At 73.9% G+C, this 56431-nt stretch carries 48 protein-coding genes, 1 tRNA gene, 1 other RNA gene and 1 riboswitch (2 of these 51 only partly in view); of the genes, 12 read left to right on the forward strand and 38 right to left on the reverse strand.

Translation table 11 applies throughout. The features are described 5' to 3' along the window. Window positions 1–514, forward strand: partial view of a hypothetical protein gene (locus ACIQ9P_RS24995; protein ID WP_402360155.1) — the 3' portion only. It extends 272 nt beyond the left edge of the window; the window shows 514 of its 786 coding nt (coding positions 273–786); its start codon lies off the left edge, out of view; the stop codon is at window positions 512–514. Window positions 515–1054: 540 nt separating this feature from the next. Continuing rightward, window positions 1055–1519, forward strand: coding sequence for an RNA polymerase sigma factor (locus ACIQ9P_RS25000; protein WP_402360158.1), 465 nt, complete (start codon window positions 1055–1057; stop codon window positions 1517–1519). A 65-nt stretch (window positions 1520–1584) separates the two neighbouring features. Here ACIQ9P_RS25000 and ACIQ9P_RS25005 read toward each other — a convergent pair whose 3' ends face one another. After that, the gene (locus ACIQ9P_RS25005) at window positions 1585–2205 is read right to left on the reverse strand and encodes a DinB family protein (protein WP_402360161.1); all 621 of its coding nucleotides are present in this window, start codon (window positions 2203–2205) and stop codon (window positions 1585–1587) included. A gap of 75 nt (window positions 2206–2280) precedes the next feature. Continuing rightward, window positions 2281–2664: a winged helix-turn-helix transcriptional regulator gene (locus ACIQ9P_RS25010; protein ID WP_402360164.1), complete on the reverse strand. Its 384-nt coding sequence runs from the start codon at window positions 2662–2664 to the stop codon at window positions 2281–2283. Between the two features lie 126 nt (window positions 2665–2790). Here ACIQ9P_RS25010 and ACIQ9P_RS25015 point away from each other — a divergent pair, with 126 nt between their 5' ends. Next, on the forward strand, window positions 2791–3450 hold the full coding sequence (locus ACIQ9P_RS25015) for an NAD(P)-dependent oxidoreductase (protein WP_402360167.1): 660 nt from the start codon (window positions 2791–2793) through the stop codon (window positions 3448–3450). A gap of 4 nt (window positions 3451–3454) precedes the next feature. Here the strand turns inward: ACIQ9P_RS25015 and mycP are convergent, their stop codons facing one another. From mycP to ACIQ9P_RS25035, 4 genes are all read right to left on the reverse strand, one after another. Next, the gene (gene mycP, locus ACIQ9P_RS25020; protein WP_402360170.1) at window positions 3455–4642 is read right to left on the reverse strand and encodes a type VII secretion-associated serine protease mycosin; all 1188 of its coding nucleotides are present in this window, start codon (window positions 4640–4642) and stop codon (window positions 3455–3457) included. 136 nt (window positions 4643–4778) lie between these two features. Beyond that, window positions 4779–6278 carry a hypothetical protein gene (locus tag ACIQ9P_RS25025; RefSeq protein ID WP_402360173.1) on the reverse strand — a complete coding sequence of 500 codons (1500 nt, stop codon included), beginning with the start codon at window positions 6276–6278 and terminating at the stop codon, window positions 4779–4781. Beyond that, window positions 6275–6739, reverse strand: a complete 465-nt coding sequence (locus ACIQ9P_RS25030) for a hypothetical protein (RefSeq protein WP_402360176.1) — start codon at window positions 6737–6739, stop codon at window positions 6275–6277. The genes ACIQ9P_RS25025 and ACIQ9P_RS25030 overlap by 4 nt, the downstream gene beginning before the upstream one ends. Before the next feature lie 94 nt (window positions 6740–6833). Next, the gene (locus tag ACIQ9P_RS25035) at window positions 6834–7538 is read right to left on the reverse strand and encodes an endonuclease V (protein WP_402360178.1); all 705 of its coding nucleotides are present in this window, start codon (window positions 7536–7538) and stop codon (window positions 6834–6836) included. A gap of 278 nt (window positions 7539–7816) precedes the next feature. Between ACIQ9P_RS25035 and ACIQ9P_RS25040 the strand changes: the two genes are divergently transcribed. Continuing rightward, window positions 7817–8044, forward strand: coding sequence for a hypothetical protein (locus ACIQ9P_RS25040; protein WP_402360181.1), 228 nt, complete (start codon window positions 7817–7819; stop codon window positions 8042–8044). A 32-nt stretch (window positions 8045–8076) separates the two neighbouring features. Here ACIQ9P_RS25040 and ACIQ9P_RS25045 read toward each other — a convergent pair whose 3' ends face one another. Both ACIQ9P_RS25045 and ACIQ9P_RS25050 read right to left on the reverse strand, forming a co-directional pair. Further along, the gene (locus ACIQ9P_RS25045) at window positions 8077–8805 is read right to left on the reverse strand and encodes an RDD family protein (RefSeq protein ID WP_402360184.1); all 729 of its coding nucleotides are present in this window, start codon (window positions 8803–8805) and stop codon (window positions 8077–8079) included. Window positions 8806–8936: 131 nt separating this feature from the next. Next, window positions 8937–10460 carry an RDD family protein gene (locus tag ACIQ9P_RS25050; protein ID WP_402360187.1) on the reverse strand — a complete coding sequence of 508 codons (1524 nt, stop codon included), beginning with the start codon at window positions 10458–10460 and terminating at the stop codon, window positions 8937–8939. 459 nt (window positions 10461–10919) lie between these two features. Here ACIQ9P_RS25050 and ACIQ9P_RS25055 point away from each other — a divergent pair, with 459 nt between their 5' ends. After that, window positions 10920–11336: an SsgA family sporulation/cell division regulator gene (locus tag ACIQ9P_RS25055; RefSeq protein ID WP_045938677.1), complete on the forward strand. Its 417-nt coding sequence runs from the start codon at window positions 10920–10922 to the stop codon at window positions 11334–11336. Window positions 11337–11452: 116 nt separating this feature from the next. Here the strand turns inward: ACIQ9P_RS25055 and ACIQ9P_RS25060 are convergent, their stop codons facing one another. The 4 genes from ACIQ9P_RS25060 to ACIQ9P_RS25075 form a co-directional block, all read right to left on the reverse strand. Next, window positions 11453–12853, reverse strand: a complete 1401-nt coding sequence (locus ACIQ9P_RS25060; protein WP_402360190.1) for a glycosyltransferase 87 family protein — start codon at window positions 12851–12853, stop codon at window positions 11453–11455. A gap of 275 nt (window positions 12854–13128) precedes the next feature. Continuing rightward, window positions 13129–14802: a cellulose binding domain-containing protein gene (locus ACIQ9P_RS25065; RefSeq protein ID WP_402360193.1), complete on the reverse strand. Its 1674-nt coding sequence runs from the start codon at window positions 14800–14802 to the stop codon at window positions 13129–13131. Between the two features lie 244 nt (window positions 14803–15046). Continuing rightward, window positions 15047–16579, reverse strand: coding sequence for a sensor histidine kinase (locus ACIQ9P_RS25070; RefSeq protein WP_402360196.1), 1533 nt, complete (start codon window positions 16577–16579; stop codon window positions 15047–15049). Further along, the gene (locus ACIQ9P_RS25075) at window positions 16576–17301 is read right to left on the reverse strand and encodes a response regulator transcription factor (RefSeq protein WP_402360199.1); all 726 of its coding nucleotides are present in this window, start codon (window positions 17299–17301) and stop codon (window positions 16576–16578) included. The genes ACIQ9P_RS25070 and ACIQ9P_RS25075 overlap by 4 nt, the downstream gene beginning before the upstream one ends. Window positions 17302–17479: 178 nt before the next feature. On the opposite strand from ACIQ9P_RS25075, the gene ACIQ9P_RS25080 reads away from it, so the two are divergent. Continuing rightward, window positions 17480–18049: a hypothetical protein gene (locus ACIQ9P_RS25080; protein WP_402360202.1), complete on the forward strand. Its 570-nt coding sequence runs from the start codon at window positions 17480–17482 to the stop codon at window positions 18047–18049. A gap of 21 nt (window positions 18050–18070) precedes the next feature. On the opposite strand, the gene ACIQ9P_RS25085 is transcribed toward ACIQ9P_RS25080, so the two are convergent. Continuing rightward, entirely contained in the window at window positions 18071–18616 is a 546-nt protein-coding gene (locus tag ACIQ9P_RS25085) for a VOC family protein (RefSeq protein WP_402360205.1), read from the reverse strand. A 417-nt stretch (window positions 18617–19033) separates the two neighbouring features. Here ACIQ9P_RS25085 and ACIQ9P_RS25090 point away from each other — a divergent pair, with 417 nt between their 5' ends. Further along, window positions 19034–19495: an Lrp/AsnC family transcriptional regulator gene (locus ACIQ9P_RS25090; protein ID WP_402360365.1), complete on the forward strand. Its 462-nt coding sequence runs from the start codon at window positions 19034–19036 to the stop codon at window positions 19493–19495. Between the two features lie 31 nt (window positions 19496–19526). On the opposite strand, the gene ACIQ9P_RS25095 is transcribed toward ACIQ9P_RS25090, so the two are convergent. From ACIQ9P_RS25095 to ACIQ9P_RS25105, 3 genes are all read right to left on the reverse strand, one after another. Next, window positions 19527–20333, reverse strand: a complete 807-nt coding sequence (locus ACIQ9P_RS25095; RefSeq protein ID WP_402360208.1) for a S16 family serine protease — start codon at window positions 20331–20333, stop codon at window positions 19527–19529. Window positions 20334–20413: 80 nt separating this feature from the next. Beyond that, window positions 20414–21064, reverse strand: coding sequence for an IclR family transcriptional regulator (locus tag ACIQ9P_RS25100; protein WP_030308168.1), 651 nt, complete (start codon window positions 21062–21064; stop codon window positions 20414–20416). A 456-nt stretch (window positions 21065–21520) separates the two neighbouring features. Continuing rightward, on the reverse strand, window positions 21521–23356 hold the full coding sequence (locus ACIQ9P_RS25105) for a DEAD/DEAH box helicase (protein ID WP_402360368.1): 1836 nt from the start codon (window positions 23354–23356) through the stop codon (window positions 21521–21523). A 325-nt stretch (window positions 23357–23681) separates the two neighbouring features. On the opposite strand from ACIQ9P_RS25105, the gene ACIQ9P_RS25110 reads away from it, so the two are divergent. Then, window positions 23682–24116: an SsgA family sporulation/cell division regulator gene (locus ACIQ9P_RS25110; RefSeq protein WP_402360211.1), complete on the forward strand. Its 435-nt coding sequence runs from the start codon at window positions 23682–23684 to the stop codon at window positions 24114–24116. Window positions 24117–24222: 106 nt separating this feature from the next. On the opposite strand, the gene ACIQ9P_RS25115 is transcribed toward ACIQ9P_RS25110, so the two are convergent. From ACIQ9P_RS25115 to ACIQ9P_RS25125, 3 genes are read right to left on the reverse strand one after another with little or no spacing between them, the layout of a single operon-like run. After that, window positions 24223–26883, reverse strand: coding sequence for a rhomboid family intramembrane serine protease (locus ACIQ9P_RS25115; RefSeq protein ID WP_402360214.1), 2661 nt, complete (start codon window positions 26881–26883; stop codon window positions 24223–24225). Continuing rightward, complete coding sequence (locus ACIQ9P_RS25120) at window positions 26880–28208, reverse strand: alpha/beta hydrolase (RefSeq protein WP_402360217.1); 1329 nt, start codon at window positions 28206–28208, stop codon at window positions 26880–26882. Before ACIQ9P_RS25120 ends, ACIQ9P_RS25115 begins: the two co-directional genes overlap by 4 nt. After that, a complete protein-coding gene (locus tag ACIQ9P_RS25125; protein ID WP_402360220.1) occupies window positions 28205–28846 on the reverse strand; it encodes a class F sortase in 642 nt (213 codons plus the stop codon). The genes ACIQ9P_RS25120 and ACIQ9P_RS25125 overlap by 4 nt, the downstream gene beginning before the upstream one ends. A gap of 433 nt (window positions 28847–29279) precedes the next feature. Here ACIQ9P_RS25125 and ACIQ9P_RS25130 point away from each other — a divergent pair, with 433 nt between their 5' ends. Next, on the forward strand, window positions 29280–30524 hold the full coding sequence (locus tag ACIQ9P_RS25130) for a hypothetical protein (RefSeq protein ID WP_402360223.1): 1245 nt from the start codon (window positions 29280–29282) through the stop codon (window positions 30522–30524). A 56-nt stretch (window positions 30525–30580) separates the two neighbouring features. Here ACIQ9P_RS25130 and ACIQ9P_RS25135 read toward each other — a convergent pair whose 3' ends face one another. Continuing rightward, window positions 30581–32038, reverse strand: coding sequence for an MFS transporter (locus ACIQ9P_RS25135; protein ID WP_402360226.1), 1458 nt, complete (start codon window positions 32036–32038; stop codon window positions 30581–30583). A gap of 175 nt (window positions 32039–32213) precedes the next feature. After that, entirely contained in the window at window positions 32214–32528 is a 315-nt protein-coding gene (locus ACIQ9P_RS25140; RefSeq protein WP_402360229.1) for a DMT family transporter, read from the reverse strand. A gap of 45 nt (window positions 32529–32573) precedes the next feature. Beyond that, window positions 32574–32639, reverse strand: a riboswitch (guanidine-III (ykkC-III) riboswitch). A gap of 255 nt (window positions 32640–32894) precedes the next feature. Here ACIQ9P_RS25140 and ACIQ9P_RS25145 point away from each other — a divergent pair. Next, window positions 32895–32966: transfer RNA gene (locus ACIQ9P_RS25145), tRNA-Cys, on the forward strand. A gap of 142 nt (window positions 32967–33108) precedes the next feature. Here ACIQ9P_RS25145 and ACIQ9P_RS25150 read toward each other — a convergent pair. The 6 genes from ACIQ9P_RS25150 to ACIQ9P_RS25175 form a co-directional block, all read right to left on the reverse strand. Beyond that, a complete protein-coding gene (locus ACIQ9P_RS25150) occupies window positions 33109–35436 on the reverse strand; it encodes a xanthine dehydrogenase family protein molybdopterin-binding subunit (RefSeq protein ID WP_402360231.1) in 2328 nt (775 codons plus the stop codon). After that, window positions 35433–36617, reverse strand: a complete 1185-nt coding sequence (locus tag ACIQ9P_RS25155; RefSeq protein ID WP_402360234.1) for a (2Fe-2S)-binding protein — start codon at window positions 36615–36617, stop codon at window positions 35433–35435. Before ACIQ9P_RS25155 ends, ACIQ9P_RS25150 begins: the two co-directional genes overlap by 4 nt. Then, a complete protein-coding gene (locus tag ACIQ9P_RS25160) occupies window positions 36614–37480 on the reverse strand; it encodes a xanthine dehydrogenase family protein subunit M (protein ID WP_051742572.1) in 867 nt (288 codons plus the stop codon). The genes ACIQ9P_RS25155 and ACIQ9P_RS25160 overlap by 4 nt, the downstream gene beginning before the upstream one ends. 303 nt (window positions 37481–37783) lie before the next feature. Then, the gene (locus ACIQ9P_RS25165; RefSeq protein ID WP_402360237.1) at window positions 37784–39394 is read right to left on the reverse strand and encodes a beta-N-acetylhexosaminidase; all 1611 of its coding nucleotides are present in this window, start codon (window positions 39392–39394) and stop codon (window positions 37784–37786) included. Between the two features lie 96 nt (window positions 39395–39490). Further along, entirely contained in the window at window positions 39491–39772 is a 282-nt protein-coding gene (locus ACIQ9P_RS25170; RefSeq protein ID WP_030394272.1) for a DUF3039 domain-containing protein, read from the reverse strand. 121 nt (window positions 39773–39893) lie between these two features. After that, complete coding sequence (locus ACIQ9P_RS25175; protein ID WP_402360240.1) at window positions 39894–40478, reverse strand: YqgE/AlgH family protein; 585 nt, start codon at window positions 40476–40478, stop codon at window positions 39894–39896. A gap of 308 nt (window positions 40479–40786) precedes the next feature. Between ACIQ9P_RS25175 and murA the strand changes: the two genes are divergently transcribed. Beyond that, entirely contained in the window at window positions 40787–42160 is a 1374-nt protein-coding gene (gene murA, locus ACIQ9P_RS25180; RefSeq protein WP_402360243.1) for a UDP-N-acetylglucosamine 1-carboxyvinyltransferase, read from the forward strand. A gap of 99 nt (window positions 42161–42259) precedes the next feature. Here murA and ACIQ9P_RS25185 read toward each other — a convergent pair whose 3' ends face one another. The 8 genes from ACIQ9P_RS25185 to ftsE form a co-directional block, all read right to left on the reverse strand. Further along, on the reverse strand, window positions 42260–42541 hold the full coding sequence (locus ACIQ9P_RS25185; RefSeq protein WP_188304146.1) for an HU family DNA-binding protein: 282 nt from the start codon (window positions 42539–42541) through the stop codon (window positions 42260–42262). A 558-nt stretch (window positions 42542–43099) separates the two neighbouring features. Further along, entirely contained in the window at window positions 43100–44572 is a 1473-nt protein-coding gene (locus ACIQ9P_RS25190; RefSeq protein ID WP_402360245.1) for an NAD-dependent malic enzyme, read from the reverse strand. 410 nt (window positions 44573–44982) lie between these two features. Then, window positions 44983–47283, reverse strand: coding sequence for a HelD family protein (locus tag ACIQ9P_RS25195; protein WP_402360248.1), 2301 nt, complete (start codon window positions 47281–47283; stop codon window positions 44983–44985). A gap of 128 nt (window positions 47284–47411) precedes the next feature. After that, window positions 47412–47793: a transfer-messenger RNA gene (ssrA, locus tag ACIQ9P_RS25200) on the reverse strand. An 86-nt stretch (window positions 47794–47879) separates the two neighbouring features. Beyond that, entirely contained in the window at window positions 47880–48356 is a 477-nt protein-coding gene (gene smpB / locus ACIQ9P_RS25205; RefSeq protein WP_043474758.1) for an SsrA-binding protein SmpB, read from the reverse strand. A gap of 44 nt (window positions 48357–48400) precedes the next feature. Beyond that, the gene (locus ACIQ9P_RS25210; protein ID WP_402360252.1) at window positions 48401–49549 is read right to left on the reverse strand and encodes a S41 family peptidase; all 1149 of its coding nucleotides are present in this window, start codon (window positions 49547–49549) and stop codon (window positions 48401–48403) included. A gap of 122 nt (window positions 49550–49671) precedes the next feature. Continuing rightward, entirely contained in the window at window positions 49672–50583 is a 912-nt protein-coding gene (gene ftsX / locus ACIQ9P_RS25215) for a permease-like cell division protein FtsX (RefSeq protein WP_030394279.1), read from the reverse strand. Between the two features lie 76 nt (window positions 50584–50659). Next, window positions 50660–51349 carry a cell division ATP-binding protein FtsE gene (ftsE, locus tag ACIQ9P_RS25220; protein WP_030394280.1) on the reverse strand — a complete coding sequence of 230 codons (690 nt, stop codon included), beginning with the start codon at window positions 51347–51349 and terminating at the stop codon, window positions 50660–50662. 351 nt (window positions 51350–51700) lie between these two features. On the opposite strand from ftsE, the gene ACIQ9P_RS25225 reads away from it, so the two are divergent. Next, on the forward strand, window positions 51701–51895 hold the full coding sequence (locus ACIQ9P_RS25225) for a hypothetical protein (RefSeq protein ID WP_045938705.1): 195 nt from the start codon (window positions 51701–51703) through the stop codon (window positions 51893–51895). Between the two features lie 138 nt (window positions 51896–52033). Here ACIQ9P_RS25225 and prfB read toward each other — a convergent pair whose 3' ends face one another. The 3 genes from prfB to ACIQ9P_RS25240 form a co-directional block, all read right to left on the reverse strand. After that, window positions 52034–53146, reverse strand: coding sequence for a peptide chain release factor 2 (prfB, locus tag ACIQ9P_RS25230; protein ID WP_402360257.1), 1113 nt, complete (start codon window positions 53144–53146; stop codon window positions 52034–52036). Window positions 53147–53249: 103 nt separating this feature from the next. Continuing rightward, entirely contained in the window at window positions 53250–54509 is a 1260-nt protein-coding gene (locus tag ACIQ9P_RS25235) for a serine/threonine-protein kinase (RefSeq protein WP_402360260.1), read from the reverse strand. Window positions 54510–54736: 227 nt separating this feature from the next. Next, on the reverse strand, window positions 54737–56431 hold the 3' portion of the coding sequence (locus tag ACIQ9P_RS25240) for a serine/threonine-protein kinase (RefSeq protein WP_402360263.1). Its footprint extends 273 nt past the window's final position; 1695 of the gene's 1968 nt are visible here — the last part of the coding sequence; the start codon falls outside the window, past its right edge; the stop codon is at window positions 54737–54739.

Genomic DNA, 56431 nt, shown 5'->3' on the forward strand with positions numbered 1-56431 from the left:
GTACCTGGCGGCTAGACAGGCGGCCGAGGACCATGCGGCGCGCACCGCCCCCGCCGGGCGGGTCCGCGGGGCCGCAGAGGCCCCCGGGGCCGCCAGGTTGCGATCGGCCACCAGGGCCGCGCACGAGGCCGCCCGGGAGGCCGCGTACGAGCCCCGCGGGCTCCGGGAGGACCCCGGCCGCGGTGCGCCGGACCCCGACGCACCGGACACCGGGCCGCCGGACGTCGGACCGCCGGACATCGAACTGCCCGACATCGGGCGGCCGGACCACGGCACGGCCGGCGTCCGGCCCGAGCACACCCGGGGCCGGGAGCCCGAACGGGAACATGAACGGGAACACGAACGGGAACGGCTGGCCGTGGCCGAGGAAGTGGCCCGGACCGCAGGGGCCGCGGCTGCGGCGGCCGCGCGGCGAGCCCGCCGCCGGGCCGCGGAATCCTTCCCCGCCCAACTCGCCCGGAGCGCCGCGCCGGACGACCTGACCGCTCCGACGAAGACCCGCAACACAACCTGACAGTTCGTCAACTCTTTACTCGTACACGGCATTCAGCCGACGAAGGGCCGGGCACGCGGGATGCGTGCGACGGGGCCGGCCCACCGCCCCACCCGATCCGGAACCACGCCGCCAGGCCGCTGCCCGCGCCATCGTCGCAGCCCGGCCCGGCCCGCCCAGCGCGCGAGCGGTGGTGCGTCCGGTGGTGCGGGCGCGGCTTCGCGCCGCAGGCGTGGACGAGAACCGCCGAACCGCCTACGGTGGCACATCACACCCCCCGCGGTGGCGCACCGACCGATCCGCCACCACCGCCGCACCACCCCGCTGACCGGCCACGAAGCACCGCACCCCAGCCTCTGACACCACTGCGCAGCACTCCACGCCCCTCCGCCACCGCCGCACCGCAGGCCGACCCTCGGTCGGCCACCGTCGGAACCGGCCGCACGGCGACTCCTTCCGGGCATTCCATCCGATTGGTAACCCAGCGCACCGAGCGCCTACCGTAGAGTGAGCACAGATGATCGACCGTCAGATGCCCATCTCACTTGCCGAGAAGCCGAGATGACCCAACGCCACGACAGCACCGCCGAGCCACCCCCGGGACTCGGCGAACCACCCGCCGTACCACTGGAGTTCGCCGCGTTCTGCGAACTGCACCGGCCGCGGTACCTCAGCTACGCCCGGGTCTGGCTGCCCGACCCGGACCGGGCGACCGGAGCCGTCCAGCAGGCGTTCGCCGAAATCGCCGTCCAGTGGCGCGAATTGCTGGGGAGCTCGAATCCCACCGCGCACGCCTGGCAGATCCTGCGCACCACCGTCGACGAACACACCAGGCAGAGCGGCCTGCCCTCCAGCCGCCCCAGCGCCCAGGACCGCCCCGGCCACGCCGCCGACGACGACCTCGCGATCCTGCACTACGTCGTCGGCCTCGCCGCGCCCGAGATCGCCGACGTCGTCGGCACCGACACGGCCAGCGTGGCCGGCCGGCTCCGCCGCACCATGCTGCGTGAGGCTTCCGGCTGGTGAGCCGCCGCCCGGGCCCGCCCCGGACCGCCCCCGGCCCGCGCCCGGCCGGCCCCGCGCGAACCCACTCAGACCCGCACGCCGGTCACGTCGTACAGGTGGTGCACCGGGTCGTGGATCAGATAGCGGGCGAACGACTCCACCGTGAAGCGCGCCCCGTCGGAACGGTTGCCGGTCCGCGCCCATTGCGCGCCCGCCACCCCCTCGAACGCCGCCGCCAGCACCTCCGCGGCCTCCGCCAGCTCCTCCGCCACCACGTCCGGCCGCTGCTCGCCGTAGCGCTCGGCGACCGCCGTCGCGTCCTGGTCCCAGTTCGCGAACAGCGGGTCGTCCCGGTCCAGCATCAGCTCCAACCGGACCCGGAACAGCCGGAAGACATCACGGACGTGGCACGCGTATTCGAGGTCCGACCAGATCTCCGGACGCGGACGACGGCCCAGCGCCTCCGGGTCGCCGCACAGCACCGCCGTCCACCTGGCCGCGTTCGCCCGGACCATCCCGGCCACGTCCTCCCGCACCACGGCGCCCGCGTCCAGCCCGCAATCGGCGCAGGGCTGCTCCAGCACCCAGGTCCAGTCCTTGGTGTCGGGGACGATCGCGTCGGCGGTCACGGCGGTGAGAGCGGTGACGGCGGCGTCCGCGTCCGTGAGGGCGGCGGGCTCGGGCGAGGTGCGCTCGGAATTGGTCATGCGCCCAGGATGGCCGCGCCCCGACCGCACCCACCAGCGGCGTCAACGCCAGCGGCCGCCGAAATCCTGCCAGCCCTACCGCTCCACGCGCTCGGAAGCCTCCCGTGCGGCGAGCAGCTCCGCCAGATTCGCCCGGCTCCAGTCGCACACGGCGTCCATCGGCCCCAGCAGCGTCCGCCCGAGCGGCGTCAGCGCGTACTCGACCCGCGGCGGGTTCTCCGCGAACTCCGTCCGCTCCAGCACGCCGTCCTGCTCCATCGACCGCAGCGACTCGGTCAGCACCTTCGCCGTGATCCCCACCAACGGCACCCGCAGCTCCGAGAACCGGCGCGGGCCACCCTCCAGACACCGCAGGATCCGCCACGCCCACTTCTTCCCGCCCAGCACCGGAACGGTCGGCACGGGGCAGTCCGGGTCGAAGAAGTCCGGTGGCAGCGGCGCGGGCGCGGTCCGAGTCATCCCCCGACCGTAACCGAACAGAGCTCCCCGCCGGTACCGTTGAAGTAACCGGCACCCCCCGGTCTACCGTCACCGCGACGGCGGACGGCCCCCTGGCCCCGCCCCGCCCCACCGACGGAGACCGCCATGGACCGCACCCCCGCCCTCACCACCGACCTCGTCGTGTTCGGCGCCGGCGGCCAGGTCGGCCGCGCCGTCGTCGCCGAGGCCCGACGCCGCGGACTGACCGTCACCGCCGCCGTCCGCGCCCCCGAACGGCACCCCGACCTGGCCGGCCCCGGAGTCGCCCTGATCCCCTGCGACGTCACCGACCCCACCGCCGTCGCCACGGCCGCGCGGGGCCACGCCGCCGCCGTCAGCACCGTCTACACGCCCGACGTGCCCGCCGGCGACTTCTACCCCGCCGCCACCCGCGCCCTGATCTCCGGCCTCGCCACCGCGGGCGTCCACCGCCTCGTCCACGTCGGCGTCGCCACCACCCTCGAAACCGCCCCCGGCGTCGCCGTCCACGACGACCCCGCCTTCCCCGAGGCGTACCGGGCCTTCTCCCTCGGCCACACCGCCGCCCTCGACCTGCTCCGCGACTCCCCCGCCACCCTCGACTGGGTCGTCGTCACCCCGCCCCTCGACCTCGACCGCACCGCCCCCGGCACCGGCCACTACCGCGTGGGCGGCCCCCAGGTCCTCGGCGACCGGATCGCCCAGGCCGACCTGGCCACCGCCGTCACCGACCAGCTCACCGGCCCGGCCGCCCGCCACCGCGAGCAGATCGCCGTCGCCGAATAGCCCCTCACCCCTGCCGCGGCGGCGGATACCCCTGGTACGCCGCCGCGGCCGCCCGGTCCCGCCGGCGCCGCCCCCGCACCACCAGTACCGCCACCACGCCCCCGACCGCCACCGCACCGGTGATCCCCACCGCACCCACCGCCACCCACCGCACCCCGCGGTTCCCCCCGTCCGCCACCGGCGCCGCGGCCACCGGCGACTCCCACGCCTCCTCCGACGGCGGCGGCACACTCCCCTGCGACTCCACCCGCCCCACCAACGGATTCTCCCGCGACCCCCCGTCCACCACCGGATTCGCCTCCAACGCCTTCCCCGGCGCCAACACCCCGTACCCGTACCGGTTGCTGGGCACCGCCGACCCGTCCCCGGGCGCCGCGGCGGTCTTGATCATCCGATTGATGACCTGCCCGGCGGAGAGCTGGGGGTACTTCGCGCGGATCAGGGCGGCGGTGGCGGAGACGTAGGCGGTGGCGTCGGAGGTCCCGTTGCCGATGCCCTGGGCACTGGTCGACTTGGCACCGGCCAGGGGAATGTCCGCGCCGGGCGCCACCAGAGTGGTCTCGGGTCCGACGTTGGACTTTCTCCAGAGCTGGCCGTTCTGGTCGACGGCCCCGACCGCGACCACCCCGGGGAACGCTGCCGGGTAGAGCACAGAGCTCGTCTCATTGCCTGTGCTTGCCACCAGGACCACGTCCTTGTCGACCGCGTACTTGACCGCCGCACGTTCCTCGGGATCGGTCCGGGAGAGTCCACCGATGGACATGTTGATGACGCTCGCACCATGGTCGGCTGCGTAGCGGATCGCCAGGGCGAGCTCCGACTGCAGCGAGAGCGACTCCCCCTCCATCGGGATCCGAACCGGAAGAATCTTGGCCTTGGGAGCCAGACCCATGATGCCGGCCCCATCGCCGTGGCCATGGCCGGCGATGAGACTGGCCATACCGGTTCCGTGGCCATTGGTGTCCACGGTGCCGTCGGTGTTCGCCCCAGTGAAGTCCTTACCCGCCAACACCTGCCCAGTCAGGTCTCGATGGTCCTTCAACACACCGCTGTCGATGACCGCGACCGTGACACCGTCCCCCTGCGAGACCGGCCAGACCGCAGACTCGGCCCGGTACGTGGCAAGCGGCCACTGAGAATCCCTCACGCTGTCGGCGCGGGACACCCCTGCGCCGACGACTACCAGCAGCACCCCCGCCACCACGGCTGCCCCACGACTCAGACGCCTGCCAGTCAAGCCCTGCCACCCCACTCAGCGCAGAGGCTGCCCCGGATCCGAACGACCCATTGGGCAACCGATCGATTCGCCTGGGCCCGAAGGCCGGTCGTCATTCCACCACGTTCGGATTTGCGGGCTTGTCAGACGCCCAGGTCTCCTCGTCCTCGACCAGGTAGTCGGGACGTCGCCGCTTCTTCTCCTCGTTCTCCCGTCCTCTGCCAGAGCTGCCGAGCGGCATCAATGGCGTCTGCGTAGAAGGACTCCTGCCACCGGTCTCCGGCTGGATCCGCCCCCGCGCTCCCAACCCCGAACCGCCTTCGGTGAATGCCTGCTTTCCTCCACCCCCCTTGCCTGGCCGGTCACCTGTACCGACGATCGTGCCTCCGGCGCGCCCGGCTGCACCTCCGGCAGTTCCTCTCCCCCGGGTAGAACCGGCGCCGGACATCCCGCCACCGCTCGCACCGGACATACCCTCCGCACCGAAGGCCGCGCCGCTACGACCGGCGGTGTTCCGACCCGATGTCCGCTCCTTGCCGACACGCGCGGCCTCAGGCTCCGATGTGTCGCGCCGGGCCCCAGCGACAGGAGAGAACGGCTGCGCTGTCCCGTTCGGATGAGGAGATGTGCCTCCGGCCCCCTGCGATGCGACGGGCTGGGCCGCCGAACTGCTCGGCAGAACTTGATTGCCGCCGCTCCCCGACGTACCGAGCAAGGACGTGCTGCCGGGGTCCGGCGACTTCCTGCCGGGCGCTGAGGAGGAGCCAGGCTCGTTGCCGTCCACGACCGTTCCGGCGCCGAAACTCACCGGCACGGACTTGGGTGGCGACAGGGCAACCCCACCTTTGACGCCGGGGTCGGAGGGAGCGGGTGATGGTGTCGAGTACGCCGGACTCGCTGCCGGGGAGGCCGAACGTCCGGTACCGCCGGTCCGAGGATCCGCCACCCCCGTCTCCCGTGGCCGGGAGACAGGCACCGTGCCCGCCCCGGAGTAGCCTGCTCCGGCACCGCCGAGGAAGCCACCGACAGCCGCGTATCCACTTGCTCCGGTGCCGTCGTCCTCAGGCAGATCTGTGTAGTCGTTCTTACCTCCCGGCTTCCCCGGAGGTGGCGGTGGCTTCAGCATCGGGGCGGCGGTGCGGTAGTGCATGGCGAGGGTCTGGAGGACGGTGGCGGCTTCGGCCTTCTTCTGGTTGGCGAGGTCGGTGCGGGTGTCCTCGTCGTCGTCGCCGAAGAGGGAGGAGAAGGTGTCGCCGACGCCGTCCTTGAACTGGGCCCAGCCGCTGGGTTCCTCGGGCATGGTGCGTTTGGCCTCGGCGATGGCTTCGGAGACCGCCTTGAGGGTGATCGCCGCGTCGTTGGCGTAGGAGGCGGCGGTGTTGATGGTGGTGGCGAGGTGCAGCATGCGGGTGTGGAAGGCGTCGCTGGTGCTGCCTTCCCAGGAGGTGGCGGCCTCGGTGCTGGCGCGGGTGAGGGTGGTACGGATCGCTTTGAGGGTGTCGGCGGCGCGGCGCCAGGGGTCGGCGGCGGCCATGACCTCGCCCGGGTTGAGGGCCTGGACCATGGCGCGGAGTTCGGCGTGGCTGAACTGCCGGAAGTCGGTGTACTTCATCGGACGCCCTTCCCGTCGTCGTGCCGGGCCGGGGCGGTGGTCCGGGTGTAGGCGGCGGCGCTGGTGGCGGACGGGTCGGCGACGGACCAGCCGTCGTCGCCGAGCTTCAGCTTGGCCTTGGTCCGGTGTTCCTGTTCCTCGTAGTTGGTCGCGGTGAGTTCGGCCTTCTTCTGGGCCTCGTCGACGGCTTCCTGGAGCTGGTCGAGGACGTCGCGCAGGCCGTCGCGCATGGTCTGGTAGCGGCCGTGCAGGTCGGTGGCCTCGGCGAAGGTGCCCAGGGCCTTGGGGCCGATGCCGCTGCGGCCGTGGGTCGCGGTGCCGTCGGCGTGGTGCTGGAATTCGGCGAGGAGCAACCGCACTTGGGCGGCGAAGGCGCGCAGCTGTTCGACCTCGACGCGGTAGCCCCGGCCGGCTCCGCCGGTCGGTCCTGTTCCCCTACCCGTTCCGTTCCCCGTTGCCACTGCGGCGCCTCCCCCGTGCGTCCGGCCGGTGTGTCGTTCACGGTTCTGGTGAGCTGGTCATGTCTAACACACGATCCGGACCCCTGGCGCACCGTCAGTTCACGTCCGAGGCAATCGTGGTGGCGGTGTGGACGGCGAGAGCGCGGCGGCAGAGGGAGTCGGCGTGCCGGGTGGTTTCGGGGAGGCGGTAGCGGGGGGTGAGGGCGAGGGTCGCTTCGACGGCTTCGGTGAGGCCGATGCGGTGTCCGACGGAGACGAAGACGGGCTTGACGCCGGCCCGGGTGCGGACGGCGCTGCCGACCTCCTCCCCGGTGACGGGGTCGGTGAGCGGGGTCCGGTCGCCGCGGTCGGGGCCGGGGGGCAGGTGGTCGAAGGTGAACGGGGTCTTGGCGACGCCGAGGGTGCGCAGACCGGTGAGGACGCCGAGGTGGCTGGCGAGGCCGAGGCGGCGGGGGTGGGCGAGGCCGTAGCCGTCGCAGACGACGGTGCCGGGGCGGTGGGTGAGGGCGTCGAGGGCGTCGAGGACGGCGGGGATCTCGCGGAAGGCGAGCAGGCCGGGGATGTAGGGGAAGGCGACGCGTCCGGTGGCGGTGGCCTCCTCGACGACGGCGAGGGTGGTGCGGTCGAGCACCACGGCGGCCGCGACGACGAGGTCGCGTTCGTCGTCGTAGGCGACGTCGACGCCGGCGATCAGCCGGTCGTCACCGATCGTCCCGGTGGGCTCGACCAGCGGGCGCAGGCGTTGTTGTTCGGCGAGCGCCTCGGCCTCGGTGGTGGGCCAGTCGGCGGGGATGGGCACGGCGGTTCCCCCGGGTGCGTGGTGCGGTGGTGCGGTCGGGCCCACGGTACCGAGCGGGGCGGGCGGGTCCGGGGGGGGCGGCTCCGTGAGTCCGTGCGCCCCCTGTGCCCCGGGCGCGCCGGGCTAGCCTGGAAGGAATGCCGCGGGCGACCGCCGGAACGCGCCGAACGCCCCTCCCCCGCACGGCTCCCCGCCGCGGTCCGGGCGGCAGTGGGGCGGCCGGTGTCCGTCCCCGGCAGCGCCCCGCTCGTTCCCCCCGACGCGCGAAGGACTCCGCCATGTCGTACCGCCCGACCGCCGCGCAGTTCGCGCTCGGTGTCTTCACCGTGGTCGCCGCCACGGTCGCCCTGCTGGCCGCGACCGGCGTCCCGGGGGTGCTGGGGGTCGCCGTGGTGGTGGTCTTCGCGCTCGCCCTGGGCACCTTGGTGGCCGTACTCGCGGCGCCGGCGCCGCATGCGGCCGACCGGCGCGCGGAGCACCGCACGCCGGTCGGCGGACACGAGTAAGGAGCAGCGGCACGAGGAGCGGCACGGGGCCGTCAGGCGGTGGAGACCACCACGGTCCGGGCGGCCTTGTCGTGGATGCACTGCCGGTACGGCTTGTCGAACACCCCGAACAGACCGTCGATCAGCCACCACAGGACGGCGCAGCAGAGCACCGCGGGCAGGATGAAGACCGCCGCCCTGGTCCACGCGGCCGACTGGGTCGGGGTGTTGCCGTCGACCAGCATGGCGACCCGGACCTTCATGGCCTTCTTGCCCAGGGTCTGGCCGTCCCGGCCGAGCATCACTCCCTCGTAGACGAGGTAGAGCCCGCAGGCGAGCCAGAACGAGCCGGCCGAGCCGGAGCGGTCGGTGAGGCTGGCGAAGGGCAGGACCAGGACCACGGCGACGGCCTGGACCAGCAGGTAGTCGATCAGCCGGGCCACGATCCGGTTGGGCCAGGTGCCGAGCGGGGGCATCCCGGGGACGGGGCCGCCGCCGGGCGCGCCGTAGCCGGCGGGGCCCTGCCCGGGTGGCGGCTGGTCGTAGGGCGACCGGCCGTGGGGGCCCTGGCCGTAGGGGTTCTGTCCGCCGGGGGCTCCGCCGTAGGTGCCGCCGTACGCGCCGGGGCCGCCGGCTCCGGGGCCACCGGGGGGCGGCGGGGTGCCGTACGGGTCCGACGGCGCACCTTCCGGCGTGCCGCCGCCCTGCTGCGGGGGCTGCTTGCCGAAGGAGGGCTTGCCGCCCCCCTCCGGCTCGGGGCCTGAGGGGTCGTAGGTACTCATTCCCCGAGTAGAACATCACGCATTCTATGTATTTGGGATATTCAGTCCGTTTTGTCGGCCAAGGCCACCGGAGCGGAGGACGGACGGACCTGACCGAGGCTCGGCGGGCCGGACCCGGAGCCGGACCGGGCTCAGAGCCGGACGACCCGGGTGCGGGCCGCCCGGTCGTGCCAGCCGCGCCGCGCCGGGCGGTCGAACAGCGGCCAGAGCAGGCCGAGCACCAGCAGCGCCGACAGCTGCCCGACCAGCCACCGGACCAGGGAACGGCCGAGCCCGGGGCGGTCCGGGGCGGCGGCCGAGCCCTCCCGGGCCGTGGCGGTCACCCGGATCCGGGCGAGCCGCTTGCCCAGGGTCTGGCCGGTGCGGGCGGTCGGCAGGGCCTCGTAGAGCAGGCCGACGAAGAGCAGGATGCCGAGCAGGACGGCGACCTTGCCGAGCACGGTCCCGTCGACCAGCCAGACGTCCACCTGACGACGGGTGAGGCGGCTGGCCATCCGGGCCTGGTCGAGCTTGCGCTGGAGGTGGGCCTCGACGGAGCGGGCGAGCGGGACCCCGGCGGCGACGGCGACCACGGCCAGCACGGCGGTGTCGACCAGCCGGGCGGCGAGCCGTCGGCCGAGGCCGGCGGGGCGGGGCGCCGGTGCCGCGCCGGCGCGGCGGCGGGGGGCTGGGGACGACGTCCGGGCGGCCGCCGTGGCAGTGGCGGCGGGGGACGTTCGGCGGGCGGGAAGGGGGGTGGCCAGGGACGGCTCGGCGGCCTCCGCCCCGTCCGCCGCCATGTCCGCCGACATGTCCGCCGCCGCCTCCGGCTCCGGTCCGGTCCGGGGCTCCGCGACAGCGGACGGTGCCGGGGCCGGGGCGGCCGGACCCCTCGGCCCCGGCACGGAACGCGACTCGTCCGGGCCGACGGCACCGGCAACACTGGGAGCACCGGGGGCGTCAAGGATTCCGGGCACACCGGCAGCACCGACACCACCGGGGCCGGCGGCAGCGCCGGGCGAAGCCGCCCCGGCGGGCGCCGCAGCCGCCTCGACCACCGCCGGACCCCCGGCGGACCCCCCGCCCGACACTCCGCCCGACGCCCCGCCGAGCGGCTCCTCCGCCCCCGGGAGCACCCCCCAGGACACCCACCGCGGCGCGCTCCCCGTCTCCATCAGGCCGCGCTGCGCCCGCGGGTCCGCCTGCCAGCCGGCCGGCTCGGGTGCCACCCGGGCCGACGGCTCCGGCAGCGGACCGGCCACCGGTCCCGCCGTCCCGCCGACCGCCGGCTCCCCACCGCGGCGGAAGACCGGGCCGTTGTCCGGCGCCGCGAAGGTGAACGACGCCCCGCCCGCCGTCCGGTCCAGGTAGACCGGCCCGGTGTCCCCGCCGGACACCGGTTCCGGCATCGGCACGGGCGGCGGCACCGACTCGGCGACCACCGGCGGCGGCACGTACCGGGCCCCGGCTCCCGCGCCCGCCGCGGCGGGGCGGCGGGTGGCGTACCGGGGCGGCACCAGCACCTCGCCCTCGGCCGGGGCGGCCCGGCTGGTGCCGGGGACCCAGGCCGAGCCGCCCCAGTAGCGGACGAAACCGGGAACGGACGGGTCGGGGTAGTAGCCCGGCGCGGGGCCGACGGCCGTCTCCGTGCTGCCGCCGTGGGGCCGGTCCGTCATGGGGGTCTCTTTCCTGGCAGGGCCGATACGGCTCGCCCGGCGAGCGGGGTGTGCGCGACGGCGGCACGGGCGACCCGGGATGGCTCCGCCGTCGGCGCGCGCGAGGGGGTACCGCCGAGGAGGCGGACAGTCGCCGGGCAGTCACAAAGGGTAGTGCCTCGGCGGGGGCGCGGCGGCAAGTTACCCATTCGGCGGACAGCCCGGCGCCGCCCACGGTAAGGAAGACGGCGCACATGCCCGAACACGCGCCCACCCTCACCCATTCACCACTCCGTGTACCCCCGGCAACGGGACGCGCCACCCACCCCCGGGGATTCCCGCCCGGCACGCAGGTGTCCGTCAGGGCGTCCTGGGCCGAAGAAATTCCGGAAACCCGTGTAAGAGCGCTCCCGGGCCGCGCTCTCCCAGGTGACAGGGCCCGACACCGGGCACGAACCGCAGGCAGAGAGGAACCCGATCATGGAGCGCCCGACGAGCGTGGTCGAGCACGAGCTGGAGCTCAACCTGGTGCTCTCCCCCGAGCACAGCGTGCCCGTCCCCGCCCGGCTGTCCTACGGCAGCCACGACCCGTACGCCGTGCACATCACCTTCCACCTGGACACCGGCTCGCCGGTCACCTGGGTGTTCGCCCGCGAGCTGCTGGTGGAGGGCACCTTCCGGCCCTGCGGGCAGGGCGATGTGCGGATCTGGCCGACCAGGTCGGGCCGGCGCAGCGTGCTCTGTCTGGCGCTGAGCTCCCCGGCCGGGGACGCGCTGCTGGAGGCACCGCTGCCGGTGGTGGCCGCCTGGCTGGAGCGGGCGCACCGGCTGGTGCCGCCGGGCAGCGAGATGGCCGCGCTGGACATGGACGGCTCACTGGCCGAGCTGCTCGCGTGAGGCGCCGTGCCCCGGCCGCCCGACCGGTCTGCCAGGTCCGGCAGGTCCACCAGGTCCACCAGGTCCGGCCGGACTCCCCCGACGCCCGCCCGGACCTCCTCGGCGCCCGGGCCGGGTCAGCGGGCCGCGGGGGCCTGCTGACGCTCGCGCGCGGACTCCGACGAACCACTGTCGCGCTGACCGGGCAGCGCGGCCGGTGCCGCCCCGGCCGCCAGGCGCCGGGCCCGTACGCGTAGCGCGGCGGCCAGCAGGAAGCAGATCCCGACGAGCGGGTAGACCGAGGTCGGGATCTGGTGGAGCGGCGACAGCTCCAGCACCCGCGCGCCCTGCGGCTTGGCGAGCCACATCGCGAACGACAGGAAGGCGATCAGCGTGGCCCCGAAGGCGAGCCGCCAGCGGAGCTTGCGGACGGCGGCCGGGCGGGCCCGTTCGACCGCCGCCTCGCAGGCGAGCAGCACCAGCACGGGCACGCACCAGACCCAGTGGTGGGTCCAGCTGATCGGCGAGATCAGTACGGCGGTGACGGCGGCGCAGCAGACGCCCCACGCCTCGGAGCGCGCCAGCCACCGCGAGCTGCGGGCGGCCCAGGCGGCGACGCCGAGGCCGGCCGCCGCGACGGCGACGGCCGCCAGGGTGCCCGCGAAGCCCGGTTCTGAGGTGTGCAGCAGCCGGGCGACGGCGCCGCTGAGGGCCTGGTTGTCGACGATCTCGGTCTTGCCGACCCGCGAGGAGTCGTAGAGGTACTTGGTCCAGAAGCCCCAGGTGGCGTCGGGCAGGACGAGCGCGCCGAGCAGGAAGGTGCCGAGGAAGGTCGCGCCGGCCACGAACGCGGCCCGGACCCGGCCGGTGAGCAGCAGGTACACCGCGAACAGGCCGGGGGTCAGCTTGATGCCGGCGGCGATGCCGATCGCGATGCCCTTGCCGCGCTTCCCGTCGGGCCGGGTGAGGTCCCAGAGGATGAGGCAGGCCAGGGCGAGGTTGATCTGGCCGTAGCGCAGCGTGGTGTAGACGGGTTCCAGCCAGACGCCGGCGCCGGTGACCAGGATCACGCCGATCGCGCGGAGGTCCCGGCGCGGCCAGCCGACCAGCTTGAACGACAGGTGGGTGAGCAGCGCGAGCAGGCCGAGGTTGCAGAGCGTGATCGCGACCCGCAGGAACGGCACCGGGAACCAGGTCGTCGGCACGAACAGCATCGCGGCGAACGGCGGGTAGGTGGCGGGCAGGTTCCACTGCGTGACGCGCAGTCCGTAGAGGTCACCGCCGTTGACGACGGCGGCGCCCTCGGCCCGGTAGACGATCATGTCGACCATCGAGGTGTGCGCGAAGTGCCGCACCACCGCGTAGCCGAGCAGGGAGAACAGCGCCAAGGCGGAGACGATCAGCAGCGGCCGGCGCGGGGCCTCGCGCAGGGCGCGGACGGGCGCGCCGAGGGCCGTGCGCAGCCGGTCCGACAGGGGGGCGGGCGTCAGGTCGGGTGGGGTGTCCACCGCGCCGCGCTCGTCTTGCACCGCTGTCACTGTTCGCTCCGTCCGCCGGTAGGCCAACCAGCGACGATACCGGATGGCTCGCGAACGGGTCGGGCCGAAGCTGTCACGGAGAGTGACGATCGCGGGTTTGGAGCCGGCCGGCCGTGCCCCGTTGCGGTCGGGGCACGGACGGCCGGAGTCGGTACGGCGGAGGGGATCCGCCGGGGCCGCGCGCGGTCGGCGGGGGCCGGTCGCGCGAGACCGTCGGGCGCCCGCCGCACGAGGTCGCGCCAGGTCGCGCGCGGTCGGCGGGCACCGCGGGCCGGTCAGCCGGTGTAGGCGCCCAGGGCCCGGGTGAAGTCCAGCGGCTGCTGGACGATCGAGCTGCAGCTCGCGTCCGCGTACGCCTTGGCACCACCCTCGCAGGACTTGTCGCGGGTGCCGGACCACATCGCCAGCCAGGCCAGGTGCTTGCTCCGGGCGAACTCGGCGAGCTGCTTGGCGTCGGCCACGGTGAAGACCTCGGTGGCCACGTCGTTGACGCCGATCATCGGGGTGACCGCGACCCGGCGCCAGGCGGACGCGTCGTCCAGGCCGAGCACGCTCTTCACCTGGGCCTGGGTGGCGGTGGCCGCGGCGATGGCGTAGGTGCCCATCCGGCCCTGGGGATCGGGGGCGACCCCGTCGCCGTAGTCCATCGCCATGATGTTGACCGCCCCGATCGTCACACCGTTGTTCTTGGCGCCGGCGACCAGGTCGACGCCCTCCTGGGTCAGCCCGGAGGGGAGCGCGGGGAGGGTGAAGGAGACGTCCAGGGGCCTGCCCTTGGCGGCGGCGTTCTTCTGCAGCTGGGCGACGGCCTGGGCGCGCCGGGTGTTGGCGGCGGCGTTGGCGATCGCGCCGCCCTCGACGTCGAAGTCGAGCCGGGTGAGGCCGAAGGCGTCGACGGTCCGCTGGTAGACGGCGGTCAGATCGGCGACCGAGGAGCAGGCGAGGGCGAGCTCGCTGCCGTTGGCGCCGCCGAAGGAGACCCGGACGTCGCCGCCGATCGCCCGCAGGGCGCCGATCCGGGCCGCCACCGCGTCGTCGGCGAGGTCGGTCACGCCGCCCCACTTCGGGGTGCAGCCGCCGCCGGAGACGACGAACGCCAGGGTGAAGTCCTTGACGCCGGTGGCCCTGGCGGTGGCGACGAGGTCGTACGGCGGGTAGAGCGAGGTGTCGACGTAGGGCGCGAACCGGCCACCGCCGGCCGGGGCGGGGGTCGCGGTGGCGGTGGGTGCCGGGGTCGTGGGCACCGGGGTGGTGGGCGCGGCGGTGGTCGTCGCGGTCGCCGTCGGGGCCGGGGTGCTCGGCCGCACGGTCGCGCCGGCGGTCGGGCTCGGCGCCCCGGTGGTGGGCCGGGCGGTCCCGGTGGCGGTGGCGGAGGCCGTCGCGGTCGCCGGGACGGAGGCGGACGGCGGGGCCGACGGCGGGACGGAGGCGGACGCCGAGGCCGACGCGGTGCCGGTCGGGCGGCCGGACGGGGTCGGCGCGGTGCCGTCCCCGGCCCTGCAGGCGGTCTTGTTGATCAGACAGTTGCCCGGCTCGGCCTGCGCCGCGCCGGCGCCCTGGGCGACGTAACCGACGACGACGCTCCGCCCGGGCTCCAGCCGCTTGCTCCACGCCTCGGGGCGGACGGTAATGTGTCCGCCCTCGGCGGTGAAGGTGGCGTTCCAGAGCGAGTCGATCTTCGCCCCGGCGGGCAGGTCGAAGCTGAGCGTCCAGTCCTCGATCGCCCGGTCCGCCGGGTTGGTGACCAGGTACTGGCCGGTGCAGCCGGAGTCCCAGCCGCTGGTGCGGGTGTAGACGGCGCCGAGCGGGGCGGCGCTGGCCGAGGAGGCGAGGACGACGACACCGCCGGCGACCAGGGCGGCGGCGACCGCCGAGGCTCCGAGCACCGTGCCCCTGCGGCTGCGCCGACGGCGACCGCCGGGGCGGCGGTGGGGCTGCTGGGTCGTCATGGGGCGTACCTCCGGGGCTGGCAGATGCGCGGTCGGGGGGTGACCGGCGCGGCCGACGCGGACGACGCTAGCGGCGCCGAATGGCCGGAATCCGCCTGCTGAGTCAGGGGTAGAACTCCCTTACGGCGCGCTTAAGAAAGAGGCCCTCCGGGCCGCCTCCGACCGCGCCGCCGCCACGTCGACGCCCCACCGAAGCCCCGAACCGGCGCCGAAACCTTTCTTCAACCGCTCCGCGACCCCCTCCTCAGCGCGTGAACAGCGATCCCCGGCCCCGGCGCCGGCCGGACCTCGCCGGGACGGTGCCGTCCGGCCGGGACCGCAGCCGCAGCCGGATCTCGGCCCCGCCCAGCACCGACGACCGGCCGAGCGCCAGATCCCCGCCGGTGGCCTCGGCCAGCTTGCGGACGATGTCCAGCCCCAGCCCGGTCGAGCCCTCGCCGCCGTGGCCCTCGCCCCGCTTCAGGGCGGCCTCCGGATCGGTGAAGCCCGGGCCCGCGTCGCCGACCAGGACGATCACCGAACTCCCGGTGGCCAGCACGTCCACCGAGAAGGCGGTGCCGACCGCCGTGTGCCGGAAGACGTTGCCGAGCAGCGCGTCCACGGTGGCGGCCAGGTCCCCGCGCTGGACCGGGACCGGCGTCTCCCGGTCCGCGCCGGCCAACTGCCAGCGGCGGCCCTCGTCCTCGGCGAGCGCCGACCAGAAGCCGACCCGCTCCCGGATCACCTCGGCCGCGTCGCAGCCGACCGTGACGGCGGGCGCGTCCTCGGGCGCCCGGCGGGCCGAGCGGATGATCTGGTCGACCTCGCGCTCCAGTTGCGCCACCGCGTGCCGGGTGGCGTCGGCCGCGTCACCCTCGCCCAGCGAGGCCGCGTTGAGCCGCAGCACGGTCAGCGGGGTGCGCAGCCGGTGCGACAGGTCGGCGGCCAATTCCCGCTCGGCGGCGAGTAGTTGGACCACCCGATCGGCCATGGCGTTGAACGCGTGGGCGGCCTCGCGCAGTTCCTCGGGACTGCCGGCCGCCTGCTTGCCGTCCACCGGCACCCGGACCGCGAGGTCGCCCGCGCCGAGCGATCGGGCCGCGGCGGCGAGCCGACGGGCCGAGCCGACGATCCGGGCGCCCATCCGGTCGGCGACCAGCACCGAGACGGCGACCAGGCCGAGCGCGACCCCGGAGAGCACCTGCCAGGCGGTGGCGACCCCCCGGGTGAGGTCGCCGTCGGCCACGAACACCTCGACCACGGCGGTCCGGACGGTGTCCACCGCGACCGGCTGGAGCAGCGCGTAGCCGCCCGGGACCTCGACGGTGAACGAACGTCCCTGCCCCCCGGCGCTGGCCACATCGGCGGCCAGTGCCCGGACTTCGCCGATGGTCGCGCCGGCGGCCGCCGCCGTCCCGTCCGAGACCTTCCCCGCCGGGGCCGTCCCGCCCGGGGTCGCACCACCCGGGGCCGTCCCGCCCGCGCCGCCGCCCGGCCCCGACAGCGCCGCCGCACCGGCCCCGGCCGCCTCGGCCGGCGGCAGGTGCACCGCCATCCGCCCCTGCGCCCCGGCGTCCGTCGAGGCCACCGCCCGGGCGATGGCGTCCTGGTCCGTGGTGATGGCCAGGGCCGGACCGAGTGCCGCCGCCTGCCGCTCCGCGGCCGTGAACGCCCGGTCCCGGGCGGTCTGCTGGACCATCAGACCGAGCGGGATGAGGAAGGCCAGCGCGACCATCGTGGTGCCGGCCACGGCGGCCTTGATCAGGGCCCACCGCAGCGAGTGCCGCAACCGCATCATGTCCGGCGCTCCACCGGGACGGGCCCGGGCCCGGAGGGGTGCCCGGACTCCTCCAGCCGGACCCCGACGCCGCGCACGGTGTGCAGGTAGCGCGGACTGGACGCCGTCTCCCCGAGCTTGCGGCGCAGCCAGGACAGGTGCACGTCGATCGTCTGGTCGCCGCCGTAGGTCTGCCGCCACACCTCGGCCAGGATCTCCTTGCGGGGCACCACCACGCCCGGGCGGGCGGCGAGGAAGGCCAGCAGGTCGAACTCACGCCGGGTCAGGTCCAGCGCCCGCCCGTCCAGCGCGGCCTCCCGGCGCTGGAGGTCGATCGCCAGCCCGCCGACCCGGAGCACCTGACTGACCGGGGCCGCCCCGCCGCCGAGCCGGCGCAGCACGGCGGCCATCCGGGCACTGAGGTGCTCCCCGGAGAACGGTTTCACCAGGTAGTCGTCGGCGCCGTCGTTGAGCAGCCGGACGATCTCGGCCTCGTCGTCCCGGGCGGTGGAGATGATCACCGGGACGTTGGTCAGGCCACGGATCATCTTGAGCGCCTCGCTGCCGTCCAGATCCGGCAGTCCGAGGTCCAGGATCACCAGGTCGCAGCCGACCTGGGCGACCTCGCGCAGCGCCTCCAGGGCTGTGCCCACGCTGCGAACGGCGTGGCCGGTGTCGGACAGGTGGCGGATGAGGGCGGATCGTACGAAGGGGTCGTCCTCGACCACGAGCACTGTTGCCATGGGGCTGCACGGTACGGCATCGGCCCCGAATGGTCTGTACCTCGGGGTCGCCTCGGGCAGCGACCGGTGGGCCCTTCGGGAAGGTCCCGCCGGACGGCGGGGGGTTTGTGCAAGTCCCCTGCGGAAGTGCGGGGGTGCCCACCTGCCGGGGACGGTGATGGGGCAGGATGTGCGCACTATGCGGAACGGACTGGTACAGCTCGGCGCCTGGGCGGCGGCCACCGGGGCGGCGGTGGCGCTGTCCTGGTTCGGCGTGCACACGGTGCTGACCGGAGCCGCGTTCGAACAGCCCTCCGCGCTGCCGCTGCCCTCCCCGGCGTCGGCCGGTGGCACGAGACCCGCGCCGACACCGTCGGCGGAACCCACGCAGTCGGCCGGCCGGCCGGATCCGGCCGCGCCGCCGTCCACCGCCCCGGTGTCGGCCGCCCCGCCGCGGACCGGCGGCCCGGCCGCCGCCGCGCCTCCCGCGGCCCCGTCGACCGCCGCCGCCGCGTCGCACCGCCCGACGCCGACCGCGAGCACGACGTCCGCCGTCCGCAGCTACCTCGTCCCGGGCGGCAAGGTCGCCCTGGACCTCCGGTCCGACCGGGCCTCGTTGGTCACGGCCGCCCCGGACCCGGGCTGGCAGATGCAGGTCTGGGACGGCCCGCAGTGGATCCGGGTCGACTTCACCAAGGACAACCAGGCCAACTCGGTGTTCGTGTACTGGAACGGGCACCCGCCGGTGGTCGAGACCGTCACCCGCTGAGCGGGTCGGGTCCGCGCCCCGTCACCACCGCTCGGAGGGCACGTACCCCGGCAGGTAGGGCCCCCGGTAGCGGGAGCGGTCGACCAGGGTGTGCCTGGTCCCGCCGGGAACCCCGATCGCGGCGAGCACCACGGTGCCGTACGCGTCCCGCACCTCGTACGGCTCGGCGAACGAGGACGCGCCCCGGTCGACGGCGTAGTCGTAGGCGTAACAGACGTCCGGAACGGCGACCGCGAGGTCGATCACGCCGTCCCCGTGCCGGTCCAGGTGACCGGCCAGCTCCCGGCCGCGCGGGCCGATCACCTGGACCAGCGAGGTCAGCACGAAGCGGGTGCCGGGAGCCTGCAGCACATAGGAGACGGTCTCGGGTTCACCGGTCTCGGGCCCGGCGTACGCGGTGCAGCGCAGACCGAGCGCGACCGCGTACCGGTGGGCCGCCCGCTCGGCGTCGCCGACCACGAAGACCACCGCGTCGGCGCGGCCCATCGGGAGGAGGCCGGGCTCGTCCGGTCCGGCGGCGCCGCGGACGGCGGTGAGCAGCACGGGTTCGGCGGCGGTGTCGGTCATGTCAGCCCTCCCGGGTGGGGGTACGGGACCACGGTTCCGCCCGCGGACCGGTGGGGGCCGGCACGCGGGGTTGTGGCTGGAGGGTGGCGCCGGGGCGACTTCCGCGCAACTGTTCCGTTTCCTCCTGGTCAAGCTGTGCTCCGGGGCGGGAGAATCGGCCGCGCCGCTGTACACAATGCCCACCGGAGGACGGAGCCCGTGATGCCCCCCGCCCACGCCGCCAGCCCGACCGGCGCCACCGGATCGCCCAACTCGCCCACCGGGCAAGGGCATTCCGGCACCACCCCGGCCGCACCGGCCGCGACCGCCGCCGGCCCCGGACCGGGAGCCGCTCCAGGGGCCGGACCGGGAGCCGGAGTCGCCGCCGCCGTCGCGGCCGGGACGGCCGGGGCGGCCGCGGGGAGCACCAACGACGCCATCGACGCCCTGGACGGCCGGCTGATCCGGCTGCTCGCCGAGGAGCCCCGGATCGGCGTCCTGGAGTGCTCGCGCCGGCTCCAGGTGGCCCGCGGCACGGTCCAGGCCCGGCTGGACCGGCTCCAGTCGCGCGGGGTGATCGGCGGCTTCGGCCCGGAGGTGGACCCGGCCGCGCTCGGCTACCCGGTGACGGCCTTCGCGACCCTGGAGATCTCCCAGGGCCAGGGGGCGGACGTGCGCGCGCACCTGGCGGCGGTGCCGGAGGTGCTGGAACTGCACACCATCACCGGGCACGGCGACATGATGGTGCGGATCGTGGCCCGGTCGAACGCCGATCTGCAGCGGGTGATCGACCGGGTGGTGGGCTTCGACGGGATCGTCCGCTCCTCCACCGCGATCGCGCTGGAGAACCCGGTGCCCTACCGGATCCTGCCGCTGGTCGACCAGGCCGCCACCGAGTAGCCCACGGCCCCGCCCGCCCGGCGGCCCGCGCTCAGCACCCGGGAACGGCCCCGCCGCCCTGCAACGCCTCCAGCGCCGAGACGGCCTCCCCGAGCGTGCCCACCGGCACCAGCCGCAGCCCCGCCGGGAGGTTGACCTTGGCGTCCGCGCACTCGTCCCTGGGCACCAGGAAGACGGTCGCGCCGTCCCGCGCCGCCGCCTGGGTCTTGAGCGGCACACCGCCGACCGGTCCGATCACGCCCTGGTCGTCGATGGTCCCGGTGCCGGCGACGGTCGTCCCGCCGGTCAGGTCGCCGCCCCTGCCGTCCCCGCGGAGCTTGTCGACGATGCCCAGCGCGAGCATCTGCCCGGCGCTGGGGCCGCCGATGTCACCGAGGTCGATCCTGACCTTCACCTGCGCGGGCGACAGCTGGAGGTAGCCGAGCGCGGCCGTGGTGGCGGCGTCCTGGGATTCGGCCATCTGCTGGGCGGTGACCTCGTTGGCCTTGGCCGGGTCCCCCTGCGGATAGACGGTCTCGCTGGGCCGAACGGCCTCGTCCTCGTCGAACCACGCCTGGAGCGAGCGCCACAGCGTCGTCCGCTCCCCCGGATTGGTCGCCGAGATGGTCACCATCCGCAGCTGCCCCTGGGTGGCACGGACCGGCGCGCCGGTGACGGTGAGCACCGGGCGGCCCTGGTAGCTGCCCAGGGTGTCCGCGGTCACGCCGGGGAAGGTCAGCGTGTAGGGCAGCGGGACGAAGGCGGCCACGCCGAACAGGGCGGCGACCGTCGCGCCGCAGAGCGCGAGGGCCCTGGTCCGGGGGGAGGTCAGGGCGGCGGGCAGCTTGGTGTCGGACACAGGGGCATCCAAACACACCGGGGCCGTCCGGCGGGCACGCACACGGCCACCCGAACGGCCCACCCGGCGGACCGGGACGGTCAGCGCAGCGCGTCGGCGACCTCGGTGGCCGCCTCCACCACCCGGGGGCCGACCCGCTCCGGGACGAGCCCGTTCAGCATCACCACGCCGACGCTGCCCTCGATGCCGCTCAGCCCGAGCAGCGCGGCGGCGGCGCCGGACGCGCCGGACTGCTCCTCCGCCCGGGTGATGACGAAGCCCTGCTCCGGCCGCCGCTGACTGGGGAAGGTCCGGGCCTCCAGGATCGCCCGGCCGGCCGCGCTCTCCCCGAGCGGGTGGCGCAGTCCGGTCCGGTAGGCGACGTGGAAGTCGGTCCAGCTGGGCTCGACGACGGCCACCGCGAGCGCCTCGTTGCCGTCCACCAGGGTGAGATGGGCGGTGGCCCCGAGGTCCTCGGCGAGGCTGCGCAACGCGGGCAGGGCCGCCTCGCGCAGCAGCGGGTGGACCCGGTGGGCGAGCCGGAGCACACCCAGGCCCACCCGGGCCCGGCCGCCGATGTCCCGGCGGACCAGCCCGTGCTGCTCCAGGGTGGCCAGCAGCCGATAGACAACGGTCCGGTTGACGGCGAGGCGGGCCGCCAGCTCGGTCACGGTGAGCCCGCGCTCCGAATCGGCGAGGAGCTTGAGGACCCTGACACCGCGGTCCAGGGTCTGGGAGGTCTCTGCAGTCACGACGCGCAATTCCTTTCCGCGGCGGTCGCGGATCGGCTGGCCGGTCCGGGACTCGGTGGTCGCGCGCAGGGGGGTGGCCGCGCCAGGGCCGCGGTGTGTCGTCCTTGACGTCCTGGGGCCCCGAGGCGCCCGTCCGCGGGGGGTCACCCGGCGGGAGAGCGTGGGGGAAAGGTAGTGAAGGAAATGCGGCGGCGGAAGTGTTTGTCCAAAATTCGGTCAAGATCAATTGCTTCCAGCGGCACAGAAGCGGACGAACTACCGCATTCCACCCGGCCGAACCGGGCGCAAGTTCGAGCACAGTCCGAAGTCCGGACAGATGCCCGGAGCCGGACGAGCCGCCGGAGCGCCCGCGGGCGGCCGCCGAACGGCCTCCGGGAGCGCCCGCGGAACACCCCGGGAACACCGGCCGCCGCCCTCCCGGCGAACGCGACCGGAGCCGGCGGACCCGGCGGATCGTTACTTCGCCGCCCACTCCCGGATCTTGGCGATCCGCGCCTTCAGCTGATTGGCGGTGGCCTGCGCGGTCAGCGGACCGCCGCACTGCCGGCGCAGCTCGTTGTGGACCGTGCCGTGCGGCTGGTCGGTGCGGTGGTGCCAGGCGGCCACCAGCGCGTTCAACTCCTTGCGCAGCTCCCGCAGTTCCTGGTGGGTCACGACCGGCCGCTGCTCGGCCGGCAGCTCCAGCAGATCGGCCTCCTCGGCCGGCTTGCCCTTGCTCCGCTGGATCTGCCGGTGCTGGCGCTTCTGCAGCAGCATCTGCACCTGGTCCGGCTCCAGCAGGCCCGGGATGCCGAGGTACTCCTCCTCCTCCTCGCTGCCCGGGTGCGCCTGCATCCCGAACTCCATGGCGTTGTACAGCACCCGGTCGAATACCGCCTCGGAGCCCAGCGCCTCGTAGGAGAACTCGTCGCCGCCCGCGCCGTCCGGACCGTCGTTGGCCCGCTCGGCCTCGGCGAGCAGCCGGTCCTCCTCGTCGAAGAGGCCCTCGCCCTCCTTCTTCGGCCGGTCCAGCACATGGTCGCGCTGGAGCTCCATCTCGTTGGCGAAGCCCAGCAGCATCGGGACGGTCGGCAGGAAGACGGAGGCGGTCTCGCCGCGCTTGCGGGCGCGCACGAAGCGGCCGACGGCCTGGGCGAAGAACAGCGGGGTGGAGATCGAGGTGGCGTAGACGCCGACGCACAGCCGCGGCACGTCGACGCCCTCGGACACCATCCGGACCGCGACCATCCAGCGCGAGGTCCCGGCCGCGTAGTCGGAGATCCGCTGCGAAGCCTCGGTCTCGTCGGACAGGACCAGGGTGACCTTCTCGCCGCTGATCTCGCGCAGCATCTTGGCGTAGGCACGGGCCACGTTCTGGTCGGTGGCGATCACCAGACCGCCGGCGTCCGGGATCGCCTTGCGCACCTCGGTCAGCCGGCGGTCGGCGGCCTGCAGCACGGACGGGATCCACTCGCCCTGCGGGGAGAGCGCGGTGCGCCACGCCTGGGCGATGAGGTCCTTGGTCATCGGCTCGCCGAGCCGGGCCTCCAGCTCGTCGCCGGACTTGGTGCGCCAGCGCATGTTGCCGCTGTAGGACAGGAAGATCACCGGACGGACGACGTGGTCGGCGAGCGCGTGCCCGTAGCCGTAGGTGTAGTCGGCGACCGACTTGCGGATGCCGTCGCCCCCGGCCTCGTACTGGACGAAGGGGATCGGGTTGGTGTCCGAGCGGAACGGCGTACCGGTCAGCGCGAGGCGCCGGACGGCCGGCTCGAACGCCTCGAAGCAGGCTTCGCCCCAGGACTTCGAGTCACCGGCGTGGTGGATCTCGTCCATGATGACCAGCGTCTTGCGGGCCTCGGTGCGGTTGCGGTGCAGCATCGGGTTCACGCCGACGCCCGCGTAGGTGACCACGATGCCGTGGTAGTCGCGGGAGAGCGGCCCGGAGGAGTACGCCGGGTCCAGCCTGATGCCTATCCGGGCGGCGGCCTCGGCCCACTGCTTCTTCAGGTGCTCGGTCGGCGCGACCACGGTGATCTGCTGCACCAGGTGGTTGTGGAGCAGGTAGGAGGCCAGGGTCAGCGCGAAGGTGGTCTTACCGGCGCCCGGGGTCGCGACGGCGAGGAAGTCGCGCGGCTGCTTCTCGATGTACGTGTCCAGCGCGCCCTGCTGCCAGGCCCGGAGCTTGCCGGCGGTACCCCAGGGGGCACGGCCGGGGAAGGCCGGGGACAGCTGGTGCGAGGAGGTCGGCGCGGCATGGCCGACGGCCCGGACGGGCGCGTGCGACTCGTTCGCGTCGGAGAAGAGCGGCATCGGGGCGGCGGCAGTACTCACGGTCTCCGAGGGGGGATCATCGCAGGTCAGAGGCGGTTTCGCGGCCTCGATCCACGGTCGGACGGCGTTCGGACAACCCACCCAGCGTACCGGTCCCGGCGCCGTTCGGGCGGCCACGGCGGGGCCGGGCCGGGCCGGCGTCCGCCCCGCTCGGGGCGGGTGCGGCCGGAAATCGACGTGAGGTGGATCACATCGGAAACCCGGAGAACCCGAGTAAGCGGAACCCCTCCTACCGACTCTCTTCGGGGTGAGGCCGCTCCACCCTCCCCCGCCCGCCGCGGCCTCACCAGCGAAGGGAACCGCCGTGCACGCCACCGCCGAAGAGACCGTCCAGGCCCGACTGATCCTGTCCGCGCGCCGGTCCGCCCGGCTGCGGGTCACCCTCACCTACCGGACGGACGACCCGCTCGCGGTCCGGATGGCCTTCCCCGGCGAGTTCTCGCTGGACGAACCGGCCGACCCGGCCGGACCGGAGGGCGGCGACATCGTCTGGGTCTTCGCCCGCCGGCTGCTCGCGGGCGGCCTGGAGCTGCCCTCCGGCCTCGGCGACGTGCAGGTGCGGCCCGGGCCCGGCCGGAGCGCCCTGGTCGAGCTGCGCGCGCCCGAGGGCACCGCGCTGGTCCGGTTCGACGCCGCCGACCTGCGGCGCTTCCTGTGGCGCAGCAGCCTGCTGGTGCCCGAGGGCGAGGAGCACCTCCACCTGGACGCCGACCGCGCCCTCGCCCAGTTGCTCGGCTGAGGGGCACGCCCCGGCCGCGCGCTGGCGAACGCCGACCGCCCCGGAGCGGAGTCCGGGGCGGCCGGCGTAGCGCGGGCGCGAGCACCCCGGAGGACGAGCGCCCCGGCTAGGACGACAGCTTGCGCATCAGCCGCACGCCCTGCGTCGGCGTGAGGTGCGGCAGGTACGCCTTGCCGATCGCCCGGGTGATGCTGGGCAGCGCCGCCGGGTCGGGGTACGCCATGTACATCGGCCGGTACTCCGGCTGGAACTTCGCCTTGAAGGCGAGCAGGGAGCGGAAACCGTACACCGGCTCCAGCACCCGGCCCAGCCAGTCCAGGGTCTTCTGCAGCCCGGTCGGCGGCTCCTTCTCCGACCGGGCCAGCGGCGCGCCGGAGAGCGAGAGGAACCGCGCGCCCTCCTGCTTGAAGCCGAGCGCGGCCGAGGCAATCAGGAACTCCGTGACGCCGCGGAAGCCGTCCGAGCTGCGCCGCATGAAGTCCAGCGTCCAGCCGACCGGCTCGCCGTTCTCGTAGACCGGCATCCAGCTGGTCAGGCCGTGCACGGCGCGGTCCCCGTCGATCGCGATCAGCAGCCGCACCGCCGGGTCGTCCAGCTCCTCCAGGCCACCGAGGGTGAACCCCATCTCGGGCAGGCCCTTCTCGGAGACCCACTCCTCGGAGATGGCCCGGATCTGCTCCTTCAGGGCCAGCGGCGCCTCGTGGTACGACCACCACTCGGCGGTGATGCCCTGCTTGCCCGCCTTGTTGAGCGCGGTCCTGATGTCCTGCCACTTACGACCGGTGAAGGCGAGGTCGGGCAGGGCGACCACGGTGTCCTCGGCGACCTGGAGCGAGCGCCAGCCGAGCTCCCCGGCGGCGGCCCGGGTCTGCGGGGTGACGCTGTAGAAGCACGGCGTCCAGCCCCGGGCGTCGCAGTACCGGGCGAAGCCGGCCACCGCGCTGTCCCGGGCCGCCGGGTCGCCGAAGGGGTCGCCGGTGGTCAGCGCCACGGTGTTCAGCACCCGGTAGGCGACGGCGGCCCGGCCCTCCTCGTCGAACCAGTAGTGGTTGCCGTCCCAGGTGGTGAGGAACGACAGCGTGCCGCCGCCGTGCTCGGTGAGCAGCGCCCGGGCCCGGGCGGCGTCCTCGGCGGCGACCTGGACCACCGGCCGGCGGAAGGTCAGCAGCAGCGCGGCCAGCGCGACCGCCCAGAAGCCGAGCCCGCAGTACGTCTCCAGGGCGCGGGCGAACGGGCCGACCGCGATCGGGTAGTCCGGCAGCAGGTCGTTGTAGGCGGGCGGCAGGAACTGGGCCGGCAGCCCGTGGACCAGCCCGCGGAAGGTCGCGCCCGGCTCGAACTGCCCGGCGGTGAGCACACCCAGCCCGGTGTAGGCGGCGGAGGCGACGGCCAGCGCCCCGCCGACCACCGCGAGCAGCCGGCCGAGCACCGCGCGCGGCAGCCGCAGGGTGAAGCGCTTGCGGGTGGCCAGCAGCAGGCCGACGGTGACCATCGGCAGCAGCAGCGCCTCGACGAAGTACTGGACGACGTCGCTCGAACCGGTGCTGGTCTCCGCGAACAGGACGACCAGCATCGCGGTCCAGAGCAGTTCGGTGGCGACGGTGATCCGCCAGGCGAACCGCAGACCGCGGCGCAGCCCCTCGGCGAGCACCAGCAGCAGGGCGGGGAAGAGCGTGGCCATCAGCCGGGCCGGGGTGTCGAAGATCCGCTGCACGGCGTGCGCGCGGGCGCAGTCGTGGGCCGAGACCGAGCAGAAGTCGGCGACCTCGTCCGGGGTGAGCCGGTGCGAGAGGTAGATCTCCGAGAAGGTGTTGAACGGGCCGGCCGCGTTGTCGTACAGCGAGGCGATCATCGGGCCGAGCGCGGCGGCGACCAGGCAGAGCGCGACCAGCACCCGGGTCTCGGTGTGCGAGGAGCGGTGCGAGCGGAGGTGCGGGCGGCGGCGGAACAGCAGCGCGCCGGCGGCGAGGCCGACCAGCGCCCCGCTGAACCGCTGGACGCTCTGCAGGTGCCCCACGTACAGCGCCATCACCAGCGGCATCAGCAGCACCAGCAGGTGCAGTCGCCGGCGCCAGAGCACGGTGAGCCGGTAGCCGAGCACGCCGGCCAGCGCGAACAGGCCGACGCCGGGGCCGACCGCCGTCTGGCCCGCTATGGACAGGGTCCACTGCTCACCGAGGCGCGCGCCGACCGCGACCGCGACCGTCCCGGCCATGACGCCGGCCAGCTGTCCGGCGACCAGCACCCCGAGGGTGCGCAGCCGGCCGAGGCGACGCTCGGCGGCCGGGCCGACCAGGAGCAGCAGCAGGCTGGTGAAGACGTAGGCGCCGATGCCGGAGCACCAGAACAGCGAGGTGAGGGGCGTCCACCAGCGGCCCGCGTGGAGGGTCGGCCGGCCGATGCCGACCTGCTCCAGCAGGGCGTCGGACGGGCCCCGGGTGAGGCTGCCGGTGGCGGCGCCGACGGCCCACAGGCCGACCAGCAGCACCAGGGTCAGCGGGGCCTCGCCGAGCCGGGCGGCCAGCCGGGTGACGAGCCCGGCGGCCGCGCGGACGACGCGCTGCGGCGGCCGCGGCGCGGACGGGCCCGGGCCCGGGGCGCTGTGATCGGGCCCGACGGCGTCGGTGCCCGCGGGCGCCGCGGCGTCGACGCGCTCGGAGCCCGACCCGGTGCGGAAGGACTTGGGCACGAGCAGCCGCGACTGTGCCCCGCCGCGGTTCTGCTCCTGCTCGGCGGCCGCTCCCGGGGCGGCGCCGAGCAGCGTCACCGGATCATCCCGGTCTGCTGTGCCAGCCAGGGCAGCTGGTCGGCGATGCCGGGCCGGAAGATGATCCAGCCGTGCCCGCCGGGCATCAGATCGAACTTGGCCTGCATTCCCGCCTCCACGACCGCGCGGTACACCTTCTCCTGCTGCGGTCGGAACTCGTCGTCGTCACGGCCGACCACAATGGCCCCCGCGGTGTCCGGGAACTTCTTCCGCGCCATCACCTGGAGCGGGTCGACGGCGGCGAACTTCGCCGCGTCGCCGTCGAAGGCCGCCTGGACGGTCTCCTCACGGGTGCCGAGGGTGGGCTCGTCCTGTCCCGACATGTCGAGGAACGAACCGTAGACCTCGGGCGCGTTGACGGCGAGCTGGAGCGCGCAGGTGCCGCCCATCGAGGCACCGGCGATCACCCAGCTCTTGCGGCCCTCGGCCGTCTGGAGGTTGGCGTGCACCCAGGCCGGCACGTCCTCGGCCAGGAAGGTCTGCACGTTGGCGATCCTGGAATCGAGGCAGAGCGTGTTGTTCCAGGTCGAGCCCAGCTGGTCGACCATCACCACGATCGGCGCCAGCCCGTGGTGCTCGGCGGCGAAGGCGTCGAGGGAGTCGGCGATCTGGCCGGCGAACACCCAGTCGCCCGGGGTGCCGGGCTGACCGGCCAGCAGCACGACCACCGGCAGCAGCGGCCGGGGGCTGGCCTGGTAGGCGGGCGGCAGGTACACGTACCCGTCGCGGGACTCGAAGCCGGACTTGGTGCCCGGGACGGCGACCGTGGAGACCGTGCCCTTCGCCGGGAGGTCCGCCGGTGCCTGCCAGACCTCCTCCAGCACCTTGCCGGGCGGCCGGCCGATGGTGGCGGCGACCTTCCCCGTGGTCAGCTCCTGGGTCTTCTCCAGCCACGGCGCCAGCATCACCCGGCCGGTCGGGTACTGGTCGAAGCCCCGGTTCACCTGGGAGGACGCCATCAGCAGCACCAGGGCCCCGGCGGCGACCGCCAGCAGCTTGCGGCGGAACGCGGCGCCGCGCAGCCGGAAGGCGACCAGGCAGAGCCCGACCAGGCCGACGGCGATCCACCAGGTGACGTAGTGCGGGGTCCCCTCGGGGAAGGGGTGCCACCAGTCGTCGACGGCGGTGTCGAGCAGCAGGCTGAGCGCCGCCGCCGTGACCAGGGCCGCGGGCAGCCGGCGCCGCCACCACCCGCTGGTGCGGGAGTAGCAGGCGAGGAACAGCAGGGAACCCCAGCCGGCCACCAGGACGGCGCGCGGGATCGGGCCGCGGGTCAGCGGCCAGTCGATCGGGTTCCAGCTCAGGGCGAGAGAGACGGTGGTCATACGTTCGTCCCCGAACGCCTGGTGTCGGCCAGGAAGCCGTAGGCGACGACGTTGCCGTCGTAGCCACGCTCCTCGCTGTAGGCCCCGCCGCAGGTGATGACCCGCAGCTGGGCGTCGGCGGCCTGGCGGTACACCCGGTCGTCCGGGAAGTCCTTTCGGTCGTGCACTTCGATGGCGTAGAGCTGGTAGACGGCGGTGCGGCCGTCCTCGCGGAGGATCTCGATCCGGTCCCCGCGGTGCAACGCGCCCAGGTCGTAGAAGACGGCGGGCCCGCTGTGGTTGTCGACGTGGCCGGCGATGATCGCCGTGCCGCGCTGGCCGGGGGCGGCCCCGTCCCGGTACCAGCCGGCGAGGTTGCGGTCCTCGTCCGGCGGGGTCTGGAGGTGGCCGTCCCGGTCGAGGCCGAGTCCGGTGACCGGGGCGTCGAGCCGTACGGCCGGGATCCGGATCCTGGTCGGCCGGGAGGGACCGAGCGGCGGCACCACGGAGACCGGGGCGAAGCCGGTGAGGGCCTGCCCGGAGCCGGGGGCCGGGGGCAGCACGGTGCCGCCGTCGTTCAGCAGCCACGCCCCCAGCACGAGCGCGGCGGCGACCGCCAGGGTGCCCGGCCACGGGCTCCTGCTCTGCTGGGCGCCCACCGGCGCTCCCCTCTGCTGACGTCGAACGGTTGCCGGTTTCTGGGAGATGTCTGAGAACAATGCAACCGGATCGGACCTTATGCCACATCCCTACGATGGTCGTACTCACTCCCCCCGATCGGCAGGGGCCGGGCGGTCCGACGTGGTCCGAGCGGGTGAGTCGTCACCGTGACGCCACTCTCCGGTCACCTGGCGGATGCACGTTGTCGCGACAATCTCTTCATCTGACATTCAGGAACGTCATCGCGGTTGCATCCTTCGGGCGATGACTTCCGACCGTTCGTGGTGAAGCACTGACCGCTTCCGATCACATGCCATGCTGGCCCCGTTCACAGGCTTATCACCGCACTTGTCCCACCGGACCCGGTCCGGCGGACGGTCGCGCGCGCCTGCCGTGCCCCGCCCCCGCGCACGCCCCACGAACGGAGTGACCATGGACGCCCTCTCCCGTCGCACCCTGCTGGCCGCGGGTGCCGCCGGCGCCGCCAGCCTCGCCGCGGGCTGCGCGAGCCGGACCGATACCGACGGCGGACAGGCGACCACTCCGGCCCCGGTCCCGGCCACCCCGGCCGAGGACCACGCCACGACCCCGACCGAGGCCGCCAAGCCCCCGGTCACCCTGATCGGCGACGGCTCCACCTCGGACACCGGCCCGCAGCCGAACCAGCCCTCGCTCGAACCCCTGCGGCCCGGCCAGCGCCCGCCCCAGTTCGTCGTCTTCTCCTGGGACGGCGCCGCCGAGCTCGACAACGGCCTGTTCGCCCGCTTCCGCCGGCTCGCCCGGGAGCACAACGCGTCCATGACCTTCTTCCTCAGCGGGTCCTACCTGCTGCCCGAGGGGAAGAAGGACCTCTACCACCCGCCGCAGCACAAGGTCGGCGCCTCCGACATCGGCTACCTCAGCGACCAGCACATCCACGACACCCTGGAGAACCTGCACGCCGCCTGGCTGGAGGGGCACGAGATCGGCACCCACTTCAACGGGCACTTCTGCGGCGCCAACGGCGTCGGCCAGTGGTCCGCCGAGGAGTGGGACAGCGAGATCGAGCAGGCGATGGGCTTCGTCACGAACTGGCGGACCAACACCGGCTTCACCGACCTGCCGGCGCTGCCCTTCGACTACCGCAAGGAGCTGATCGGCAGCCGCACCCCCTGCCTGGAAGGGCAGCGCAACCTGCTCCCCACCGCCGTCCGGCGCGGCTGGCGCTACGACAGCAGCGGCAACGGCACCCAGACCTGGCCGCAGAAGATCCAGGGCGGTGCGCTCTGGGACCTCCCGCTGCAGTCCATCCCCTTCCCCGGCCACACCTTCCAGGTGCTGTCGATGGACTACAACATCATGTTCAACCAGTGCGGGAGCAACACCAAGGCCGACCCGGCGCTCCACCCCGGCTTCCAGACCCAGGCCCGGGACTCCTACCTGATGGGCTTCGAGCGCGCCTACACCACCAACCGCGCCCCGTTCGTCATCGGCAACCACTTCGAGGAGTGGAACGGCGGCATCTACATGAACGCCGTCGAAGAGGTGATCAAGGCGATCGCCGACCGGCCCGAGGTGCGGATGGTGTCCTTCCGCCAGCTGGTCGACTGGCTGGACGCCCAGGAGCCGGCGCTGCTGCGCAAACTGCAGGGCCTCGCCCCCGGCCAGGCGCCGGCCGGGGGCTGGGAGAGCTTCTGAGGCCAGAGGCCGGGCCGGACGGGCCGGGTCCGCCGGAGGTCCTCCCGCCCGACCGGTCAGCCGGCCGAGGGCTCGGCCGGCGCCTTCCGGACCCGGCCGGCGACCAGGGCGCCGAGCAGCGCCACCCCGGTCATGACCAGGAAGATCACCGTGAAGGCCGCGGTCGACCCGGTGCCCGCGGCGCCGTCGTGGGCGGCGGCCACCGAGCCGCCGCCCAGCGCCGCGAACAGCACCCCGGCCAGCCCCACCAGCAGCACATTGCCCAGCGCGTCGCTCACCTGGAGCGAGGCCGAGTTGGCCCCGGCGTCCTCGGGCGTGGACAGCTTCATCATCAGCACGCTGATGCTCGCCACCGCCAGGCCCATGCCGATCCCGCCGACGCCCCAGGCCACCGCCGCCACCCAGGCCGGCACCGCCGGGACGAGCACCAGCGCCGCGCCCGCGATGGCCACCGCGGTCAGCGCGAAGCCGCCGCGGATCATCAGCGCCCGGTGCCGCTCCGCCCCCGGCCGGCCCTGGATCCAGGAACCCAGCGCCCAGGACAGGCCGCCGCTGGTCAGGGTGAGACCCGCCAGCGTCGGCGACAACCCGCGCTCGGTCACCATCATCAGCGGGATGAACGCCTCGGCCGCGAAGAACGCCCCGGCCGCGACCCCGCGCAGCAGGATCACCGTCGGCAGTCCGCGCCCCGCCCGCAGCGTCCCGGCCGGCAGCAGCCCCAGCACCGCCGGGACCAGCAGCGCCGCACCCGCGACGGCCGGCAGCAGCCCGGGCAGGTCGCGCCGCTGGCCCGCGTACTGCAGCAGGCCCGCGCCCAGCGCGGCCATCGCGGCCAGCCCGGTCCGGCGGCGGTCGAACCCGCCGCCCCTGAGCACCGGCTGCGCCTTCTCCGAGCGGCGCAGCGCCGGGCCCATCACCGCGAGCGGCAGCAGGATCAGCACCGGCACGGCGAGGAACACCCAGCGCCAGCCGATGTGCTGGGTGACCGCCCCGGAGACCACCGGGCCGATGATCGAGGGCAGTACCCAGGCCGAGGAGAAGGCCGCGAAGACCGAGGGCCGCAGTCGTTCGGGGTAGGCCCGGCCGACCACCACGTAGAGCGCGACGATCACCAGGCCGCCGCCGAGGCCCTGGATCGCCCGGCCGCCCACGAAGATCCACATTCCCGGCGCCGCCCCGGCCACCAGCAGCCCGGCACCGAACACCACGATGCCGGTGAACAGCGGCCGCAGCGGCCCGCTGCGGTCGCACCACTGGCCGGAGACGACCAGGGCGAACAGGGTGGTGGTGAAGTAGCCGGAGAAGGCGAAGGCGTACAGCCCGAGCCCGTCGAGTTCACGGGCGGCGACCGGCATCGCGGTGTTGACGGCCGTCGCCTCGAAGGCGATCACCAGCACCACCGAGACGATGCCCAGGGTCAGCGCCCGGAAGCGGTCGCCCATGACCCCTCCGCCGGGGTCGGTCGATATCGGAACGGGGGCGGTGTCGGCCGACACGGGGGAGGCTGTGGTCATACGTATGATCGTAAGGCGCATCCGGCCCGATGGCCCCTGACCGCGGTCGGGATCCGCCTCCGCCGACAGTCCTAGGACCGGAGGCCGAGGACCCGGCGCGGGGCCTTCCGGACGGCTCGGCCCGGCCCCTTCGGGCGGCCCGGCGCGGTACCTTCGGACCCCGCCCCCGGGTGGCTCAGTGCAGCACCTTCAGGCCCACCACGCCGGAGACGATCAGCAGCAGGCAGCCGATCCGGGCCAGGGTCACCGCGTCGCCGAGCACGGTCATGCCGTACAGCGCCGTGCCCACCGCGCCGATGCCGACCCAGATCGCGTAGCCGGTGCCGATCGGGATCGAGCGCATCGCGTACGCCAGTCCGCCCATCGAGAGCGCCAGCGCCACACCGAACACCACGGTCGGGACCAGCCGCGAGAAGCCCTTGGAGGATTCCAGGGCCACCGCCCAGACGGTCTCCAGGACACCGGAAACAAGCAGAACGAGCCAAGCCATGACGGTCGTACCTCCGCAGTCGGCAGCGGCCGGGTTGCCGCTGTCACTGCGCCGTCTTGTCGTCACCGGGTACGACGCGCTCGTCCGGGGCGGCCGTCGGGGGCCACCTGCTCCCGACCGTAGCACACCCCTCCGTGAATCCCGCCACACGGAATTTACAAAAGGATATTGACGCTCCGCCCGGCATTCCGCCAGACTGAATTCACCAACACGGCGGACGACGACAGGAGTCGGACATGGACAGGAACACGGCGGCCCACGCGCCCCGCACCTGTGCCACCGCTCCCCACTGTTGTCGCCCCTGTCGCTGCTGCCGCTGCGCCTGAGCGCACCCGCAGTCCAGCCGCACCACCAGCCCCACCCCACGGCCGTGTGCCCGAGTGGATCAGGGAACCGCCTGCAAAGCGGTGTACACGGGTTCGATTCCCGTCATGGCCTCCCCGAAAACGAATTGCCGGTCCGGCCCCGAAAAGGCCGACCGGCAATTCGTCGTGCTTTCCGAAGAAAAGCCCGGGCACCGGGTGATTCCGCGATCGCCGCGGAATCACCCGGTGGCACCGGCTCACCCGGTGGCACCGGCTCAGCCGGTGACGGCGTCCTCCGGGCGGATCGGCAGCCGGCCCACCGGCAGGCCAGTGGCGGCCCGGACCGCCGCGGCCACCGCCGCCGGCGCGGTCACCGCGGGCACCGCGCTGACCGCCTTGGCCCCGAACGGGGCCACCACGTCGCGCTCCTCCAGCAGGGCGGCGACCCGGATCTCCGGCGTGTCCAGCGCGGTCGGCAGCCGGTAACCGGTCAGCGAGGGGTTGGCCAGCACGCCGCCCTCGGTGCGGAGGTCCTCCAGCAGCGCCAGGCCGACGCCCTGGGCGACCCCCGCCTCGATCCGGTCCTCGATCTGGCGCGGATTCAGCGCCCGGCCCACCTCCTGGGCCACCGTCACCTCGACCACCCGGACCGCGCCCAGCTCGATGTCCACGTCCACCACCGCGCGCATCGCGCAGAACGCGATGGAGACGAAGGCGTCGCCCTGCCCGGCCTCGTCCAGCGGCTCGGTCGGGTGCGGGCGGCACTGCGCGGTCGCCCAGAGCTCCTTGCCCTCCAGCGCCTCGGCCACCGGCATGCCGAGCACACCGTCGTACGAGGTGATCTTGCCGTCGGCGATCTGCAGCAGTTCCACCGACATCCCGAAGTCGGCGGCGATCGGCTGCAGCAGCTGGTGGCGGACCATCAGCGCGGCCCGCTCGACCGCGCCGCCGGACACCCAGGTGTGCCGGCCCCGGGCCGCCGGCCCGGCCTCCGCCTGGTCGCTGTCGGCGGGCGCGATGTACACCTCGCCGACGCCCAGCACGCTCTGCACGATCTGCCGGGCCAGCGTGGCGAAGCCCTGGCCGGCGTCGACCGCGGCGCAGATCACCGTGGCGTGGTCGCCGCTGACCCGCACCGTCGCGGTGGCGACCTCGTCCTCGCCCTCGGCACCCAGCATGTGCACCATGCCCAGCGCGTAGCCGATCCCCCGCCGCACCGCGGCCGGGTCGCCCGCGCCGCCGGGCCCGCCCGGCAGCAGCCATTCGGCGTCCGGGTCGTCCACCGGCAGCGCCGGCAGCGGCTCCGCGGCCACGGCGTCCAGCAGCGCGGCCACCGGCGCCGGGCAGGTCACGGCCTGTCCGGTGGGCAGGGGGTCCCCGGTCGCCATCACGTTGCGCCGGCGGACCTCCACCGGGTCCACCCCGATCCGGGCGGCCAACTGGTCCAGCTGTGACTCGTAGGCGAAGCACACCTGCAGCGCGCCCTCGCCGCGCATCCGGCCGGCCGGCGGGTTGTTCGTCCGCACCGCCCAGGCGTCCACGAAGACGTTGGGGCAGTTGTACGGACCGACCGAGAAGGCGGTGGCGGCGGCCAGCGCCTCGGCCGAGACGTCCGCGTAGGCGCCGCCGTCCAGCAGGATCTGCGCCTCGACCTTCACCAGCGTGCCATCGGCGTCCGCGTGGTGGCGGTAGCGCAGCAGCGCCGGGTGCCGCGAGGTGTGGGTGTGGAAGGACTCCTCACGGGTGAGCGTCATCTTCACCGGGCGGCCGGTGCGCAGCGCCAGCAGCGCCAGGGTGACCTGGAAGGAGAGGTCCTCACGGTCGGAGGTGGCGCCGGGCACCCCGGTGACCACCAGCCGCACCCGGTCCGGCTCCAGGCCCAGGCAGGCGGCGGTGCGGTCCCGGTCGCCGTGCGGGTCGGTGGAGGACAGGTGGAGTTCGACCCCGCCGTCCGGGCGCGGCACGGCCAGGCCGGCCTCGGCGCCGAGCGGGGCCGGGTCCTGCCGGCCCACCTGGTACAGGCCCTCGACGATGATCTCGCCGGCCGCCTCCGGGTCGCCGGTCCGCAGCGGCAGATGGCGGAAGAGGTTGCCGTCCGGGTGCAGCGCCGGGGCGGTGAAAGCCTGCTCGGGGTCGGTGACGGCCTCCAGCGGCTCGTACTCGACGACGATCAGACCGACCGCGAGCCGGGCGGTGTCGGGGTGGTCGGCGGCGACCGCGGCCACCGGCTCGCCGTGGTGGCGGACCACTCCGGCGGCCAGCACCGGGCGGTCGGCGACGATCGGTCCGGACGGCGCGCCGTCCGGACCGCCGTCCGGACCGGCCGGCAGGTCGGCGGCCGTGACCACCGCGTGCACACCGGGCAGGGCCAGCGCGGCCGAGGTGTCGATGCCGAGGATCCGGGCGTGCGGGTGCGGCGAGCGCAGCACCGCGCCCCACAACAGGCCCTCGGCCCACAGGTCGGCGGCGTACGGGAAGATGCCGAGCGCCTTGGGCAGGGCATCACTGCGCAGCGGGGAACTGCCCAGCCCGAACGGCTCCGTCGCGCCGCCCGCGTCACCGTCCTGCTGGAGTGCTGCGCCGATGTCGGTAGGCGACGTCATGATGCGTGGTCGTCCTCGGGGAGCCGGATGCCGTGGGCGGGGGTGGCGCCGTACGGGACGCCGGCCTGGGCGGTGCCCTCGGCCGGGGCACCGTGCGGCGCGGGGACGTACGGCGTGCCGTGCGCGGGGGTGGCGGGGGTCTCGTAGACCGGGCCGTCGTACGCCGAGGCGCTGTCGTAGCCGGGCTGCTGCGGGTAGCCGCCCTGGTCGGGGTAGCCGTTCCCCGGCAGGTAGGTGCCGTGCGCCGGGGTCGCGCCGGGGTAGGGCTGCTGCTCGGGGTAGCCCTGGGCGGGGAAGAAACCGGTGGAGCCGTCGGCCCGCTGCGCCGGGACGTCCCGGATCGGGGCCAGCACGGTGGTGTCGTACACCCCGCTGTCGTAGCCGCCCTGGCCGTCGGTCCGGCCGGGCCCGCCCGGGGCGCCGTACCCAGGGGCCGCGCCGGGGCCGGCCGGGGGGGCCGCCTGCTCGGCGGGCGGCTGCGGGACGTGCTCGATCCAGGCGTCCTCGGTGTAGACCGGCAGGTCGGTGGTCGCCGGCCCGGGGTCCGCGGCGGCGGCCGCGGGTGTCGGCGCCGGAGCGGCCGGGGCCTCCTCGGCGACGGCCTCCACGGCACCGGCCGCGGCCGCGCGCGCGTCGGCGACGGTCTGCACGGCGGCCAGCGCGCCCCGGTAGCCGGTGCACCGGCAGAGGTTGCCGCACAGCGCCTGGCGCGCCTCGACCTCGGTGGGCCGGTGGTTGCGCTGGAGCAGGTCGTGCACGGCCATCGCCAGGCCGGGCACGCAGTAGCCGCACTGCACCGCGCCGGACTCGGCCAGCGCCTGCTGGACGTCGCTGGCGCCGCCGCCGGCCGACAGGCCCTCGACGGTGTTGATCTCGCTGTCCTGGGCGAGCGCGGCGGGCACCAGGCAGCCGGCCACCAGCTGGCCGTCGACCTGCACCGAGCAGGCCCCGCACTCGCCCTGCTCGCAGCCGTCCTTGGCGCCGGCCAGGCCCAGCCGCTCGCGCAGCACGTAGAGCAGGCTCTCGCCGATCCAGGCGTCCGTGACGGGCCGTTCGAAGCCGTTGACCCGCAGGCTGTACGAGGTGGTCGGCCGCAGCTCCCGGCTGACCTGCGGCGCGTGGTCGTGCGCGTGGTCGAGCATCCCCGCGTCCAGGGCCTCGATGGGGTGGTCTGTGGTCACTTGAGCGCCCTTCCCAGTGCCCGGCGGGCCAGCACGGCTACGGTACGCCGCAGACGGACGGCGGCCGCGCTCGGCCCCTCGGTGACGGCCTCCCAGGCGCCCTCCGCGCCGTAGCCGTCGGGGACGCAGGCCGCGGCCACGTACTCGCCGAAGGCCGCGGTCGCGGCGGGGTCGATCTCCCGCGAACCGTCCCAGTCGATGCAGCCCGCCACCCACGCCTCGGCCTCCAGCGGCCGCAGCGGCACCGGGGCGACGGCGCCGACGGCGCAGCGGACGGCGCGCCGGGCCGGGTCCAGGACCAGGGCGACGGAAGCGGTGGCACGGGCGGGGCCGCTGCGGCCGGTGGCCTTGAGGAAGACCTGCGGGGCGTGCAGCAGCGGGACCCGCACCCAGGTGAGCAGTTCGCCGGGCCGCAGCGGGTCGAGACCGGTCAGCAGGTGGCTGACCGGGACCTCGCGGGTGGCGCCGGCCCGGGCCAGGGTGACGCTGGCCTCCAGCGCCGCGAGCACCGGCAGGGTGTCGCCGGCCGGGGCGGCGGTGGCGATGTTGCCGCCGAGGGTGCCGACGTTGCGGACCTGCGGGGGCCCGGCGGTGCGGGCGGCGTCGGCGAGCGCGGGGATCAGCGCGGCGAAGTCCGGCCGGTCCATCCGGGCGTGGGTCAGCCCGGCGCCGAGGACCGCGGTGCCGCCGTCCTCGTAGCGCCAGCCGCGGAGTTCGGTGATCCGGCCGAGGCCGACCAGGGAGGCGGGGCGGAGACGTCCCGCGTTGACGGCCTCCATCAGGTCGGTGGCGCCGGCCACCGGCACCGCGGCCGGGTGAGCGGCCAGCGCTTCGACGGCCTCGTCGAGGGAGGCCGGCAGCATGATCGTCCGGTTCACCTGGGTCCCACCGTGCTCCACTTGCTCATCGATCGCCTGCCGCCCGCGGCCCCTGGACGGGGGTGTCCGCTCCGGCAGCCCGGCCTGGCCCGTAGGGTACGGGCGATCGGGCCGGGTTGGGCAACTCTGGCACACAATGCTCGATGATCATTTCGGGGCAGGCGAACGGTACTGCCCGATTGAGACCGATACCGGGCGGTATCCGCCCCGGTCCGGTCCGGACCGGGGCGGATGTTCATCTGTTCTTGACGTCCGACGCCCACCCGGAAGTTCCCGCGGGCCTCCGGTTCAGACCGCCGGCGGCGGGCCCTCGATCGGTCGGCCCACCACCCCCGGGCGGGTCTGCCACGGGTGCGGGCCCGCGGCCGGGCGGTACTCGACGCCGAGCGCGTCCAGCACCTCCAGGTGACCGGCCATCCGCTGTTCGAAGCCGGCGAAGTCGCGGGCGGCCGGGTCGGCGGGCAGCGCCGACCAGGCGACCTCGGCGAAGGCCGCGAGCCGGGGGAAGGCCCGGTAGTCGATGTCCCGGGCGCTGTCCATGAACTCGCTCCACAGGTTCGCCTGGGTGCCGATCACCCGGCGCGCCGCCTCCGCGTCGAGCTGGGCCGGCACCGGCTCGAACCGGTAGACGTCCTCCAGGGTGCGCACGAAGCCGACCGGGATCGGCTCGTCCTCGCCCGGTGCCTGCCGGTGGTCCAGGTAGACGTGCTGCTCGGGGCACATCACCACGTCGTGCCCGGCCTGCGCGGCGGCGATGCCGCCGCCGTAACCGCGCCAGGACGCCACGGCGGCGCCCGGGGCGAGGCCGCCCTCCAGGATCTCGTCCCAGCCGATCAGCCGGCGGCCGCGCTCGGCCAGCCAGCGGTCGAAGTGCCGGATGATGTGGCTCTGCAGCTCGTCCTCGTTGTCCAGGCCCAGCTCGCGGATCCGCTCCTGCGCGGCCGCGCTGTCCTTCCACTGCTCCTTGGGGCACTCGTCGCCGCCGAGGTGGACGAACTCGGACGGGAAGATCTCCAGGACCTCCTCCAGCACGCCCTCGAAGAACCGCAGGGTGGCCTCGGAGGGGTTGAGCACGTTGTGGCTGACCCCCCAGTCGGTCCACACCCCGAGGGCCCCGGTGTCCACCACGTCGGCGTTGCCCAGCTCGGGGTAGGCGGCCACGACGGCCTGGGTGTGGCCCGGCAGGTCGATCTCGGGCACCACCGTGACGGCCCGCTCGGCCGCGTAGGCGACGATCTCGCGCAGGTCGGCCTGGGTGTAGAAGCCCCCGTGCGGGCAGTCGTCGCGGCGCCCGGCGGAGCGGTAGCCGACCATCGAGCGCTCACGCCAGGACGCCCGCTCGGTGAGCCCGGGGTAACGCTTGATCTCCACCCGCCAGCCCTGGTCGTCGGTCAGGTGCAGGTGCAGCACGTTGAGCTTGTGCGCGGACAGCTGGTCGACGAAGCGCAGCACGTCGGACTTGGGCAGGAAGTGCCGGGCGACGTCCAGCAGCGCGCCGCGCCAGCCGAACCGCGGCTCGTCCGCGAGGTCGACGCCGGGCAGCACCCAGTCGGACGAACGCAGCGGCGCGCGCCGGTAGGCGTCCGGGCCGAGCAGCCGGCGCAGCGTCTGGGCGCCCCAGAGCGCGCCGGCGGGGCCGCCGGCGGTGATCACCGCGTGGCCGGGGCGCACCGAGATCCGGTACGCCTCGGCGGCGAGCGCCGGGTCGAGGAGCAGTTCGACACCCTCGCCGGGCCGCCCCGGGGCGAGCGGCAGGCCGGTGGCGGCGGTCAGCGAGGAACGCAGCCACCGTTCGGCCCCGGCCAGCTCGGGCGGCGCGGTCAGGGTGGTCGTCCGGTCGAGCGGGAAGTCCTGGTCCGGGAGGCGGACGGAACTCACGGGAGCGGGGATGAGGTCCATTGCGCCATCCTGCCCCGACCCCGACCAGTGGCATAGACCACTCGGGAATCGCGGCACCATGCAAAACGGTGGTGTGCGGAACTCGGTCGGCGCGGGCTACTTGCCCTTGTCGCCGTCCCCGTCCTGCGGCTTGCCGATGCCGTCGTAGATCTCCTTGCACATCGGACAGACCGGGTACTTCTTCGGGTCGCGACCGGGCACCCACACCTTGCCGCAGAGCGCCACCACCGGGGATCCGGAGAGCGCGCTCTCCATGATCTTGTCCTTCTGGACGTAGTGCGCGAAGCGCTCGTGGTCGCCGTCCCCGTGGGACACCTGCGGGACGGGCTCGACCAGGGTGCCGGTGCCGAGGCCGCGCTCGGGCTCAAGAGTGCTCATGAGTGCCAAGTCTATGGGCGCCCCGGAGAAGCGGGCCAGTGTCGCGGCGCCGACGTGACGGCGCACCTTCGAATCGGCCCCGGCCCCGCGTCCGGAACCGGTTCCGGACGCGGGGCCGGACTCAGTTCAGGGTCGGATCGTCCGGATAGGTCGCCAGCAGCGCCAGCGGCCCGCGCTGGCGCCGCAGCACCGCGCGCCACAGCCGCTCCGGCTCCGGACTGGAGATGTCCCCGGGCTCGCACTCCACCAGGTACCAGGCCCCGGTGGAGATCTCCGACTCCAGTTGCCCGGGCGCCCAGCCCGCGTAGCCGGCGAAGATCCGCAGCGCCCCGAGCTCCCCGGCCAGCACCTCGGGCGGCGCCTCCAGGTCCACCAGGCCGATCGCGCCGTGGACCCGGCGCCAGCCGAGCGGCTCCCCGGTGCCCGGCTCCCCCGGTGCCACCGCCAGGCCCAGCGCCGAGTCCAGCGCCACCGGCCCGCCCTGGAACACCACCGCGGGCAGGCCGACCAGTATCCCCCAGCCGTCCAGCACCGTCCCGACCTCGACCGGCGTCGGCCGGTTCAGCACGACACCGAGCGCCCCCTCGGCGTCGTGGTCGAGGAGGAGCACCACCGCCCGGGCGAAGTTCGGGTCGGTGAGCACGGGCGTCGCGACGAGCAGACGGCCGGTGTGGGACCGGCCTCCGTGCGAATGGGCCGCCGTCATGCCTCACATGATCCCGCAGAACCCCCGGCGGCGGCACCCGAAACGGCGACCGCACCGGCCGTCCGGCCCCACTCGCCACGAACACCCGTACGGACCCGCCGACGCGCGCCCCGGGCCCGGGGAGAGCACCATCACGGGAGAGGCTCACGGGAACCGTCGGCACGACCACTACCATCTACTGATGGTGGACGCCCCTCCACGGTGCCGACTCGGTCACGCCGGGGGCCCGACGCGCCCGTGAAACGCTCCACCGCCTGGCTCGTCGCCGAGCCCGCCCCACTCCTCTGGCACCCCGGATTGCGAGAACGATGACCGACGACGTCCTGCTGGTCCACGGCGGAAACCCGCTCGAAGGCGAGATCCGCGTCCGCGGTGCGAAGAACCTGGTCCCCAAGGCCATGGTCGCCGCCCTGCTCGGCCAGGGCCCCAGCAGACTGCGCAACGTTCCGGACATCCGCGACGTCAAGGTGGTCCGAGGTCTGCTGCAGCTGCACGGCGTGACCGTCCGCACCGGCGACGAGGACGGCGAGCTGATCCTCGACCCCTCGCACGTGGAGAGCGCCAACGTCGCCGACATCGACGCCCACGCCGGCTCCTCGCGCATCCCGATCCTCTTCTGCGGCCCGCTGCTGCACCGCCTCGGCCACGCCTTCATCCCGGGCCTGGGCGGCTGCGACATCGGCGGCCGCCCGGTCGACTTCCACTTCGAGGTGCTGCGCCAGTTCGGCGCCACCATCGAGAAGCACCCGCAGGGCACCTACCTGGTGGCCCAGCAGCGGCTGCGCGGCACCAGGATCGAGCTGCCCTACCCGTCGGTCGGCGCGACCGAGCAGGTGCTGCTCACCGCCGTCCTCGCCGAGGGCGTCACCGAGCTGCGCAACGCGGCCATCGAGCCGGAGATCGTCGACCTGATCTGCGTGCTGCAGAAGATGGGCGCGATCATCACCCTGGGCACCGACCGCACCATCCTCATCACCGGTGTGGACGAGCTGGGCGGCTACAACCACCGGGCGCTGCCGGACCGGCTGGAGGCCGCCTCCTGGGCCTGCGCGGCGCTGGCCACCAAGGGCGACATCTACGTCCGCGGCGCCCGCCAGCTGGAGATGATGACCTTCCTCAACACCTTCCGGAAGGTCGGTGGCGCCTTCGAGGTGGACGACGAGGGCATCCGCTTCTGGCACCCGGGCGGCGAGCTCAAGGCGATCGCCCTGGAGACCGACGTCCACCCCGGCTTCCAGACCGACTGGCAGCAGCCGCTGGTTGTCGCGCTGACCCAGGCGACCGGCCTGTCCATCGTCCACGAGACGGTGTACGAGTCGCGGCTGGGCTTCACCGGCGCGCTGAACCAGATGGGCGCCCACATCCAGCTCTACCGCGAGTGCCTGGGCGCGACCCCGTGCCGCTTCGGCGCCCGGAACTTCCTGCACTCCGCGGTGGTCTCCGGCCCGTCCAAGCTGATCGGCTCCGAGCTGGTCATCCCGGACCTGCGCGGCGGCTTCTCGTACCTGATCGCGGCGCTGGCGGCCGAGGGCACCTCGACCGTGCACGGCATCGACCTGATCAACCGCGGCTACGAGAACTTCATGGACAAGCTGCGCGACCTCGGCGCCCACGCCGAGCTGCCGGGCGAGCTGCCCGCGGTGGCCGCGGGCGAGCCGAGCGGTGAGCTCGTCGACGCCTGACCGGTGACGTCCGGCGGCCCCGCGGGGCCGCCGGACACAACGGCGGGAGGCCGGGTCCCCACGAGGGGGACCCGGCCTCCCGGCCGTTCAAGAGGTCGTTCAGACGCCCTTGGCGGCTTCCTTGAGCTTGGAGCCGGCGCTCACCTTGGCGCTGTAGCCGGCCGCGATCTGGATCGGCTCGCCGGTCTGCGGGTTGCGGGCGGTGCGGGCCGCGCGGTGGGTGCGCTCGAAGGTCAGGAAACCGGGGATGGTGACCTTCTCGTCGCCCTTGGCGACGACCTCGCCGACGATCTCGGCGAAGGCGGCCAGAACGGCGTCGGCGTCCTTGCGGGTCACCTCGGCGCGCTCGGACAGCGCGGCCACCAGCTCACTGCGGTTCATGTGTACTCCTGTGGTCTGTTCGCTTGCGGTGTGCCGGGGCCCGTCGGTACTCCCACCGGGAGGCACCCCGATGGGCCGCGGGTCCGCACACTGTGCTCATGCAGGCAATGCGTGGTCGCGAGCCGGGTCCGCACCCAGTGCCGCGCGCCGTGCCCTCGAAGGCCCGCCTGCCTGCCCGGATACGAATCCTGCCCCGACCGGCCCCGAGAAAGCCAATCGGGCCCCGGCGCCACGACCCGAACAGCGCCCGCCCGCCGGAGGTGTGACGCTCCGTCGGCTCCGGCGGACCGGGCGCGGGCGGCGGTCGGGAGGACGCGCCGGAAGGCCAGGGGGACGTTCCGTACTTGTCGGACACGCCTGCCCCGTGCAGGGCTACCGTACGCCCTAGGTCCGACAAGCCCAAACACGCCCCTCGCCCTTGTGTCGCAAGGGTTCGGGGCGGGAATGGGCGGGTACGACCGTTAATCGGTCATTTGATCGATCCACGCCACGGTGCGGACACCGTCGCGGAGGCCGGACGCCGGGCCCGGCGCAGGGGCCCGTCGACGACGTCCGAGGTCAGAGCCGCACGGCGGGGAAGGAGGCGGTGTCGAGCGTGCCGACGATGCCCGGGGTCGGACGGGCCGGCGCGGGCGCCTCCGAGGCGGCGGCCAGGGCGGCGTCCCGGACGGCGGCGGCCACGGTCTTGGCCACGTCCTTGTGGAACACGCTGGGGATGATGTAGTTCGGGTTGAGCTCGTCGTCGCCGACGGTGGCCGCCAGCGCCCGGGCGGCGGCGATCATCATCTCGGTGTTGACCGTGCGGCTCTGCGCGTCCAGCAGGCCGCGGAAGACGCCGGGGAAGACCAGCACGTTGTTGATCTGGTTCGGGAAGTCGCTGCGGCCGGTGGCGACCACCGCGGCGGTCTGCCGGGCCACCGCCGGGTCGACCTCCGGATCCGGGTTGGCCAGCGCGAAGACGATCGCGTCCCCGGCCATGGTGGCCAGGTCGTCGCCGTCCAGCACGTTCGGGGCCGAGACGCCGATGAAGACGTCGGCGTCCGCCACGGCCTCCTTGAGGCTGCCGGTACGGCCCGAGCGGTTGGTGTGGTCGGCGATCCAGCGCAGGTTCTCGTCGAGGTCGTCACGGCCCTGGTGGACCACGCCCCGCACGTCCGCCACGGTGGCGTGCTCGACACCCGCGGCCATCAGCAGCTTGAGGATCGCGGTGCCGGCGGCGCCGGCGCCCGACATGACCACCCGGATCCCGGAGATCTCCTTGCCGACCACCTTGAGCGCGTTCATCAGCGCCGCCAGCACCACGATCGCGGTGCCGTGCTGGTCGTCGTGGAAGACCGGGATGTCCAGGGCCTCGCGCAGCCGGGCCTCGATCTCGAAGCAGCGCGGCGCGGAGATGTCCTCCAGGTTGATGCCGGCGAAGCCCGGGGCGATCGCCCTGACGATGGCGACGATCTCGTCGGTGTCCTGGGTGTCCAGGCAGATCGGCCAGGCGTCGATCCCGGCGAAGCGCTTGAACAGGGCCGCCTTGCCCTCCATGACCGGCAGCGCGGCGGCCGGGCCGATGTTCCCCAGACCCAGCACCGCGGAGCCGTCGGTGACCACGGCGACGCTGTTGCGCTTGATGGTGAGGCGGCGGGCGTCCTCGGGGTTCTCGGCGATCGCCATGCAGACCCGGGCGACACCCGGGGTGTAGATCATCGAGAGGTCGTCGCGGTTGCGGATCGGCAGCTTCGAGGACATCTCGATCTTGCCGCCGAGGTGCATCAGGAAGGTACGGTCGGAGACCTTGCCGATGGTGACGCCGTCGATGGTCCGGAGCTTCTCGACGATCTCCTCGCCGTGCGCCACCGAGGCGGCGGCCACGGTCACGTCGATCCGGAGCGCCTCCAGGCCGGAGGCCGTGACGTCGAGGCCGGTCACCGAGCCGCCGGAGGACTCCACCGCCGTGGTGATCGCGCTGACGGCGTTGCCCGTGGCCGGGACCTCCAGCCGCACCGTGATCGAGTTGGAGACACTGGGCACCGTCGCCATCGACGTTCCTTCTTCCGTCTGTCCGTCCGCGAGTTCAACAGTTTGTTGAAGTCCCTCGCCTGCGCATGCTAGACCTCGATCGTCGCACCTACCAGGGCGTAGCCAGAAATAACGTTCATTGAGTGTGCGGACCCGACAACTTCTTGCCTCCGGCGCCCGATGCGTTACATTGGACGGGACACCGGCTCGATCCAAGCCCCCGGGCCCAACCTTCGTCCCTTCGAGGGACCACTTGCCGCGAGGCGAGCATGGCGGGTCGGTGTCGTAGCTTCTGAAGGCCCCTCACCCACCGGGTGAGGGGCCTTCTTCGCGCTCCGCGCGGGTGGCGCCGACGGCCCGGTGACGGCCGGCCCGGGCGGGGCCGGCCGTCACGCTCCGTCAGACGCCCGGACGGGCGAACGGCGGCGCGCTCAGCCGTGCAGCAGCGCCGGCATCCCGGCCGCGTCGGGCAGGTCGTCCGGACCGGACAGCACGGTCAGCCGCTGGGTCGCCCGGGTGAGCGCCACGTACAGCACCCGCAGGCCCGCCTCCGACTCGCCGGCGATCCCGGTCGGATCGGCCACCACCGTCGCGTCGTACTCCAGGCCCTTGGCCTCCAGACTGCCGAGTGTCACCACCCGCTCGCCCAGGCCCCCGGCCCAGCCGGCCGCCTCGGTCCGCCGGTCCATCGGCACCACCAGGGCCACCGTGCCGTCCACCTCGCCCAGCAGGCGCTCCAGCTCGGCCCTGGCGGCCGCGCCGAAGGCTTGCGGCGAGGGGTCGGTGACGGCCGCGAACCTCGGCTCGACGCCCACGTGCCGCACCGCGCTCGGCGACGGCGTGCCGGGCGCGGCCAGTGCCAGCACCTTGGCCGCCACCTCGGCGATCTCGGCCGGGTTCCGGTAGTTCACGGTCAGCGTGTAGCGGCGGCGCGGCTTCCCGGACAGCACCTCGTCCAGCGCGGCCTGCGCCTCCTGCGGGAACGGCCAGGAGGACTGCGCCGGGTCGCCGACGATGGTCCAGGTGGCCATCCGGGCCCGGCGGCCGATCATCCGCCACTGCATCGGGGTGAGGTCCTGCGACTCGTCCACGATCACGTGGGCGTACTCGGCGCGCTCGGCCTGCACCCGCTCCCGCTGCCGGGAGTTCCGGTCGGCGAAGGTGGTGACCTCGTCCAGGCCGGTCAGCAGGTCCGCCGCGTCGACCTCGCGGAACTTCGGCCTGGCCGGTTCGCCGAGCAGCAACTGGAGCTCGTCCACCAGCGCCACGTCGTGTGCCGACAAGTCACCCTCGCCGTGCTCGGACAGGTGCCGCCAGGAGGCGGCCAGCACCTTGGACTCCTCCGGCGTGACCGTGCCGCGGGCGATCCGGTTGGTGTGCCGGGACTGCTTCAGGGTGCCGAGCACCGAGCGCGGGGTGACCGCGGGCCACCAGGCGTCCAGGAAGGCCAGGAACGGCGCCTCGTCCGAGACGTACTCGTCGAAGGACTCCTTCTCCTCCTGCCGCCGCTCGCGGGCGTAGTGGTCGGCCGGCCTGGGCAGGTCGCGGACGGCCTCCTGCCAGAGCGCGTCCAGCAGCAGCCGGCGGGCGCGCGGGCGGAGCAGGTTGAGCGGGGTGCCGCCGGAGCCGAGGACGTTGCCGCGCACGGTCCTGAGCCGGCCCGCGTCCAGCCGCAGCACCTCGCCGCGGGCGACCACCTTGAGCTCCTGCGGAGCGCGCAGCTCCAGCGTTGCCCGGGCGGCCCGGCGCAGCAGCTGGACCATCCGGGCCGAACCCTTGATCCGGGCCGCCCGCGGGGTGTCGTAGGTGCCGGCCTCGATGCCGTCGACCAGCGAGCCGACCGCGCGGATGGCGACCTGGCCCTCCTCGCCGAGCGAGGGCAGCACGCCCTCGGTGTAGGAGACCAGCAGCGGGGTCGGCGAGACCACCAGGATGCCCCCGGCGTACCGGCGGCGGTCCTGGTAGAGCAGGAACGCGGCACGGTGCAGCGCGACGGCGGTCTTGCCGGTGCCGGGGCCGCCGGTGACCAGGGTGGCCCCGGCCGCGGGGGCGCGGATGACCTCGTCCTGCTCCTTCTGGATGGAGGAGACGATGTCGCGCATCGAGTGGCTGCGGGCCCGTCCGAGCGAGGCCATCAGCGCGCCGTCGCCCACCACCGGCAGTTCCTGGCCGTCCAGGGTGGGAGTGAGGTCGGGGCGGAGCAGGTCGTCCTCGACCCCGATCACCTTGCGGCCCTTGGAACGGATCACCCGGCGCCGGAGGACCCGGCCGGGCTCCAGCGGGGTGGACCGGTAGAACGGCGCGGCGGCGGGGGCCCGCCAGTCGATCACCAGCGGGCCGAACTCGGCGTCCAGTACGCCGAGCCGGCCGATGTGCAGGGTCTCGGCCACGGTCGGGTCGGCGGGGTCGAGCGGGGTGTTCGAGGGGATGCCGTGCTCCTCCGGGGCGTCGGCCCGCTGGAGGTCGACCCGGCCGAACAAGAAGTCCTCGAACTCGTTGTTGAGCCGCTGGAGGTGCGCGCCGGCCCGGTACACCTGGGCGTCGCGCTCGGCGAGCGCTCCCGGGGTTCCGACGTGCACCCGCTTGGCGGCGTCCTCAAGGATGTACTCGGCCTCGGCGAGCTTCTCCTCCAGACGGTGGTAGACGGTGTCCAGGTGGCGTTGCTCACCGGCGATCTCGCGCGCGCGCACGGTCTCGTGGTCGGTGGCGGTGGTGTCCGTGTTGCTCTGCATGGCCTCGGTGGTTGCGGCGGAATCCCGCTCCGGGAAACGAGCGGACGGACGATCCTACGCCCCGGGCGGGGGAAACGTGAAGGCCACCCTCCGCAACGCGGTGGGTGGCCTTCACTGTGAACATGGGGTGGTGGAGATGCCGGGAATCGAACCCGGGTCCAGTGGAGTCAATCGAGGGCTTCTCCGAGCGCAGTCCGCTGTGATTTTCTCGGCCCTGGCAGTCACACGGACAAGCCGCCAACAGGCCCAGCTGCTGTTTGATTTCCCATCCACCCTCGCAGCCCGGGTGGACGGTTGAGTTCCCTAGATTATGCCAGGGTCCGGGTCGGGAACTCCCCGGTCTGACACCCAAGCGCTATCGGTGCTTATTAGGCAGCGAGAGCGAACTGCTGGGAATCGCGCTTAGAGTTGGCGATTATTTTTTTGCGACACGTGGTTAACGAGATCATTGCCGCGTTCCTCGGCTCGCTTCCCCTGTTTCAACATCCCCTGTCGAAACCGATCATCCCCATGTTTTTTTGAGAAACAGCTCGGACGGTGACCGTCCTTGTTGCTGGCGCCATCCTACGCGAGGCGACCAGCGGGGGTCCAGCCGATTAACTCTGGCGCCGCCGGGCGGCCGCCACGGCGCGCGCCGTCTCGCGGGTGTCCTGCTTCTCCCGCAGGGTCTGCCGCTTGTCGTAGAGCTTCTTGCCGACCGCGAGCGCCAGTTCGAGCTTCACCCGGCCGTCCTTGAAGTACAGCGAGAGCGGGACGAGGGTGTGGCCGGCGTCGCGGACCTTCGTCTCGATCTTCTGGATCTCCATCCGGTGCAGCAGCAGCTTGCGCTTGCGCCGCGCCGCGTGGTTGGTCCACGTCCCCTGGGTGTACTCGGGGATGAAGACGTTGTCGATCCACGCCTCGTGGTTCTGGATGTAGGCGTAGCCGTCGACCAGGTTGGCCCGCCCCTCCCGCAGTGACTTCACCTCCGTACCGGTGAGCACGAGGCCGCACTCGTAGGTGTCGAGGATGGTGTACTCGTGTCGCGCCTTCTTGTTCTGCGCGATCAGCTTGTGTCCGGTTTCCTTTGCCATAGCGCCGTCATTCTCGCACCTCCGGCCGTCCCGCAGCAGCCCCTTTACGCGCGGCTGCCGAGACCGGCGAGGACCCGCAGGGCGAGCGCGTCCGCGTCCTCCGCGGCGCCCGCCGGGACGTCCGGGGCCAGCCCGGAACCCTCCGGGGAGCGTCCGGCCGGGGTGTAGTAGCGGCCGACGGTGAGTTCCAGCACGGCTCCGTCGGCGAGCCGGCTGGGCTGCTGGACGGTGCCCTTGCCGAAGGTCCGGCCGCCGACCACGACGGCCCGGCCCCGGTCCTGGAGCGCGCCGGTGAGCAGTTCGGCGGCACTCATGGTGCCGCCGTCCACCAGCACCGCCAGGGGGGTGCGCTGGTCGCCGCCGGGCGGGGCGGTGAGCTCGCGGGTGCCGCCGCGGTCCTGGTAGGAACCGACCGGGCCGCCGTCCAGGAAGACCCCGGCGGTGCCGACGGCCTCCTCGACCAGCCCGCCCGAGTTGCCGCGCAGATCGAGCACCACCCCGGCGCGCGCGCCGCGCACGGCGGCGCGCACCTGCTCGGCCACGCCGGAGGTGAAGGCCCGGACGGCGATCCGCGCCACGCCGCCGGCCAGGTGCTCCACGGTCACCTGCTGGCTGTCCAGCAGCGCCCGGCGCAGCCGGACCTCGCGGGCCTCCCCCTCGCCCCGTTGCAGTTCCAGCACCACTTCGGAGCCGGTCTGCCGCTCGGCGCCCTCGCGTCCGCGCAGCCGGGCGACCACCTCGGTCACCGGCAGCCGATCGGCGGCGTCCTCGCCGATCCGCAGCAGCCGGTCACCGACCGCGATCCCGGCGGCGGCGGCCGGGCCGGCGGGCAGCACCTGGGAGACGGTGGTGACGCCGTCCTCGCCCCGGCCGACCGACAGACCCACGCCCAGGTAGCGGCCGTCCAGGCCCTGGCTGAACTCGGCGTACTCCTGGGCGCTGTAGTACGCGCCCCAGCGGTCCCCGGCGGCGCCGATCAGATGCTCGGCCTGCTGCTGGGAGAGGTTCGCGCCGGCCGGGTCCTGGCCCGCCCCGAGGGGCGCCGCGACGGGCCGGACGGCGTCCACCGAGGCCGGGCGTACCGCCGAACCCGGCTCGCCCCAGGCACCGGTGGCGGCCCCGGCCAGCAGGACCGCGCCGAACACCAGGCCGAGGGTGGCCGCCTGACGGGTCGCACGAGGGGAGACGGACATGGCATCGGAGTCTAGGCCCAGCCCGTGGCCGGCACGGGCGGAACGGACTGCGGCGGAACGCGGGCGGCCCCGGACGGCGCAGTGCCGTCCGGGGCCGCCCGGTCGTCCGGAGCGTGCTCCGGTCAGACCTTCAGGTACTTGCGGAGGGTGAAGAAGGCCGCGATGCCGGCCATGCCCATACCCACCACGACCAGCAGCGGTATCACCGCCAGCACCGAGGAGAGGCCGATGAAGTGGATGAACTGCACCCGCTCCGCCAGCCAGTTCTGGACGAAGAAGTGCCCGCCGAGCAGCAGTCCGGAGGCCATCACCGCGCCGAGCAGCGCGGAGAACGCGGCCTCCGCGATGAACGGCATCTGGACGTAGAAGTTGGAGGCGCCGACCAGGCGCATGATGCCGGTCTCGCGCCGCCTGCTGAACGCCGACACCCGGACGGTGTTGACGATCAGCAGCAGGGCGACGAAGAGCATCAGCACCATGATCACGAAGGCCGCCGTCTGGAGGCCGTTCAGCAGGCCGAAGAGGTTCTCCAGGATCTTCCGCTGGTCCTCGACCGACTTGACGCCGGGCTTGCCGGCGAAGGCGCTCTGGATGACGTCGTACTTGGTCGGGTCCTTCAGCTTGACCCGCCAGGACTGCGGGATGGCGTCCGGGCCGAGGACGGAGATGAGCGGGTTGTCCGGGTTCATCTCCTTCCAGTGCTTGTACGCCTCGGTGGAGTTCTCGAAGGTCGAGGTCTGGACCACCGAGTCCATCTTGTCCAGCTGGGTCTTGATGTCGGCGATCTGCTGGTCCGTGGCCGCGCCCTTGTCGCACTGGGGCGAGTTCCGGGCGTCGGCCTTGGTGCAGAAGTAGATGCTCACCTCGACCTTGTCGTACCAGTACCCCTTCATGGAGTTGACCTGGTCGCGGACCAGGAGGGAGGCACCGGCGAGGGCGAGGGAGAGCGCGACACTGACGACGACCGCGATGGTCATCGTCAGGTTGCGGCGGAGACCCACACCGATCTCCGACAGGACGAACTGGGCGCGCATGCGTTCAACAACTCCAGGGTCGGTACTGCTGGTCGGAGGAGGCGGGCGGACGGCCCACGGGTTCAGCGCCGAACGGTCAGTGCTGGTACCCGTAGACGCCGCGGGCCTGGTCGCGGACCAGCAGCCCCTTGTCGAGCTCGATGACGCGCTTGCGCATCTGGTCGACGATGGCCTGGTCGTGGGTGGCCATCAGCACCGTGGTGCCGGTGCGGTTGATGCGGTCGAGCAGCTTCATGATGCCGACCGAGTTCTGCGGGTCGAGGTTGCCGGTGGGCTCGTCCGCGATCAGCAGCATGGGGCGGTTGACGAAGGCCCGGGCGATCGCGACGCGCTGCTGCTCACCACCGGAGAGCTCGCCGGGCATCCGGTCCTCCTTGCCGCCGAGGCCGACCAGGTCGAGCACCTCGGGCACCACCTTGCCGATGGCGCTCTTCGGCTTCCCGATGACCTCCAGCGCGAACGCGACGTTCTGCGCGACCGTCTTGTTCGGCAGCAGCCGGAAGTCCTGGAACACGGTGCCCAGCTGGCGGCGCATGTGCGGCACCTTCCAGTTGGACAGCTTGCCCAGGTCCTTGCCCAGGACGTGCACCTCTCCGGTGCTGGGCCGCTCCTCGCGCAGGCACAGCCGCAGGAAGGTGGACTTGCCCGAGCCGGACGAGCCGACCAGGAAGACGAACTCACCCTTCTCGATCTCCAGCGAGACGTTGTCCAGGGCGGGACGGTTCTGCTTGGGATAGGTCTTGGAGACGTTGTCGAATCTGATCACGGCTGCATCACGGAGGCCATCCTAGGCGGCGCCAGTCCTCGGTCGGTCCGCCCCCTCGGCGTGCCCGGCCCGGGGCGGGCGAGGGGAGCGGAACGGTCGCTCCCGGCTTGGGACCATACGCGAAGGCCCGCCCGGCCCGCAGGTTCAGGGCGCGACAGCGGTGGAATGCTGGGGGAGAATGCCCGGTTATGCCCTGAATAATAGGAGCCATCTCACAGCCCGGGGGCCGGAACGGCCGGAACCTGGCAGAGTGGAGGTTGCGGTCGGGCCCGACCGCTCCGCCGCACAGGGCACAAGAAGGAACCAAGGCCCGGTCCGGTGCGTTGGCAGTAGCAGCGAGGAGGAGATCGCATGACCTGCGACCATCTGGTGTGCGCCAACTGCAACGGCCGCGTCAGCGAGGGCCGCTGCCCCGCCTGCCGGGCCACCCGGGCCAGGCTGCAGGAGCAGCAGGGTCCGTTCGCCGCGCTCTCCCCCGCGATGCTGCTGGCCGTCCTGGCCGGGCTGCTCGCGGTGGTGCTGCTCGCGCGGCAGGCACTGGCCTGAGAGAGGTACCGGCGGTACACGGAACCACCGGCGGACGTACACGGTGGACATGCACGAACGGGAAGGGCCCCGACCGGAAATCCGGTCGGGGCCCTTCCCGTTTCGGCTACTGCCCGTTTCCGCTGCTGCCCGTCACGACTACTGCGCGGCGGTCTCGCGCTGCTTGCGCCAGCGGATGCCGGCCTCGATGAAGCCGTCGATGTCGCCGTCCAGCACGGCCTGCGGGTTGCCGGCCTCGAACGCGGTCCGGACGTCCTTGACCATCTGGTACGGGTGCAGCACGTAGGAGCGCATCTGGTTGCCCCAGGAACTGCCGCTGTCCTTGAGCGCGTCCATCGCGGCGCGCTCCTCCTGGCGGCGCCGCTCCAGCAGCTTGGCCTGGAGGACGTTCATCGCGGACGCCTTGTTCTGGATCTGCGAACGCTCGTTCTGGCAGGAGACCACCACGCCGGTCGGGATGTGCGTGATGCGCACCGCCGAGTCGGTGGTGTTGACGCCCTGGCCGCCCGGACCGGAGGCACGGTAGACGTCGATGCGCAGCTCCGACTCGTCGATCTCGACGTGGTCGGACTGCTCGACGACCGGGAGCACCTCGACGCCGGCGAACGAGGTCTGCCGGCGGCCCTGGTTGTCGAACGGCGAGATGCGGACCAGGCGGTGGGTGCCCTGCTCGACCGAGAGGGTGCCGTAGGCGTAGGGAGCCTTCACGGTGAAGGTCGCGGACTTGATGCCGGCCTCCTCCGCGTACGAGGTGTCGTAGACCTCGGTCGGGTACCCGTGCCGCTCGGCCCAGCGCAGGTACATGCGCATCAGCTGCTCGGCGAAGTCGGCGGCGTCCACGCCACCGGCCTCGGCGCGGATGTTGATCAGCGCCTCGCGGGCGTCGTACTCGCCCGACAGGAGGGTGCGGACCTCCAGTTCCTCCACCGCCTTGGCGACGGAGACCAGCTCGGCCTCGGCCTCGACGCGGGTGTCCGCGTCGTTCTCGGCCTCGGCCAGCTCGAACAGGACGCCCAGGTCGTCGATGCGGCCGCGGAGGCCCTCGACCCGGCGCAGTTCGCCCTGGAGGAAGGAGAGCCGGCTGGTCACCTTCTGCGCGTTCGCGACGTCGTCCCACAGGGTGGGGGCGGCTGCCTCCTCCTCCAGGACCGCGATGTCGGCCCGGATCTTGTCCAGGTCGAGGACGGCCTCGATCGACCCCATGGTCGTATCGAGGTTCTTGAGCTCTTCGGAAGGATCGACGGCTGCCACGCCCCCAGGGTAATGGTTCCCGGGGTGCACATGACGACCCCGGGGGCCCGCGGGGCCCGGAGCACACCTTCGGGGCGGCCGCCCGGGGCTCCGGAGGGCGCGGTCAGGGGGCCCGCGGAGCCGTCGCGGAGGTGGCCGGGCGCGGGCCGGGACCGGCCTCCGGGGCGGTCGCGGCGAAGGCGGTCCAGGCCGCCGCGGCCCCGGCCAGCAGCAGGACGGTGGCCAGCAGCACGGCCAGCATCCGGCGGCGGCGCAGCAGCGCCTGCCGGTCGCGGCGGTGGGCCGTGCCCGGGGCGGTCCGCTGGGCCCGCGACTCGGCGGCGTACGAGGCCAGCTCGTGCGCGGAGGGGCGGCGCAGGCTGGTGTGGGTGTCCCGGGTGGAGTCCGGGGCGGCGCCCGGCACCAGCGGGACGGCGGGGCCGCGGCGGCGCTTGTGGGTGCCGGGGGCGGCGTCCACCTCCGCGTACACGGCCTCGCCCGGGGTCAGCTGCTCCTCGGCCGGCGCCCGGCCCTGCTGGGGGACGGCCAGCACCGGCAGTCCGGCCAGGGCGGGCAGCTGTTCGCGCAGCCGGGCCGCCAGCTCGGCGGCGCGCAGCCGTGAGGCCGGGGCCTTGGCCAGGCACTCGGCGATGATCCGCCACAGGCCGTCGGGCAGGCCGGGAATCGGCGGGACCTGCTCGGTGACGTGCCGGCGCAGCACCGCCCCGGTGTGGCCGCCGCCGAACGGCGTGAAGCCGGCCAGCAGCTCGTAGAGCACGGTGGCGAGGGCGTAGATGTCGACGGCGGCGCGCGGCTCCAGGCCCTCGATGATCTCGGGGGCGAGGTAGTCGGGGGTGCCGATGATCCTGGTCGCCCGGGTGCGGCGGGGGGCGTCGACCAGCCGGGCCACCCCGAAGTCGGTCAGCTTGGCCCGCGGGGCGCCACCGGGACCGGGGGCGGCGGCCAGGTCGAGCAGGACGTTCTCCGGCTTGACGTCACGGTGCACGATGCCCGCCGCGTGGGCGGCGGCGAGGCCGTCCGCGACGTCCGCGATGATCGAGGCGGCGGCCTGCGGGGGCAGCGCGCCGTCGCGCTCCAGCCGGGAGCGGAGATCGGTGCCCTGGACGAGTTCCATCACCAGGGCGAGGTCGCTGCCGTCCACCACCATGTCGCGCACGCCGACCACCCGGGGGTGGTCGAGGCTGGTCAGCGCGGCGCGTTCCTGGACGAAGCGCCCGACCAGCACCTGGTCGGCGGCCAGGTCCTCGCGCAGCAGCTTGACCGCGACCGGACCGTCCGGGCCCTCGCCGAGCCAGACCGTCCCGGCCGAGCCCCGGCCGATCACCTGGTGGACGGTGTAGCGGCTGCCGATCTTGCGTGCCAATGCTGCTCCGTGGGCGGCGGGAGCGCCCCCGGGGAGGGTCCGGTGCGCTCGGTGGGGCGGGACAACAGCGACCAACCTACGCGCCCGGACGCCCTCCGCGGGCCGCTCGGGGCCGCTCGGCGGGCGGGAAACGGCAAGAATTCCCGGGAACTGTCGACAAAACGTCAATTCCACCGACCGGAGCGGCCGCCGGGCCCAGCCGCCGCCCCACGGTCACCGCGCGGCCGTCATTTCTTCGAGGCGAAGACGTCGCCCAGCCAGTCCTTCGCGCTGGTGAACCAGTCCTGCACGTTGGCCCAGTACTCGGGGAGCGGGGTGAAGTTCCACAGCGCCACCGCGGCCACCGCCAGCACCAGCAGCACCATCAGGCAGCCCTTGAAGCAGCCCAGGCCCGGGATGTACATCCGGTTGCGGCTGCGCTGGCGCGGCTCGCGGCGCGGCGCCTCCCGGGGCGCCTCGCGCGGCGGCTCGGCGCGGCGCTGCGGGGGCTCGCGGTGCTGCGGCGCGGGCGGCTCGGCCCGGCGCGGCGGAGCGGCGGGGGCGGCGGCCGCCCGGCGCGGGGCCGGCTGGGACGGCGCGGGCTGCGGCGGCTGCTGCTGCTCGTACGGCCGGCCCTGCTGCTGGTTGTAGCCGCCGGGGGGCTGCGCGCGCCCGCCACCGGGCGGCTGGCCGCCCGGCCCGCCCCGGTACGGCGGCGGGGCGACCGGCGGGCGCTGGGCGTAGCCGGGCGGGGCCTGGCCGGGGCCGCCGCCCTGGGGCGGCCGGCCCTGCTGCGGATAACCCTGCTGCTGATAGCCCTGCTGCTGGCCCTGCTGGTACGCCTGCGGCGGCTGGTAGCCCTGGTGGCCCTGCTGCTGGTAACCCTGCTGGCCCTGGCCGGCCTGGAAGGGCGGCGGCGCGACCGGCGGGGCCTCGAAGTCCTCGGGCTCGAAGTAGCCGATCTCGGTCTGCTGGTTGCGGTCCCGGGCGGCGCGCAGCTGGGTCTGCCACGGGTGCGGCGCGTCGGCCTGCGGCGGGCCGAGCGGGGGCGGCGGCACCGCGACGGGCGGCATCATCCGGGTCGCGGCCGCGGGGTCGTACGAGGGCGGCTGGGTGCCCATCACCCGGGTCGCCGCCGCCGGGTCGTACCCCTGGCCCGGCTGCTGGCCCGGCTGGCCGGGAGCGGCCTGGCCGGCCGGGAGCACCTGGGTGCGGTCCTCGGCGCCGAACGCGCCCCCCGCGCCCGGACCGCCGAGCGGGCCCTGGCCCGTGCCGTCCGCCCCGCCGCGTACGGCGGTCGGCTGCGGATCGGGCGCGAGCAGCGCGCCCACGGCCAGCGCCGCGTCCACCGCCGCCGGGGAGGCGTGCACGCCCACCCCGGCCGCGACCACCCGCAGCGCGCGGGAGAGCGAGACCGCGCCGGGCCGCTGCGCCGGGTCCTTGCGCAGGCAGCGCTCGATCACCGTCCAGAGCGGCTCGGGCATGGTGGACGGCCGCTGCGGCTCCTGCGCGAGGTGCGCCTGGAGGATCGCCAGCGGATTGTCGCCCTGGAACGGCTGGCGGCCGGTGACCAGCTCGTACAGCATGATCCCGGCGCCGTAGACGTCCACCGCGGAGGTCTGCGGGCGGCCGTCGGCGGACTCCGGCGCCACATAGGCGGGGGTGCCGACGAACTCGTGGCTGCGGGTGATGCCCGGGGAGTCGGCGAGCCGGGCGATGCCGAAGTCCGTCAGCATCGGGTGCATCTGCTCGGTGCCCTCGACCACGGCGGTGGCGAGCAGGACGTTGGCCGGCTTGAGGTCGCGGTGGACGATGCCGTCGGCGTGGCTGGCGGCCAGCGCGTCGGCGACCTGGGCCATCAGCAGGGCGCCCGCGATCGGGCTGAACGGACCGTTCTGGCGCAGGTAGCGGGACAGGTCGGGGCCGTCCACGAGGTCCATCAC

Origin of the sequence: Kitasatospora sp. NPDC094019, assembly GCF_044764505.1 — a bacterium.
Classification (GTDB): Bacteria; Actinomycetota; Actinomycetes; order Streptomycetales; family Streptomycetaceae; genus Kitasatospora.

Excerpts from the sequence above, each read along its gene's own strand:
- ACIQ9P_RS25000 (WP_402360158.1), top strand. The coding sequence starts at position 1,055 with ATGACCCAACGCCACGACAGCACCGCCGAGCCACCCCCGGGACTCGGC.
- ACIQ9P_RS25005 (WP_402360161.1), bottom strand. The coding sequence starts at position 2,205 with ATGACCAATTCCGAGCGCACCTCGCCCGAGCCCGCCGCCCTCACGGAC.
- ACIQ9P_RS25010 (WP_402360164.1), bottom strand. The coding sequence starts at position 2,664 with ATGACTCGGACCGCGCCCGCGCCGCTGCCACCGGACTTCTTCGACCCG.
- ACIQ9P_RS25015 (WP_402360167.1), top strand. The coding sequence starts at position 2,791 with ATGGACCGCACCCCCGCCCTCACCACCGACCTCGTCGTGTTCGGCGCC.
- ACIQ9P_RS25025 (WP_402360173.1), bottom strand. The coding sequence starts at position 6,278 with ATGAAGTACACCGACTTCCGGCAGTTCAGCCACGCCGAACTCCGCGCC.
- ACIQ9P_RS25040 (WP_402360181.1), top strand. The coding sequence starts at position 7,817 with ATGTCGTACCGCCCGACCGCCGCGCAGTTCGCGCTCGGTGTCTTCACC.
- ACIQ9P_RS25045 (WP_402360184.1), bottom strand. The coding sequence starts at position 8,805 with ATGAGTACCTACGACCCCTCAGGCCCCGAGCCGGAGGGGGGCGGCAAG.
- ACIQ9P_RS25050 (WP_402360187.1), bottom strand. The coding sequence starts at position 10,460 with ATGACGGACCGGCCCCACGGCGGCAGCACGGAGACGGCCGTCGGCCCC.
- ACIQ9P_RS25055 (WP_045938677.1), top strand. The coding sequence starts at position 10,920 with ATGGAGCGCCCGACGAGCGTGGTCGAGCACGAGCTGGAGCTCAACCTG.
- ACIQ9P_RS25065 (WP_402360193.1), bottom strand. The coding sequence starts at position 14,802 with ATGACGACCCAGCAGCCCCACCGCCGCCCCGGCGGTCGCCGTCGGCGC.
- ACIQ9P_RS25070 (WP_402360196.1), bottom strand. The coding sequence starts at position 16,579 with ATGATGCGGTTGCGGCACTCGCTGCGGTGGGCCCTGATCAAGGCCGCC.
- ACIQ9P_RS25075 (WP_402360199.1), bottom strand. The coding sequence starts at position 17,301 with ATGGCAACAGTGCTCGTGGTCGAGGACGACCCCTTCGTACGATCCGCC.
- ACIQ9P_RS25080 (WP_402360202.1), top strand. The coding sequence starts at position 17,480 with ATGCGGAACGGACTGGTACAGCTCGGCGCCTGGGCGGCGGCCACCGGG.
- ACIQ9P_RS25085 (WP_402360205.1), bottom strand. The coding sequence starts at position 18,616 with ATGACCGACACCGCCGCCGAACCCGTGCTGCTCACCGCCGTCCGCGGC.
- ACIQ9P_RS25105 (WP_402360368.1), bottom strand. The coding sequence starts at position 23,356 with ATGCCGCTCTTCTCCGACGCGAACGAGTCGCACGCGCCCGTCCGGGCC.
- ACIQ9P_RS25120 (WP_402360217.1), bottom strand. The coding sequence starts at position 28,208 with ATGACCACCGTCTCTCTCGCCCTGAGCTGGAACCCGATCGACTGGCCG.
- ACIQ9P_RS25130 (WP_402360223.1), top strand. The coding sequence starts at position 29,280 with ATGGACGCCCTCTCCCGTCGCACCCTGCTGGCCGCGGGTGCCGCCGGC.
- ACIQ9P_RS25135 (WP_402360226.1), bottom strand. The coding sequence starts at position 32,038 with ATGACCACAGCCTCCCCCGTGTCGGCCGACACCGCCCCCGTTCCGATA.
- ACIQ9P_RS25140 (WP_402360229.1), bottom strand. The coding sequence starts at position 32,528 with ATGGCTTGGCTCGTTCTGCTTGTTTCCGGTGTCCTGGAGACCGTCTGG.
- ACIQ9P_RS25150 (WP_402360231.1), bottom strand. The coding sequence starts at position 35,436 with ATGACGTCGCCTACCGACATCGGCGCAGCACTCCAGCAGGACGGTGAC.
- ACIQ9P_RS25160 (WP_051742572.1), bottom strand. The coding sequence starts at position 37,480 with ATGCTGCCGGCCTCCCTCGACGAGGCCGTCGAAGCGCTGGCCGCTCAC.
- ACIQ9P_RS25165 (WP_402360237.1), bottom strand. The coding sequence starts at position 39,394 with ATGGACCTCATCCCCGCTCCCGTGAGTTCCGTCCGCCTCCCGGACCAG.
- ACIQ9P_RS25170 (WP_030394272.1), bottom strand. The coding sequence starts at position 39,772 with ATGAGCACTCTTGAGCCCGAGCGCGGCCTCGGCACCGGCACCCTGGTC.
- ACIQ9P_RS25175 (WP_402360240.1), bottom strand. The coding sequence starts at position 40,478 with ATGACGGCGGCCCATTCGCACGGAGGCCGGTCCCACACCGGCCGTCTG.
- murA (WP_402360243.1), top strand. The coding sequence starts at position 40,787 with ATGACCGACGACGTCCTGCTGGTCCACGGCGGAAACCCGCTCGAAGGC.
- ACIQ9P_RS25185 (WP_188304146.1), bottom strand. The coding sequence starts at position 42,541 with ATGAACCGCAGTGAGCTGGTGGCCGCGCTGTCCGAGCGCGCCGAGGTG.
- ACIQ9P_RS25190 (WP_402360245.1), bottom strand. The coding sequence starts at position 44,572 with ATGGCGACGGTGCCCAGTGTCTCCAACTCGATCACGGTGCGGCTGGAG.
- ACIQ9P_RS25195 (WP_402360248.1), bottom strand. The coding sequence starts at position 47,283 with ATGCAGAGCAACACGGACACCACCGCCACCGACCACGAGACCGTGCGC.
- smpB (WP_043474758.1), bottom strand. The coding sequence starts at position 48,356 with ATGGCAAAGGAAACCGGACACAAGCTGATCGCGCAGAACAAGAAGGCG.
- ACIQ9P_RS25210 (WP_402360252.1), bottom strand. The coding sequence starts at position 49,549 with ATGTCCGTCTCCCCTCGTGCGACCCGTCAGGCGGCCACCCTCGGCCTG.
- ftsX (WP_030394279.1), bottom strand. The coding sequence starts at position 50,583 with ATGCGCGCCCAGTTCGTCCTGTCGGAGATCGGTGTGGGTCTCCGCCGC.
- ACIQ9P_RS25225 (WP_045938705.1), top strand. The coding sequence starts at position 51,701 with ATGACCTGCGACCATCTGGTGTGCGCCAACTGCAACGGCCGCGTCAGC.